This is a genomic window from Streptomyces sp. NPDC001828, from assembly GCF_042892175.1.
Lineage (GTDB): Bacteria > Actinomycetota > Actinomycetes > Streptomycetales > Streptomycetaceae > Streptomyces.
Genome location: NZ_JBIATV010000002.1, coordinates 55704 through 112962, shown reverse-complemented (window position 1 = coordinate 112962; position 57259 = coordinate 55704). Strand labels below are relative to the sequence as shown.

Here is a 57259-nt window from a genome sequence, read left to right as displayed (position 1 = left end):
CGGACGTGGCGCCACTGCTGGGGCTTACCCTGCCGATCCCAATACGCGAACCCGCCGACTATCTCAACGTGCCAGACCTGGTTGTTGAACCGGCCACCTAGTCGGCCCCGCACGCGCGTGAAGGCCCCCGGAATCGGATTCCGGGGGCCTTCACGGTGTTGTGGGTGGTTAGTTCTCGTCGGTGGTGTCGCCTGTACGGCGTCGGCGGGCTACGGCCAGGGCGCCTCCGCCGACGACGATCAGGAGGCCGGCACCGCCGAGCAGCCACGGGGTGGCGTCGGAGCCGGTGTGTGCGAGCGAGCCCGCAGGGGCGGGCGCCGCGGTGTTCGACGCGGTCTCGTCGGCGGTCGGTGTATCCGAGGCGGACGGCTCCGAGACATCCTCGTCCTTGCCGGGCTTGTCCGGGGTCGGCCGGTCGCTCGGCTTGCCAGTGGGCTTTTCGGTCGGCCTTTCGGTCGGCTTCTCCGTCGGCTGCGGGGTCGTGGCGGCCTTGGCGTTGGTGGTGGTCACCGTCACCGGATCGCCCGGCTTGGCCTTGAACGTCTTCGAGGGCTTGTACATCTCGTATCCCTCGGGCGCCTTCACCTGCTTGACCCAGAAGTCGCTGCCGGTACGCGAGTTGACGGGCAGCTTTCCACTGGCCGTTCCGTCGGAGCCGGTGGTCAGCGTCAGGATTGTCTTGTCGCCAGTGCCAATGTTGACCGTCGATCCGGGCAGCAGCTTTCCGCTCTTGTCGTCCTTGGCCTTCAGCAGGACTGAGGCGTCCTTGAACGGATCGACGATCGTGAGTGGTGTATCAACGCCAGGGGTAACGATCACGTCCTGGTCGGCGACCGTGTCGTGCAGAGGGCTGCCGCTGGTGACCTCCTTGAGACGGTAGACCCCTGGCGTGAGGTCTTTGAAGGCGAGTTCTCCCTGGGCGTCGGTCTTGCCCTTCGCGGATTCCTTGCCCGCGGAGTCGAACAGGGCGAAGACCGCTCCGGCGAGCACGTCGCCTCCGGGGTCCTTCTTCAGGATGGCAACGCCGCCGGTCTCCGCCTCGGCTGTGTTGCGCGGAGTCGAGGACGAGGACGGTGTGGGCTCGGTGCTGTGGGCCGATGCGGTCGATGTCCAGGACAGGCTGCCGGTCACCGCAGCAGCGACGGCTACAGCGGCAGTGAGGGTACGAGCGGAACGGACGCGCAAGAAGGGACTCTCCAAGGGATACAGGCGGAATAGGTGTAGGTGGCGGCACGGGGGTTCAGCGGGTGCGGGCGCCGCTGCGGGTGACCGGCGGGACGCCTGCACTGAGCACGGTGCGCCCTGCCGGGCGGGCGGGTGCTGACGCGGTCCAAGCCCCGGGGAACCAGACGGCGGTGTACTGCTCGATGGCGTCGCGTAGTCCGGTGGTGACCGCCCCGTCCCACGGCGGCCGTCCAGGGCGGTGGTATTTGTCGAAGGTGCCGTACTCCTTGGTGTTCGGTCGGGTGTTGGTGGCTTCGTCGCGGCGGTGGAAGGTTCCGTGATCCACGAAGCTGAGCGCCACCGCATCGATCTCACCGCGCTCCGGATGGACGGCCGCCACGCGCAGACCGCCGTATGTGTCCGCGTAGATGGTGCGGCTGAAGTCGATCCGCAGCCGCAACGGTGCGCCCGGGACGGGGACGGCGAAGTAGGTGTTGCCCACGACGGTGTGCTCGTGGAAGGGGAGGCACAGTTCGGCGAAAAACTCGGGGGCCTGTGGGGACAAGTGGTGTCTCCGGTCGGGTTCGGGCTGGTCCTACCGGCGTGGGCCAGGCAAGGCCGGGCGGCTGGCGGTGCTCCAGCGCGGGACGCTGGCTGCGGGAAGCGCGGTCGGGCGGCGCGACGCGACGGCCCGCTGGACATCGAGCGGCGTGGGGGCAGGCGGCCCAGGCGGGAGGATCGGGGTGAGCTGAGCCATGCCCTTGACGTAGCTGAAGGTGTCCTGGCGCCAGCGGGGCAGCGGAGCTGAATCGGCGACGCACTCGGTGACGGCAGTGAGCAGCGCGACGGGTGTGTCGGTGCTGGCCGTGGCGTACCAGACGGGCCGGTCGATGGACTTTCCCGCCCACAGCTGCCAGCGGGCGTCCCGCGTCGTCAGCTCAGCTTCCGGGTCGAGGTCGCCGGTGGTGAACTCCATGCCGGCGAGCCCGTCCGGGGCCTCGATCGCGAAGACGCCCCAGCGCGGGCGGTCGATCTCCCAGCCCTGCTTCAGGAGCGGGACGACCGCGAGGAAGGGATCGTGCTCGTCGGTCCCGGAGACCGGCTGGGCGAGGTAAACGTCCGGCCCCTGCTCGTAGGCCCTAGCGAGCACGGTGGTGAACGCCTGGACGAACTCGGTAGGGACACGGTCGTTGAAACACACGCCCCAGGCGGGCGGGCCGAACGAGTCCTTGTAGGCGTTGACGCGCCAGAGCCCGTCGTCCTCCCCCTCCGGCAAGTAGCCCAGGCGCACGCGTCGATCGGGAGCGCTCACGTACACGTTGGAGTCCTCGTCGTACTGGAGGTCCCAGCCGAGGTCGAGCAGCGGTGCGAGGGCGGGGTCACCGGTTCCGGTGGTGGAGGCGAGATGGCGCGGGGAGACATAGACATCACCGTCAATCTCGAGGCGCGGATCGGATTGCTGACTCATCGGTCCGCCCTCGTAACGACGGTGATCTCGTCGGCGGCGATGTCGAGGCGTTCGGTGACCTCTGCGGTGTTGTGGCCGGTGACGATGTAGAACCCGGCCCGGGCGGTGAACAGGTCGCCGTCGGGCGGCAGGAGGAGCTGTTCACCGGCCTCGCGGATCCACTGCACCTGCCGAAGCCACGGGGTGTGGGCGGCGAAGGGGTGGTTGATGTGCCGTGCGGTGAGGGTGCCCGAGACGGTGGGGTAGAGCATGCGGATGCCTGCGGCTGCGCTGCGGGTCGGGGTGAGGTCCGGTGTCCGGCCGCAGGCGAGGTCGGCGGCGGCCGTGGGCAGGTCGATGCCAGTGGCGAGGCGGACAAGGTGGCCGATCATGTCGCCGCCTATGCGTGCGTTGACCTCAATCAGCCGGGGCCGGCCATCTACCAGGCGCAGCTCGACGTGCTGCACGCCGTCGGTGACTCCCAGGGCCTTGACCGCGACAGCGGCGGCTGGGGCGACCCGGGCCAGGAGCGGGTCGTTGGCATCGACGGTGTGGCCGGTCTCGTCGAAGTACGGGGCGGGGCCCAAGTGCTTGCGGGTCACGGCGACCGCGGTGGTCGCGCCGCGGTGGGTGATGCATTCGACCGACACCTCCGGCCCGTCGAGGTACTCCTCGACCAGGACGCCGGTGTCCTCGCGGCTGCGGCTCGCGCCGGCCGAGGCGAACGTGAATGCGGCGGGCAGTTCCTCGGGGTGGTCAACGCGGATCACGCCGATGCTGCCCGCGAACGCGGTGGGCTTGAGGACGGCGGGGTAGCCCAGGGTCATCGTGGCAAGTCCGGCCTCCAGCAGGGTCCGTGCCTTCATCGAGGCCGCAGACGGCACCCCGTGGCGGGCGAACAGCGTACGGGCGGTGGCTTTGTTGCGGCAGGCCCTCATCGCCTCGACAGGCGTCGAGGGCAGACCGAGCGCGCGAGCGAGGCGGGCGGTGGGGACAAGGTGCCACTCGTCCCAGGTGACCACGCCGGCCAGGTCGTGGCGCTCGGCCAGCGCCCGGCCGCCGGCAAGCAGTGCGGTGGGGTCGCTCAGGTCGACGACGGCGTGGTCGATGATGAGCGGCTTCTCCCATGTCGGTTCGGCGCCGGTGAGCAGGACCACGTCGTATGCGGTGGCCACCTGCTCAAGGCAGTAGCCGCGATAGGTCTCGTCTCCGGGAGAAACGACGAGAACCAGGGGGCGAGCAGGCAAGGAAGGGGCGCTCCGTTTCGGTGGACGGCAGGAGGAGAGAGCAGGGGTGACTCAGGCGGCGCGGCGGCGGCGCAGCTCGAACGCGCCCGCCCAGTGGGGATGGTCATCGAGGAGGCGGCGGGTGTAGAGGGCGGTGTAGTTGTTGTTCAACCCGGCTATGCCGTAGGGGAGTTGGCGACGCAGGTCTTCGAAGAGATCCTTCATACTGACCCGCGTGGCGCCGGTGGCCAGGCGGCGTGCGGTCATGCGTTCCAGCGCGCGGTAGACGTGGGGGTTGTGCGCGTCAAAGGCAAGGAACTGCTCCGTGATGGTGCGACCGGTCGCGCGGTGCGATCCAAGGACGGCGGTGGGCATGAGGTTCTGTTCTCCACAGGCTGGGGCGCGACAGGGTCAGGCGCGCAGGGCGGGATCGGTGCGCAGGCGGGCGAAGGCGCAGAACAGGCCGAGGGCCTGCAGGGCGGCGCACGCGGTGATGACGTGGCCCAGTGCGTCGGGCGAGGTGAGTGCGGTGAGCACGCCGGCGACGGGGAAGGGCAGCAGGAGGATGAGGATGGTCGCCGACAAGGTGCTGCCGAATCGGTCCGGGGGGATCAGGCGGGAGCGCAGGGTGCGAAGGACGACCGTCATGCCGCCTTCGCCTGCCATGAGGACCGCGACCAGGACCAGGTAGGAGCGGTAGTCGGGGGCCTGGGCTGCGGCGAGGCAGCCGAGCGAGGCGAGGGCGGCGCAAACGGCGCCAACCGGCCACAGGCCCAGGCGGTCGAGTGCGAACCGGCAGATGGTGACGGCCAGGAGGGTGGCCGCCGCGGCGGCGGACCAGACCAGGCCGACGGCGGTGGTGGACTGCCCGAAGTGCTGGACGACGATCACGGGGCCGGCCGCCTGGAGGAGGCCGGTGGCCAGGTTGGACAGGGTCAGCCCGGTCACGAGCCAGCCGAGCGCGGGAAGTGAGCGGATGGTGCGCCAGCCGATGAGGAGTCCGGCGCTGGAGTGCCCCTTAGGTGCGCGGGCGGGGGCGACGGGCGAAGGGGGTGTGCGTAGGGCGAGCAGAGCGGCGAGCAGCGAGAGCCCGGTGATCAGCGCGAGCATCTGCGGTGGCCCGGCGAGCAGAAGTACCCCAGCGAGCGCCGGGCCGGCCAGGGTCGCGGTCTGGTCGATGCCGAGGAGGACGGCTTGGACACGGTGGGCCCGCGGCCCTGCTCGACGGCCGGCGGCGGCGCCCGCGGTCTCGGCTGCGATGTAACTGAACTCGGTGAGCACGCCGGTCGTCGCCGCGAGCACCATGACGGTCACGCTCGCGACGGTGCCGGACGAGTGGAGGTGGAGCAGGAGCGCGCCGGTGGCGAGGGCCAGCGCGCGTCCGAGGGAGGCGAGGTGGAAGACGACGGCTGCCCCGCGCCGGTCGACGATCGATCCGGCCCAGCCGAACGCTGCCAGACGCGGGATCCACTCCAGGGCGAACGCAGCTCCCGTCAGTGCGGCGGAGTTCGTGATCGCCAGGACCAGCAGGGGTATGCCGTAGGTGGACATCGCGAACGCGAGAGCGTCGGCCGTGCGCGGCAGGTAGATGCTGCGTATGAGCCCGGCAGGGTGGCGTGCGTGCCGGGGTGCAACTGCTGTGCTCACGTGACCGGCGCGGGCTCGAAGACACGGGTGACCTGGGGGTTGCTGGCGAGCCACTGGAGCAGCAGAGCGCGGGGACGGGCGAGGCCCGCCTCGGCTTCGTCACTGGGCAGGCCCGCGGTGGAACGCGGCGAGAGGCCGTCGGCGCGCTCGGGCGTGAGCGAAGGCGCCAGGAGGTCTAGTACGTGGCGGATGCGACTGCTGAACTCACTGACCCGAGCCGGGTAGGCGTGGCGTCGGGCCCAACGCGCCGTCGCGTCGTACAGGTCAGCCAACTCCTCTCCGGCGTGGGTGAGTTCCAGACCGGAGCCGGGTGCGGTTCGGACGAGCCCGTGGCTGCGGGCTGCTTCGGCAGCGCGGTGCAGCTGGTGCGAGGAGAGGTCGGGGAGGGTGCCGGCCAGGCGTCGCGGCGGTATCGCCCCGTTGTCGTCGATCTCGGTGACCAGGCGGATCAAAGAGCGCGAGGCGAGCAGTTCGACGGCGGTGAGTACTTCTGCTGAGGTGAAGGGGGTGGTCATCGGCGCGGGCCTCCCGCCGGGATGGCCGCCTTGGGGCCGGCGGACGTGGCGTGAGAGAAGAGATCGCGGTTGTGCCACACCGGGGAGGGTTCGCCCCTCCGGGCCTGCGGGAGGGCGGCAGAGGCTGGCCGGGCCTGGCTGCTTGCCCACGGCTTGGGCGCGGGCCGCGCCTGCGGGTGCCCCCAGACCGGGTGCTGGTCTGCCTGGCTGATGGGCTGCCCGGCGGACCACGCCGACAGGGCGCCGAGCACGGGGCCCAGGCCCTCGCCCGCCGCGGACAGCCGGTAGGGCCGGCCGGTGCCCTCGGTGTCGACCAGGCCGTCGGTGACGAGTTGGCGAAGCGGCGGGTAGACGTTGGTCCAGTCGCTGCTGGGCATCACGATCCGGGCCAGGGCCCTCCCGCTGACTTCCTGACGGGACTTGAGCACCCACAGAATGGCGGCGGCGTGCCGCCGGGTGAGCAGCGTGAGGCTGTCCTCGATCTGCTCGATCGCGGGCAGGGGGCGGTCCGCCGTCTCCAGGTGCTGCTCAGCCCAGGTGACGATCATCGGCAGGACTGGCAGCAGAGTGCCACCGCGCTCGGTGTGGCCGTAGGTCACATGCCGGGCAGTGTGTTCGGTCCGCTCGACGAGGCCGGCGTCGCACAGTGCCTTGAGCTTGGGGTGGAGCTGGCCGTTCTGCAGCCAGGACACCTTGGCCGCCAGCTCGCTGTACCGCAGCGGCGGGCCGGAGAGCGCCAGCAGAATCCTCACGTTCCAGCGCGGGGTGATCATGGCAAGGGCCTCGGTGACCCGGGCGATGTCGGCTTCGGTGTCAGGGGGCAGAGCGGTGATGGCCAAGGGAGGAACTCCTGGGTGAGTAAGGGAAACCGCCGACGGGATCAGCGACTGGGCGCCGTGCTCTGAGCCGGAAGGGGCGGAGCCGGAACGGGCAGTGAAGGTGCCGGCGGGGACGGCGCGGGGGCCGGGACACGGACCAGGCTCTGTAGAACGGCGGCGACCGACTTGGCCTGGACATCGCGCACGGCGACTGCCTCAGCGAGCCGGCGGGAGGCGTCGAGGAGATGGGAGACCTCGTGCCGGCCGATCTGTCGCTCTGGGTGGATGAGCTGGGCAAGGTGATCGCGCTGGGTGTCGATGCTGTGCTCGGCAAGGGCGAGGTCGTCGTGCATGCCGAGCAGGGCGGAGAGCAAGCCGGGCGGCTGGTCCTCTGCGTGGGCTGCGAGGTCGGCGAGCGGCGCTCCGTACAGGTCCTCGATCCGTCCGGCTATCTCGGTGGACGTGAGGTGGGACAAGCGAGGGCTTTCACGGTCGGCGGGCCCGGCCCGCCCCGGCACGCTGCGGTGCCGGGGAGGCGGAGGAGGGCAGGGCTTCGGTGGCCCTGACTCGTGCGGTGTGGACGGACCGGGCCTGCTGGTCGGGCGGAGGCACAGTGCACAGCAACTCTCGAAGGGCTGTGCGGTAGCCGTCGCGGGCGTCCAGCGCCGCCTCCAGCCAATGCGCGTCGAGGCGGAGCTTGTCCGCCGATAGCTCACCCATATCGCGGTCCGGATCCATTTCCGCTTGCACGTAGTCGCGGACCCGGGCGACCTGCTCCTCGATCAGAGCAAGGAAGGAGCGCAGTTCCAGCGCACGAGCGAGGGCGGTAGAGGCATCAGATCCGGCAGCCATCTCGTACAGCTCCAGGACCGGAATCCCGAAGACGAGCTGCAGGTCCCCATCCAGGGTGCTGGCCTTGAGCCGGCTCACCGGACGGGCCTTCCCGCCCGCCACGCCGACGCTGACGCGGGTGTCCCGGGCCGTTGGGGGATGCTGGTCTGCACCGCCGGCCCGGTTCGGGGGCGAAGGCGAGCTAGCCGTTCGGCGGCGAGGCCCTTCTTGCCCGGAGCGTCCGGGTCGAGGAGCCACCGCACGACCATGGCCCGGCCGTCGCGTGCTGTGACGGCCGCGTCCACTCGGCGGGCGAGGTCCATGGTCGGGTCGTCGACCTCGCTGGTCTGGGTTTCCAGCGCCGCGAGGAGGTCATCCTCCGCGCCGTCGAGCACGGACTGGGCCTGGACGAGAAGGCCGTGCCACTTGATGACGTCGGTGGCGTCGGGGTTCGCGGTCGGAGCGGTACCGACTGCGGCCTTCAACTGGTCCATGTCCATGGCGAAGCGCGCTTCGATCCGTTCGGTAAGTACGCCCACGACGTCCTCAACGTCATCGGATATGCCGTCGGACAAACGAGAAACTCCTGTTCTGGAAGGGCCGATGCTTCGGTAGATGCGAAAATCGGGCGGTACTCAGCGGCTCAGGCGCTTACGAGCACCTTCGAATTCCTGTCAGTCCAGGCACATACGGACGTCGCGGTACACGTAGGTGCCAGAAACCCACCCCTTGACACCGGTCGTCTTGTCCTTGATGTAGACCCAGTTGCCGCTCTTCTTGGACACGCTGAACTTGTGGCTCTTGTAGAGCACGCCGACGGCAGTGGACTTCGAACTGGCCTTGGACCGGATGGTCACGGCCTTGGCGTGTACGGCGTACGGCAAGTACGGCGACTGGTCGTAGCAGTCGCTTGCCGGGAGAACGGAGGCGGCGGCCGGTGCCGCGCTGGCGGTGGTGGCGGACAGCACGGGCAGCGTGAGTGCGCCGAGCATCGCCGCGGATATGGCAATTCGGGTGGAGCGCATGCGGAAGAGACCTCCGTGAAGGCATGGGGAATGCGTGGAAGGGCGCCGCGGGAGTTGTCCCGGCGGCTGTATAAGAGTCCGGAGAATCGCCGGTTTGGCTAACCGGCGATCGTCGGCTATGTTTCGCCGCCCGCGTCGCGCTGAGCGCTCAGCGCGCACGGCCGGCCGTGCGCGGCGCAGGGGCCTTCGCCACACCGGCCGGGCGGCTGGCTGCGGTTGCCGGGCGGACGGGCGGGAGAGGGCCGGCCTCACCGGCGAGCCGGTCGTTGCACCACTGAAGGGCCTCGCCCACCGTGTCGAAGCCGCCCTCGCGCAGGGTGTGCGTCCAGGACGCGGCGTCGGTCTCTTCGACCACGACCCGGAACGGCGACGGGACGCGCTCGTCCATGGCGCGCAGGGCCACGACGACGACCATGTCGTCGGGGTCGTCGCCGGTGTAGGAGTACCCCATGGCGTAGTGGTCGCCGTCGTCGGCGAGGCGTCGCTCCAACGCTCGCGTAGCCTCGTCTGCCGGCGGCGAGCCCAGCGCGGGGTCAAGGGCGATGGCGTCGCGGGGACAGCCGCGGTGAATGAGCCAGGACTGTGCCATCGCGGGCAGCGGTAGCGCAGCGTGCTCGAAGCTGAACGTGTGCTTCTCGTCGTCCCGTTGCAGAAGCACGGCGAGCACCTGGGGCATGCCGGGGTGTCCCCAGGTGGCGGTGCGGTCGAACAGGACGTAGTAGCTGTGCGGGCCGTTGTGGTGTTCGGCGAGCGGGACGAGCATGTCCTCGTGGACGCCGACCTTGCGGTAGAAGTCGAGGTACTTCTCCTCGTCGGCGTCGAGGTCGTCCAGATCGAAATCGACTTCAGGGATGGCCTTCCGGACCGGCTCCGGGGCGGTGGGAGACAACAAGGGGCCTTTCGGTGGAGTCAGCGCCGCTGCGCCGGGGTGGATGGCGATGTGCCAGCTCGGACCGGCACCTTCGGCGCCCGGATCGTGGGCATCCGTCGGCTTGCGAACAGCGCGGCGCGTCCGGCGTCGGTGAGTGCGACCGGCTGGCCGGCGTGCGCGGGGTGGTCGGTATCTCGGACAACCAGGCCCGCGTCTTCCAGCCGTCGCAGCTTGGCGTGAGGAATGCGGGAGCCGGAGGCGGCGGTGACGGACATCCGGCCGGTCAGCAAGTGTTCGTAGAGCTTGGCGCCGCCGGCGATGGCGAGCAGCGCCGCCTGGTCGTCCGTCGAGAGCGGCTTCGTCTTGCGAGCGGAGGCTGCCGCGGCAGCCTCGATGGGCTCCAGGGCGGCGAGCACCTCCTGGGCAGCGACATCCCGTGCGCTGGTGGCGTCTTCCAGCTGGTCCACGGTGCGGTCGATGCGTACGAATAGGGCGTCATCGACGTCGAACTCGCCGCTCGACAGACGGTTGAGGAGCCGGAGGTAGAAGGTGACGCCGGTCTGGGCCGTGGCCAACTTGCGCTGCTGGTCCACCAGGTGGGCATGTGCCTCGTCCAGGACGCCGAGGTCACGGTAGGCCCACAGGGTGTCGATGTCATGGCCGGTGACGGCTTCGAGGCGGTGGTCGAGCGGAGAGACCGCACGCCGGGCGAGTGCCGGCGTGGGTTCCTGAGGCATGGGCGACCCCTCGGTGGGTTCAGCGGGTGTGATGGTGCTGGGGATTCTGTGCGGGACGGGGCAGACCCGGCAGTGCGGTGGGCGGTGGGCCGGGCCTGGGCGCGCGAGCGCGGGTGGTGAGCTGCGGGGGGCGGGAGCGTGCTGCGTGGGTGCGGGCGCTCAGCGGCCTGCGAGCCATCCCCAGGCGGCGGCCGACTTCGTCGTAGACGTCGTTGCCCGCCCGCGGCCGGACCGCGACGACGTGGATCTCCTTGTGGTGCGCGGCATCTGCGGGCGCCGGGCGGACGCCATAGACCACGCGCCAGTCCTTCCGCGAATCCACGAACAACTTGCGGTAGCCCTCCAGATCACCGTCGAGACGCAGCCCGAAGCGTTCCGCGTTCACGACTTCCTGCAGGTAGGTAAGGGTGAGGTCGCGGATGTCGCTGGGAGCCTGGAGGAGATCGGTCAGCGCGCGGGGGTCGAAGCTCAGTCCGAAGGCGGGCTGTCCCTGTCCCGCGGTCATGACGTCGGCTCGTCCGGCTCGGCGGGTTCGGCGGGTTCGGTGGGCTCGGCGGGTTCGGTGGTTTCCGCGGCGGCTGCCGTCTCCGTGCGCACGGACGGCGGCGGTCCTGGCAGCAGACGGTGCGCGGGCCGTTCGGGAGAGGTCATGCAGGCCGACAGGGGCCCGCCCGGAGCGCGGATCGCCGCAACGGCATGCGTAAGGAAGTCCCGGTGCCACACGAACAGGCCACTCAATCCGGCCTCGGGATCCTTGTGCTGCTGGTAGGCGAGCCACAGCGCGTGGAGCCAGGCCACGACATCGTCGTGCTCCTGCCACTGCAGGCACCAGGGCGCCGCGGTGGTGACCTCCGACCCGTACACCGGGAGGAAGAAGTCGTCGACCCAGTCGCTGAGCGCGTCGAGTTCGTCCTCCCGCTCCTCCCCGTCGAGTTCCAGGATCGGTCGGGGCTCCGGTGGAGCGGCGGCAGGCGGCCCCCCGAACCCCGGCATCCCAAACGCGGCAAACGGCGATCCGCTCGGCTCCGGGGCGGAAGCGAGGTGGTCGATCTGCTGTGCCTGTTGTGCGGACTGCTCCATGAGCCGTCTGACGCTCGCCTCGATTCCCTCCAGCTGTGGATCGGGAATGCGTACTGGCTCCAACTCCCCATCGTCGGGCGGGTTTATGGATTCGGGCATGAAAAGGCTGGGCCTCCTACGAGACGTGGAATGAGAGAAGGGGTAGCGCGGCGATGCGCGGAGCGACCGGTGGGCGACAAGTACGCGTCTGCGGATTGCCGACCAGAGCGTCGGCCGCTGTGACGAGAAGCGCGTTCGCGGCTCAGACGGTGAGAGTCACGTCGTCTTGCGTGAGGGTCTGGCGGATCGTTTCGGTGAGCCGGTCGGCCGCGATCGACGCGTAGTGCTCGGTCTTCTCCACGCCGATGAAGTCCCGGCCTTCCAGCAGAGCGGCGACGCCCGTGGAACCGGAACCTGCACAGAAGTCGAGCACCGTGCCGCCCTCGGGGCTGATCTTGACCAGCTCCCGCATGACCTCAACGGGCTTCTGCGTGATGTGCTGGCGCTTCGCCCCCGAGGGCTGCGACGCCGAGTACATGCCCGGCAGGTAGACCGGGTTGCGGGAGCCGTCGATCGGGCCCTTGGACGCCCAGATGATGAACTCGCAGTTCTGGGTGAACCTGCCCTTTTGCGGCCTGGCCTGCGGCTTGTGCCAGGCCAGCACACCGCGCCACAGCCATCCGGCCGCCTGGATCGCGTCCGTGGTGGTCGGGAGCTGGCGCCAGTCGGTGAACAGCAGTGCCGTGCCACCGGTCTTCGTCAGGCGGTGGGCCTCGGTCATGATCTGCGTCAGCCAGAACGCATACGACCTCTGGTCCATGTTCTCGCCGGTGAAGTCAGCGAGTTCGTGCTTGGCATCGGCTGAGGTGTACTTCTGCTTCGCGGAACGGGTCGTGCGCTCCTTCGCCGTCCGCCCACCGCTGTTGTACGGGGGGTCGGTGATGACGGAGTCGACGCAGGCGTCCGGAAGGCCGGAGAGAGCACTGAGGGCGTCGCCCTGGTGAAGGGAAAAAGGCAAAGAGGAACCCCTATTCGGGTGCGGAAACGCGGAGGGAACTTCCCGTCTCGCACGGGAGTCCTCGCGGGCCAGAAGTGGGCATGCAGAAGCCCAGGGCCACAGACCGAGGAGGGCGAGGGGGAGTTCAAATACTGTAGGGGCGGATCCGCCGACGACCAAGAAATACGTCGCCGAGGTGCCGGATTCCGATACCTCACGCCGACTTTTTGGCCAACCGCCAATCCGCGCCTACTGTTTTTGAACCGCCCGGCGCACACCGCCGCTGGCGAATCCCGCCACATCTCACGGAGGTACCCCCTGCCCCGGCACACCTAGCTCACGGCCAGGCCACGCGAAGCGAGCGGCAACTCGCCCGCGCCGGCCCGTCCCGATCGCCCACCCCGGCCACCGCGCCCTTCCCTCACGCCTCGCGCACGCGGCACGCCGAACACCGCACCCCGAAGGACACGTTTCATGACGTCTCGCTACCCACCCATGCCCGAAAACGCTGACCGACGAGCGGTCCGCTCCGGTTGAAGGCGCTCGCCGCCGGCCTCGGCGTCGTCTTCCTCTCCCCGATCCTGATCGCCGGCACCGGCATGATGATGGCTTCCTCCGCCGACGCCGTGCAGAGCAGCGGCTCCTTCAGCAACTGCCTGACCGACATCGACACGGACAAGGTCGCCGAACAGGTCACCAAGATCCTCGACGGGGCGTCGGGCAAGAACGTCCACATCAAGGACCTCGATCTGCCCGGCGAGCAGGTCCCCAACGCCCAGACGATCGTGGCCGCCGGCCTCTCTCTCGATGTCCCCAAGAAGGGGCAGGTCGTCGCGCTCGCCACGGCGATGCAGGAGAGCCGACTGCGCAATCTCAACTACGGCGACAGGGACTCCCTCGGCCTGTTCCAGCAACGCCCTTCACAAGGCTGGGGCAGCGCCGAACAGATCCGTGACCCGGTCTACGCAAGCGAGCAGTTCTACAAGCACTTGCTCAAGGTGAGCGGCTGGCAGCAGATGAGCGTCACCCAGGCCGCCCAAGCCGTGCAGAAGTCCGGCCTGCCGGACGCATACGCCAGGTGGGAGAACCTGGCCACCGCGTTGCAGGACGCCATCGTCAAGACCTTCCCGGGTGGCGGCAACAACGCGGACGGCAAGGACGTGGGCCAGGGGAAGAAGCCGTCGACCAAGACGACCGGCTGCTCTCCCGTCCAGGACGGCTCCGGCTTCGGCCGCATCCCCGAGGGGAGCGTCCCGAAGGGCTATGCGATCCCCAAGGACGCCGATCCGAAGGCGCGCAAGGCCATCGAGTGGGCCATGCACCAGCTCGGCACGCTCTACCAGTGGGGCGGATCCTGCACCGACTCGCACGGCCCCGACCCCATGGGCCGCTGCGACTGCAGCTCCCTGATGCAGCAGGCGTACGCGCACGTCGGCGTCACGCTCACCCGCACCACGTACACGCAGGTCAAGGAGGGCAAGGCGGCCTCTCCCGCTCAACTCAAGCCTGGTGACCTGCTCTTCAGCCGCGGCAGCGCCGCACGGCCGGAGCACGTCGGCATGTACATGGGCAAGGGCCTCGTCATCGAGGCGCCGCGCACCACCAAACCGGTCCGGATCACCCCACTCAAGGACTGGACGATCCTCGCCGCCCGCCGCGTCATCTGATCCCGGTCAGCCCGCAGGCCGCCGTCGCCAGAACTTCACCGGCGGCCTGCCCGGCACCAGACACCGGAAGTCAACTCCCGACCTCTCAACGTGGCTTCGCGCAGCTGGCCGCCCTAGCAGGACGAGCGGGCGGCCCACTCCCTAGCCCCCCATACCCCGGAGCATCCACGTGACAATCCACTCCCGTGTCCGGCGCGCCCTCGCGGCCAGCTCGATCGGCCTCGCAGTTGCCGCCGGCGGCCTGGCCAGCGCCTCTACAGCCCAGGCGTACGACACCGGCCACACGACGATCTCGTGCAAGGCGGTCAAGGTCCACAAGGATCCCGCGAAGAAGTCCGCCGTCGTAGGCATCGCCTACCGGCACGACAAGGTCACCTATGACCAGTTCGCGTACAAGCGTGCAGAGAAGACCTGGTACACCCGCGGCACGGTGACCCGGAAGTCCGACGGCAAGAAGATCCGCGGATACATGATCTACGACTGCGCCAACCCGTACGAGTCGAACCCGGCGCCGAAGCCGCCGATTCCGAAGTAGCACGCCCGGCAGCCCTCCCTGGCCTCAGCCGAAAAGGCGGCTTCGAAGCCGCGCCCCGGCCCGAGGAGTTGCCTCCCCGCTGCCTCTGACCGAAGCAGGTCCGGGCAAGCCGCCGCCGCGGCCACTTCCGCGCCCCGAGCGCACCTCCCCCTCCGCATTCCCCTTTTCCGCTGGTCCTCACCTGGCCCGCGCATGCAAGGAGCTCCGCCACGCCTACGCCCGCCCCTCTCACAGACCGCGTCATACAGCTCGCCTACGACCCAGGAATATCACCCAAGGGCGGCGGATTGCCCGGCCTCGCCGTTCTGAAGAACGTCGTCAACAGCATCAACATGTTCGGCATCATCGCCGTCGTCGGCGCCCTCGCCGTCTCGCTCGGCGTCTGGGCCTGGGGTCACCACACCGGTGGGCACCAGGCAGAGGCCAATGGAAAGAAGGGCGCGGTCGTCGCCGCGGGCGCCGCCCTCGGCCTGGGTGCCGCGAACGGAATCGTGGCCTTCTTCTCGGCCCTCGGATCTCAGGTCCATTGATGCAGAAACGATTTCCCTCCCTGTCGCTGTCCTCGTACGGCGCGGGCTGGTCTGCAAACCGGCGCATCGCAATCGTCGCTGCCGCCGTCGCCGCCCTGCTCGCCATCGCCGGGATCGTCGCCCTACTGACCGGCGGCGGCAACGACCACCAAGCCCCGGACACCGCCGCGCCCGCCCCGGACAGCAGCCCGTCCCCCTCCGAGGCCGCCCCGAAGCCTTCCTCCGGATCCGGATCGGTGCCCAAGCCTCCGCAGATCTCCGAACCGATCACCTACGCCAAGGCGGCGGCCCAGATGCTGTGGTCCTACGACACCCGCAACACCAGCCGCGACCAGCAGCTCGCCGGCATGCGCGCGTGGATGACGACCGAGACCAAGTACAGCGACTGGGCCTCTATCTCCGGCCAGGTGCCCGATCCGGTGCTGTGGTCACGGATGGCCGATCAGGACCAGCACGCCACCGCCAACGTCACCGAGGGCCACTACCCCTCCGCCTTCAAGGCGGCCCTGGCCGACGACCCCTCCGCGATCACCGAGGCGTACATCTACGTCGTCACCGTCAATGGCAAGCAGACGCTCAGCTGGAAGAAGGGCGGCGGCGGAGCCGAGGAAAGGGCCGTGACCCTCGCCGTGCAGTGCCGCCCGAGCCACGACTGCACTCTGGCCGCCATCGCACCGAGCGTCACGCAGTGACCCGCACCTGAGACAAAGAAGGGAGGAGTAACTCCTCGTGGGTTTCTGTGATTTCCCCCTGGCCGACAAGCTGTGTGCCGTCGGCGACGCGGTCGACTTCGCCTCGGACCCCGGCAAGGCCATCGGTGACTGGATGGCCAAGTCCGCCGGTGAACTGGCTGCCGCCGCAGCCGATCTGGCCGCCGAAGCCGTCAACACCACCACGAAGGTCGACCTCAACGCGACGTGGTTCGTCGACAACTACGAGATGTTGCTGCCACTGGGCCTGGTCTTGCTGGTCGCAACCTTCTGCGCGCAGCTGGTCCGGGCCGCCATCCGGCGCGACGGACAAGCGCTCACCCAAGCGTTCACCGGCACCATGAGCGGCGTCCTGTTCGCCTTCTGCGCCATCGCCTTCACCACGGTCGCCGTCGAAGTGGTCGACGCCGTCAGCGACGGCCTGTTCAAAACCGCGCACCTCAACATCGAGTCCGCCGTACGACGCATCGTGAAGGTCAACCAGATCGGCGGCCTGGCCGGCCTGGGCTGGCTCGTGCCAGTCGTCGCCGGGCTCGGCGCCGCCATCGGCGCGTTCCTCTACTGGTGCGTGATGATGGTCCGCAAGGTCGGCATTCTCGTGATGGTCACCCTCGCCGTCTTCGCATCCGCAGGCGGCGGCTGGGAGGTCGCCCGGCGCTGGCGCAAGGGCTGGATCGAGGCCACCGCCACTCTGGTCGTCTCCAAGCTCCTGATGACCGTGATCTTCGTACTCGGCATCGCCGCCATGGGCAAAACTGAGGCGAAGGACGGCATCGCCGCACTGGCCGACGTCATGTCCGGCATCGTGATCATGGTCCTGGTGCTGCTGTGCCCGTACGCCGTCTTTAAGTTCGTGCACTGGGCGGCCGATGGCACCGACGGCGAGTCCATCCACCGAGCCGGTGGCGCCGGAGCGCAGATCGCGAAGGCGCATGCCGAGAAGGCCGCTCGCAAGGCCGCCTCGGCGGCGGCCACTGCCGGAACCGGCGGCGCTGCCGCCGGTGCAGGCGCCGCGCCACAAGGCCCAGACGTTGGTGGCGGGGGCGGATTCCCCGGCGACATCTCCTCCAATCCGACCGGCGGAGGCAGCGAAGGCAAGGACGGTCCGCAGAGCGGCGGAACGGGCGTCTCGCCGGGCGGCGATACCGTCAAGTCCGGTCTGGAAAAGGCCGTTCAGCCCGCTCCGACGAACGTGTCCGACGACACCAGCAGCCAGATGGGCGGAAGCCCGGGGCCGGATGGATCCGGCACGAATGCCGCGTCCGGCCAGGGCGGCGGATGGCAGTCCGCTCCGCCGACCACGACCCCGCCGCCACAGGGCGCACCCCCGTCCTCCGGCTCACAGAACGCCACGTCGAGCGGGTCGGCCTCACCGCCGCCGCCACCGGCCGGCCTCTGATCCCCTGCCCGACTCCTGGGGGCGGGACGTGCCCGTCACCTCCCGCCCCCGGGTTCCACCCGCGTCTTCAGGACCCGCCCCTTGACTGATCTTTCCGTCGCCCCGGTCACGGTGAAGTTCCCGCACCGGTCCCGCCGCGGCATTCTTCTCGGCCTCTCTCTGCCCCAACTCGTCCTCGTTTCCTGCACGCTGGCGCTGCTGCTGATGACAGTGGTCTCCACAGGGCTGCTCGGCGCTATTGCCCTGGCCCCCCTGTGGGCCGCGTCGGGTGCACTCGTCGCGATCCGGCGGCACGGCCGCTCATTGATCGACTGGGCCCCGATCGTCGCCCGCTACGCCCAGCGCCGCCGCACCGGGCAGACCCTCTGGCTCGCCCGGCCCGTCACTCGGCCCCGGCAGGACGGAGTCCTCCACCTGCCGGGCACCGCCGCCTCGCTGAAGGTGGTCACCCCCGGCGACTCCGCCACCGGCGCCGCGGCCGTGCACGACCCGCACCAGCAGACCCTGACCGCTATCGCCCGCGTCAGCTCGCGCGCCTTCGTCCTCCTCGACCCGGCCACCCAGAACCACCACGTGAGCAGCTGGGGACGCGCGCTGGCAGGCATCGCCCGCACCGGACACATCGCCACCGTCCAGGTGCTGGAACGCACCGTTCCCGACAGCGGCGACACCCTCACCCGCCACTGGACCCGGAACGGGCAGCCCCAGGCCCCCGTCGCCGGGCAGATCTACTCCGAGCTGGTCGCCTCGGCCGGCCCCGCCGCCGCCCCGCACGAGACCTACCTCGCCATCTCCCTCGACCTCAAGGCCGCCCGCCGCCTCGTCAGCCAGGCCGGTGGTGGGCTGCCCGGCGCGTTCACCGTCATGGAGCAGACCACCGCCTCCATCGCCCAGGCCGCCCGCAACGCCGGACTCCAGGTCACCGGCTGGCTGACGTCGCGAGAGATCGCCGCCGTGATCCGCACCGCCTACGACCCCAACGCGCTCGCCGCACTCCAGCAGTGGTCCGAGACCGGCCGCGCCGAGGCCGACCCGGCAGCCGCCGGGCCCGTCGTCCAGTTCGAGGAGTTCGACCGCCTCACCACTGACAGCGCACGGCACGCAACGTACTGGGTGGAGAACTGGCCGCGGACCGAGATGGGCGCCGGATTCCTGCACGGAATCATGTTCACCGCCGGCGTGCGCCGCAGCCTCTCCCTCGTCTACGTGCCGCAGGGGCTCGAGTCCGCGCTGCGCGACGTCCAGCGGAAGAAGGCAGCGATCATCGCCGACGCCAACGAGCGCGCGCGGCGCGGGCAGGTCGACAGCGAGGAGGACTCCGTGGAGTACGCCGACGTCAAAACACGCGAACGCCAGCTCATCGCCGGGCACGCCGACGTGGCGCTGACCGGCCTGGTCACCGTCACCGCCGAGACCGATGCCCTCCTGGACGCCGCCTGCGCACAGATCGAGACCCACGCCGTCACCTCCGGCGTCGACCTGAGACGGCTGAACTACCAGCAGCCGGACGCCTTCGCGCTCACCGCGCTCCCGCTCGCCCGCACCGCCCTATGAGCCGGGCTCGTCCCCGCCAGTCCTCACCCTGGCCCGCTGCTCTTCGATCATCCGTGACAGACCACCCCTCACCACCCCTGCCGGCAGGCAGGAAGGACCACCACCTTTGACCTCTCCCACGCGTCCGGATGACGCGCACCCCTACCTTCGCGCCGCGAGCGCCGGAGTCCGCCATCACACCCGGGCCCTTGCACCGTCGGAGGCGAACCCACCCCGGCCGACGGACCGCGTGCACCTCGACGTGCTGCACGCCCACCTCGCCGCCCTGCTCCAACTTCTGGACCGGCTCGCCGAAAACGCCCGGCCACCGCATCCCGCAGCCGGCCGCCACCTCGCCACCGCGCACACCCACCTCTGGCAGGCCACCAGCGAGATCCACTCCGCCTTCCACTTGCTGCCCAGCACCACCGCAGCAGAAGCCGAACCGAGCGCATGCCATCCAGAGCGGCTGCCCGAGGGGCCGCCCGTGCTCACGATCTGCCAGCGCCACCTCGCCGCCGGACACGTCACGCGCCGCAAGACCACCCCCACCGACCTCCGCCCGCACACAACGGCCTGCGTGCGTTGAGCACCACCCGCAGAAACGAGGGCCCCCGATGAGCCACCGGCCCGCCCGCCGCGCCCGCCGCGCATCCGCCAGCCCGCTCTTCACCCCCCATGGCACCGACCGCGCCAGCCGCAAGGCAGCGCGCCGCCAGCTCGCCGAGGCCACCGCCAAGGTCCGCGCGGAAGCCAGCGCCCACCAGGCCGAGAGCGCATCCACCGAGCATGAGACGCCCGCAGCGCTCTACCCGCCCAGCGGGCGCCCCGGCCCCGCCTCCGCGCGCAAGAACCGGCTGAAGCTGCCCGCCCACCGCATGACCACAGCCGTCGCGGCGGGGGCGTATCCGTTCCTGGCCGAAGGCGGACTTGGCGCCGAGGGCGTGTACATCGGGCGCGACGTCCACGCCGAAGCCAGCTTCGTCTTCGACCCGTTCGCGCTGTACGGCAAGGTCGAGGGATTCACCAACCCGAACCTCCTGCTCGCCGGAGTGATCGGCCAGGGCAAGAGCGCGCTCGCCAAGAGCTTCGCGCTGCGTTCGGTGGCCTTCGGCTACCGCGTCTACGTTCCGTGTGACCCGAAGGGCGAGTGGACGCCGGTGGCGGAAGCCCTGGGCGGCCGGTCCGTCGCTCTCGGGCCAGGTCTGCCTGGACGACTGAACCCCCTGGACGCGGCCCCGCGTCCGGAGAGCGTGTCCGAGGCCGACTGGGTCGGCGAGATCCGCAAGCGCCGACTGCTCCTGCTCGGTTCCCTGGCCCGCACCGTCCTGGGCAGGGACCTGATGCCCATGGAGCACACCGCCCTGGACGTCGCCCTGGACGCCGTCGTCACCCGCGCCGCCGACACGCACCGCACACCGCTGCTGGGCGACGTCGCCACCACGCTCAACGACCCCAGTGCGCTCCACGAGGCCGCCGGCATGATGTCGGGCCAACTCGGCGACGCTGCACGCGACCTTGCCCACGCCATGCGCAGGTTGGTCCACGGCGACTTGGCCGGCATGTTCGACGCCCCCTCCACCGTGAGCTTCGATCCGAACGCGCCCATGCTCACCATCGACCTGTCCCGCCTCGGCGGGTCCGGCGACGACACCGCCCTCGTCCTGGCGATGACCTGCGCCTCCGCCTGGATGGAGTCCGCCCTCTCCGACCCCTCCGGCGGCCGGCGCTGGATCGTGTACGACGAGGCATGGCGGCTGATGCGGCACGTCGGCCTGCTGCAGCGCATGCAGGCCCAGTGGAAACTCTCCCGCGGCCTCGGCATCGCCAACCTCATGGTCATCCACCGGCTGTCCGACCTACTCACCGCCGGCGACGCCGGATCACAGGGTCGTGCCCTGGCCGAAGGACTCCTCGCCGACTGCAGTACCCGCATCATTTACCGCCAGGAGACAGACCAACTCCACGCCGCGGCCTCCCTGCTCGGCCTGACCTCCGTCGAAATGGACGCCATCGCCCACCTCAACCGAGGGCGCGGCCTGTGGAAAGTCGCCGGACGATCTTTCATCGTGCAACACCTCCTGCACAGCCACGAGCTGGCGCTCTTCGACACCGACGCCCGGATGCACTGAAACAACCGGAGGCCCATGAAATCCGACATCCAGCGCGAATTTCTGCCGCGCGATGACACCGTCCAACTCATCAGCACGCTCAACTCGATGAAGGACAAACTGCTCGATGGTGCCCAGCAGTGGGAGCTGCTGGACGAGAGCGGGCGCGTGCCGGCCGCGCCCTCCTACACTGCGCTGCTCCAGCACGCTGTCGACGCGCAGGAACTCTCCCGCGAAGTCCTGCGGCTGACGGCTGACTTCGCCCAGAGTCCGCACAGCGCAACCCGCGTGGGCGGCGCCGTCCTGGCCCATCTTGCCACTGCAGTCTCCATGTCAAGCCATGCTGCACCGCACTTCGCCGAAACCGCCGAGAACGCTCTGTCACTTCCTCGGTCCTCCCACCCGACCGATCGGCAGCACCTCACGAATCGCATGGTCATCGACCACGCCTCGGCGCGAGCGTTCCTGCGTCGCACATCGGAGTCTCTACGCGACGCAGCAAGGGAACTCGACGACCACCTCGGCTTCCAACGCTTCCTCTCGGCGCTGGCACCACGGCAAACCCCGGCACTCCCACCGCCCAGGCCGAGCAGTCGCCATCGCTAGCCCGCCTCACAGAACCGACACCACCACCGCAAGGAGTCCCCTGAACCGCCCCGCTCATTTCAGCGACGCCGACTGGGCCGATTACCAGCAGTGCCAGGCCGAGCACGACGACCTCATGGCGCAGGTCGCCGACCGCGAAGCCCAGATGGAACACGGCCTGATCGCCGCCTACGACGAGTACGAACTCGACTTCACTCCGGTTCCGGAGCCCAATCCCGCCCACCGGACACCACCGCCGCACCGCACGCCCACCTCCCGCGGGAGAAGCCGTGGGCGCTGACGGCATCCGCGGTGGTGACCACACGGCTCCGCTCGCGCCGCTTCCCGACCATCGCAATGTGTCCACCGCCTGGTGGCAGGAGTTGTGGCGCCGCCACGCGCGCATCACCACGCCACTGCGGAAGCGTGGGCTGGAGTGCGACATCGAGTTCGGCCTCAGCGCGTACATCGTGCGTGTATCGCTTCCCGACGACAGCTACTTGATCATCGGCCCGCCGCAGGAGCCCCCCTCCCTCCGCCCACCGGGGGATCCGGAGGGCTGGATCGTGACGCGTGAGCACCCGGACGACCAGGCGCTGTTCGAGGTCATCTACGACTCGGCTTCCTCCGCCGACGCTAGTTCCCCCCAGCGGCCCGAGGCCCGCCACGGCGGCAGCGTCCGCCCCCTGGTCGCGGCGATCGGTCATCGCCTCGACCAGCTCGGGCTGGTACCGAACACCACCCCGGCGCCCAAAGGCACCCCCTCAGCTGGCCGGCCCACCGTCTATGGCTACGGCGACGCGATGCGCGCTCTGACCGACCGGCTCCACGGAGCCGAATCGCACGCGGACGCCGCTGCCCTGCTGCACCAGGTCCTGGATCCGTTCGATGGCCTGCTCGCACAGCTCGGTGAGTTCTTCGAAGCAGCCGGCGAGAAGGCCAAGGAAGCCGAGGAAGACGACGGCTTCGACCTGTACGACGACTTCGCCGAAGCCGCCGCCGAGATCCGCAACATCGGAGAGGTCCTGCACGTGGCGGAGGACCGGATGCGGGCATTGACCCCGCTCGCGCCGGCCCCGCAGCTCACGTCGACCCCAGCCCATATGCCGCCTTCTCCCCCGCGAGCCCTCCCGACGGCACGACCGCGGTCCGCGCGCTGACGCCGGACCACCGCCTCTTCCCGGAACACATGACCCCACCGCGCACCGACCTGTCCGCCTTCGCCGCTGGCCTGGCCGACCGTCTGCCCGGCGCATGGACCAGCGAGTACCAGCGCCACGCGCAGTACGCGGACCAGTTCCCCCGCACCGAGCAACTCTGGGACGCCGGCCACGTAGGCCACATCGTCAGCCAGTACGTCCTCACCCACGCAGCTGTACTCCGCGGACCGGCCGACCAGCGGCTGTATGTGACCGACCGGCCCCGTTATCCGCAGCAATTCGTCGTCGCCCCACTCGCTCCCGCGGGCCCGAATATCAAGCCTCACCACTTCGACGCGGTCGCGGAGCCCAACGGCATCGCCGTTTCCCAAGATCCTGCGCGGGCCGCCGCACACGTCACCCGACGGGTGCTTCCCCGCTACGAACAGGCTCTGCGAGCAGTCCTCGACAACACGGTGGCCCAACCCGACCTCCCGCACCGGACCCGCCCTCCGCAGGTCGACCAGGTTCTCACCCTGACCTTGTACAGCGACGGAGCCCTCGGTGCGCCCTACGAGAGCGTGCCGGTCGATGCCCGCACGACGCTGTACGCCCACGGATTCCAGTACCACCCGCACCAAGCGGCGTTCCTCCTGCCCACCGCTTACGGGGACCGTGGTCGCGCCCTCCGCGTGCACGGCGTGGTCCAGCAGCTCACCGCCAAGGGCATCGGGGTGAACCTGCGCCACGCCGCTCCGGTCACGACCGCGGTGCTGCCGCCCTCACAGCCCGCAACCGTCCGCAGCCATCACCGCTGACCACGCCTTCGCCCGGATGACGGTCTACGGCAGCGCCGGGGAGGTGCACCCTGCGCTATCTCGGCACTCCCTCCGGGCCTGACATACGGGCCGCCATGAGCGCGGGACGCCTGGGCTGTATGACCACCCCCGCCCAGGGCAGCCGCATCCCCGAAGGCAGCCTGTATGCCTGCGACAACTCCAAGTTCGGCAGCGACGGCAAGGGCCGCTACTGGCCCGGTGCCCAGGCGTGGTTCGCCTGGCTGTCCCGGACCGTCGACAGGTACGGGCCGGATCGCTGTCTGTGGGCCCTTGCCCCCGACGTGCCGTTCGACGCCGCCGGCACGCTGACCGAGTCGCTGCCGTGGCTGGCCCGCATCCGTGAGCTGGGTGTCCCTGCCGCCTTCGCGGCCCAGGACGGCTGTGATCAACCCGGACTGCTGCCTTGGGACAACCTCGATGTCCTGTTCCTGGCCGGATCGACCGAATGGAAGCTCGGCCCGGTCGCCGAACGGCTGTCCCGCGAGGCCAAGACCCGCGGCAAGGGCGTCCACATGGGCCGCGTCAACTCCCGTTCCCGCCTGGGGATCGCCGAGTGGTTCGGCTGCGACAGCGCCGACGGCACCTACCTCGCTTACGGGCCCGACAAGAACCTGCCCAAGCTCCTCAAGTGGCTCGACGAACTCGACGGCGCCCCCTCCCTCCTCGGCTCCCTGCCGAGCACCACATCCACACGCGAAGACGTCCGCCGCCGCGCGCCGCCGCGTCACCTGCCGCCCGCGGGGACACCCGCTCCTGCCGCATCCGCGGCCAGACGTCCAGGCCCTCGAACCCGCTGATCGCGCTGGCACTCGCTAACAGTTCCAGGAGTCCATCTGCCCTTCCTCTACGACCAGATCAGTCAGCTGTACTCGCTGGCCGAGCGCATTCACGACGCGGCCGACGAACTGCCGCTGAACGACGCGGTGTACTCCGGCAGCGCCGACCTCGACGAACTCGACGACCGCGTCCGCGACGTCGCCGGACTGATCACGCACCTCACCACCGCGGCGGCCTTCGCCGACCGCACCCTCCGTCTCGGCCGTGACCCCGAGGCGGAGATCACCCGGCTCACGGTCACCCAGCTCACGCACACGGCCGGCGCCCTGGGGCACGCCCTGGCGGACCTCGGTGACGCCGTCGCCCACGCCGGTGCCCTGCACCAGCTCGCCGCCTCACCCCGCTCGGCGCAGCGCACCACGTCGATGGAGTCCACTCGCGCTCTGCTGCACGCCCGGATCGACAGCACCCGCGGCCGACTCAACAAGGCGGGTGCCCGACTCCACCAAGCGGCCGACCGGCTCACCGCCCCGCCCACCGCTCCCCGCAGTCTGCGCGCGAGCGCCACCGCCCCCGTTCCCCTGCCCCGCTCAGCTGCCTCCCGCACCCGCTGACCCACTCCCAAGTCCCTGGAGCACCCCCATCCGCAACGCTGCCCGCGCCCTTCCCCTGCTCGTCTCCGCCGCGCTGCTCGCCGGAGCCGCCACCGCCTGCACCAGCGGCGACGACACGTCGGCCGACAAGAAGACCACCCCCTCGCCTGCCGCGCCGAAATCGGCGCCCGCGCTCAGCGACGCGCAGGCCCGCGCCGTCATCACCACCTACTCCAAGACCAACAACGAGGCCAACAAGCAGAGGGACCGTGCCCGGCTCGACACCGTCGAAGACGGCCCGGTGTACGCCATGTCCGTCTCCGACTACACCGAGACCGAGGGCCTGCCCAAGGCAGACCGCAAGCCGTACAAGCCGTGGTCGTACGACGCCTCCCACGCCAAGCTGTACATCCCGCGCTTCACCACCGACAGCGACCGGTGGTTCGCCGCCGCGCTCTCCAGCGAGAAGGGCAAGGACCCGAGCCGCATCGCCCTCTTCGCCGAGCAGCCGAAGGACAAGCGATGGGAGCTGGTCTCCGTCGTCGATCTCGAATCGAGGACGCTGCCGGACATCGCCCTCGACAAGGACGGCCACGCCACCGCAGTCGACGCCACCGGCAACAAGCAACTCGGCGCCGACTCGGACTTGCTGCGCACCGCAGTGATCGACAACTTCGCGACCGGCGGGACGAACACCGGCACCAAGGTCTTCAAGCCGACCAAGGCCAGCCGGCAGCAGATCAAGGTCCACGACGAGACGATCCGCAAGTTCGGGAAGCTGGGCACCACCGTCTTCGCGGGCGCCAGCAACCGGTTCAAGGACGCCTACGCCCTCAAGACAACCGACGGCGCGTTGATCCTCTTCTCGCACACGCATACCCAGACCGACGCCGTTGCGCATTCCGGTCTTCAGATCAACCCCGGCAAGGACGACCGGGCCTGGCTCCACGGCGTGCCCCGCACGTCCATCAAGTACACGTTCGTGTGCAACGACGCCGCCACAGTCCCCGCGAAGGCCGAGCCGTCCCGCCTGATCGGCTACACCTGCGCCCGCACCGACGCCTCCGGCCCTCCCATCCCCTCCTGGTCGGACCGCGCGTAGACGTCTCCCGCCAAGCGCCACCTTGGTGGCCACGAACCGCTCCCCCCCTGCCTGATCCGGAGAAGTCCCTGCCCCCGCACACCACCCCTCTGATCACCGTCGTCATCGCCAGCCGCCTGCGCGAAGACCGGCTCGACTACCTGACCGCCATGCACGCCAGCCTCGCCCGGCAGACCGTGCCCTGGGAAGCCATCGTCGCGCTCGACGGGGCCTCGCCCGACCGACTGCCCGCCGCGCTCGCGCAGGACCCGCGCGTGCACACCCTGGTCGTGCCCCGTCCTGTCGGTGCCGCCTGCGCCAGAAATCTGGCCCTCGCGCAAGTGCGCACCGAGTACTGCAACTGGGCTGATGACGACGATCTGTTCACGGACAACTCCATGTCGGTGCGGCTGAACGCCCTGGAATCGGCCGGAGTGGGCTGGTCTGCGGGATGGAGCGAGGACCTTTACCCGGACGGGAGCACCCGGCTGTGGCGGTGTCCCGCCCCACCCGGCCGGCATGAGGCCGGTGACGTGTGGACGTACTGGCATTCCCCGGCGGACACCATCCCGATCGGGCCGACCACGATCCTTGCCCGTACCGACCTCGTCCGCGCCGCCCCGATGGGGGGCCTCGTCCAGGGCGAGGACTACTGCACGGCCGTCGGCATCACGAATCTCGCCCCCGGAATCCTGCTGCCGGCCCCGGTGTACAGATACCGAAAGCACGTCGGCCAGCTCACGGCCCAGCCCGAATACGACCATCTGGAGGCCGCGGCCCGCGAGCACGCCTGGCAGTACGGCCGCAGCCTGCGCTCCGCGCTTCGCCACCAGCCGGCACCGGCACCAGTTCTCAGTACCCGAGCGTCGGAGCCTTCCGCAGGATCGTCGACTCGCGCGCATCGCTGACCTTCAGGACCACCGACATGACCAACCCGCACCCCGCGGAAATCATCCTCTCGACCAGCCGCGCCCACGGCCTCGTCGCCATCGCGTCCGGCGAGAACTTCCTCCAAGCCCGCGACGCCCTGCAGGAAGCCGGGTTCAACCGCCTACCCGACGGCGCCTTCGCCGCCCCGCCGAGCGAGGAGCAGACAGCCCGCGACACCGCCAGCGCCCTGGTGCACCGCGCCCACGACCACGGCGCGACGATCACCACCAGCCCGCGCCCATACTTCAGCGACACCGGCCAGGAGATCGCCGCGCGGCTCCCCGGTACCTGGAGCGCGAAGCTGGAGATCTACCCCAGCCAGCACTGGCAGGAGGACCTCGTCGGCTCCTTGTGGGACAGCGGAGACCTCCTCCAGACCATGCTCCACGACCGCGTCCCTTATGCGGTCGTGCTGAACGACCACGCCGGCACCGAGCTGCTGCTGATCGAACGCCCCGGGCACACCAGCGGCTATCTCGCGGGAGCCTTCGCCACCAAGGAGTACGACGACAACTGGGACGAGCCGAACGCACCCCGCAGCATCGCGCTGCCCGCCGCCCCGGACCTCGCCGCTCGCGCCGTCGCTCACACCTTCCTGCCCAACTACCGCAGGGCCCTGCACCATCGGCGGCTCGACACCGTCATGACCGCACTGAACCGGATCCGCCCGGAATACGAAACCCTTCAGGCGATCAAGGAATCAGGCCGGCACAGTGCTGGCACGCTGCTCGCCAACTCGCGTCTGCAGCCGGAGATGGAGCGTGCGTTCGCCGACCATGCCTGGCTCTCCTTCCGTGACGTCCTCCAGCACGCCCCGGCTCTGATCGCCCGATGCCGCCCCAAGGCCAGTCCCTGGCCGCAGGATGCTGCCGCACTGGCCCGACTGCGCGAGGCTCTCGCCAACAGCCAGGAGGTCTGGTCCGAGTTCAATGACCTGCGCTCGGAGCTGTACTCCATCCGTACGACTCTGTCGGCCCGCGAGTGGAGCCAGGTCCGTAGCGAACTCGGCGCCGCCGTCCTGCCGGCGATCGAGACGTGGCTTGCCGATGGTGAGACGTTCGAGCGCCAAGCCCGCGCCGCCGTCCCCGGCGGGCACGTGGCTCTGTCTGCGCCCAGCCCGCGGCAGCTCACTTCACGCCCGGCCCAGCCCACCGCTATCCGGCCGGCGAACGCGCACCTCTGATGCCGTAGAGAAAAGGATTCCCCCTCTGTCTGACCACTTCCGCTTCGGCACCCACCCCGACCTGGGCTTCGTGGCCGCCGCCTCACCTGAGTTGCCCCCACACCTGGCCGAGTGGTTCCTCACCCGCGAACAGTTCGAACCCGTCCCCACCAACCCGGGGCTGTACCGGCTCAGCGAGCCCGAGCGCGACGGCCATCGCCGCGCACGCCAGGCCGTAACTGACCTGCGCGGTCAGGGATATGCCGTGCACGCGGACATCACCCTCGACCCCGCCCTCTCGCCCGGCCCGCCGCGTCCGGCTCCGCCGCACGGGCTTCTGGAGCGCCGCAACCGCCTCGCCCAAGCCGCCGCCGGCCGCACAACACAGCGCGGCACGCGGCCCACCACCTCACTGCCTTCTGCCCGGCCGATGCCGCCGAAGCCCTCCTACGCCCCGACCGTCCACCTGACGGCCTCGGGCGGCGGACGGTCCCGATGACGCCCGGCAGCCTTCCGGCCCCCGACGGCACCCTGCCGACGACACCTGAACACGCCAACGCTGCACGCGACTTCCGGCTGCGGATGGCGGTGATCAACCGCAAGACCGAAACCACGCTCGACACGACACGCGACCGCTACGGCCGCACCGTCCACGCGGGCGCCGCGGCAGCCGCGCGAGCCCAGCGCGACAAGGCGGCGGTGGACGCGTACGCCATCCACCTGGCCCCGCACGCCGAAGCTCTCCTCGATACCGCCCGCCTCGTGCTCGACGAGCTGCCACCCGCCCGGCACGTGGCCGGGTGGCGGGCCATCCTGGACGGCCTGGCTGCCTCCGCCGCCGAGATCCGCCGGGGCCTCGACCAGCCACCCGCACCCGGCTCCCAGGCCGAACGCACGCAACACGCGCACTTGTGGCCGCACCTCACTGCCTGGGCGGACCACAGCCCTATCGTCAGCAACCTCGCTGATCAGCGTGAGGGCCAGCACCACAAGGCTCCGCTGACCGACGAGGAACAGCAGATATGGACCGAGAGGGCCCGGGCCGCTCAACGGCGCGGCGAGCTGGATCTGACCGAGTCGTGGTACGCCGCCGACGGGCAGCCGATCACCCTCGCGTACCTGGTCGAGGACGACGACTCGACGGTGGTCGCGCTGCGCGGCGATCCGGGGGTGCCGGGCTGGCAGGTGATCGGGCACTACGCCCATGAGTACGAGGCAGGGAAGGTACTGCCAGCAGCAGTGCCGCCCGGCGTCTTGCGCGCCGATGTCTCAGCGTTCAACCGGCCCGAGCCCGTCCCCGAGATCTCGCTGCAGGAACTCATCCAGGACGTCATCGAGGCCCAGCACGCCGGTGACGCCTCCAACGCCCTTTTGAGTGCCACCCAGCGCGGCTACGACGCAGGGCCGATGATCCGGCTCCAGGAACTCCTCGAAACCAGCCGCCAGTTCGCGCACGCACTGGAGACCACGCAGGGACGCCAAATCGCCGCCCGCCTCTCGACGCTGAGCCGGCAGATCGAGTTCCTCACCCGTGAAGTCGAGGATGCGGCCGAAGACCTCGGCGCGACCGTCGCCGTCCTGCCCCCGCACCGAACCCCCGTGCTGCGCGCCCGCCCGCGACCTGCCGTGGACACCACGCCGCCCACCTCGCCGCCCCGCACCACCACGGCTGCCCGGCACCACCGATAGGAAATCAGCCTTGCCCGAAGCTCCAGCAGAGCCGTTCATGCCGATCCGGCACGCCTTCACCGGCGAGATCACGACCACCGCCTACAACCTGGCCGCCCGGCGAATCCTGCTCCAGGACGGCTTCGAAGAGCCGCCCGTCTGCACCTGCCGGGCGACAGCACCCGGTACGGAGCAGGCACGCGGGCCTGCGCGCCAGCCCACGTGCTGCTCCTCGCCGACCCGCCCCTGCCCCTGGGCCGAGCCCTCGGCTGCCCGGTGAGCGCCGACAGCACGCCCCGGCTGACTCAGTCGCCGATGTCAGCACAGTCCGTGATCCGCTCCGAGAGAAGCCTGCCTCTCCAGCACATCGCCAACCCGCCCGCACACATACCTGTTGAAGGACCCTCGTTGTGACCACACCCGGACCGCCTGCCAGCCCAGCTCGGACCAAGGGCGGCGAACTACGGGCCAAGGTCGCCCGGCTGCTGGCCGACCGGCCGGCGGACGCGCTCACCATCGGGGACATGGCCAGGCAGTTGGGCCACTCCCACGGCGCCGTCCGCAACGCGTCCCTCACCTTGGTGCGACGCGGCGAGGCCGACCAAAGCGGTAGTGGACAGCCGGAGTTCCGCGCGAACGCGAAGACCGCCGCTGCCGCGCAGACCGCGGTGATCAGCCCGCCGGGCACCCACGCTCCCCGAGCCCAGGCGGCCACGGCCCGCACGACCATCACCGCAGCAGCCCCACCGAAGCAGACCGGCCCGATCCGCCGCGCGGGGGGACAGCTCTACCACCCCCGGGAGCTGGCCGATCTGCCCGACGTCGAGGCGCTGAATCGCCTGCGCGACGCCGACGTGCCGGTGCTGCTCTACGGCCCTCCGGGTACCGGCAAGACGAGTCTGGTCGAGGCGGCGTTCCCGGACCTGCTCACTGTTGCCGGGGACGGCGACACCACAGTCGGAGACCTGATCGGCGAGTACACGCAGGCCGACAGCGGGGGCTACGTCTTCCAGTACGGTCCGCTGGTCACCGCGATGACCGAGGGCCGCGCCCTGCTGATCGACGATGCCACCTTGATCTCACCGAAGGTCCTGGCGGCGCTGTATCCCGCGATGGACGGCCGCCGCCAGATCCAGGTCAAAGCCCACAAGGGCGAGACCATAGTGTCCGAGCCGGGCTTCTACGTGGTGGCGGGCCACAACCCCGGCGTCCACGGGGCGATTCTGACCGAGGCGCTTTCGAGCCGGTTCAGCGTGCAGATCCAGATCGGCACGGACTATGACCTCGCCCTGGCTTTGAGGATCGATGCCCGGGTGGTCCGGGTCGCCCGGCACCTCGCCCGCCAGGTCGAGCTCGGCGAGCTGGGCTGGGCTCCCCAACTGCGGGAACTGCTCAGCTACCAGAAGACCGAAGCCGTCCTCGGCACCAATGCCGCGTTGGCGAACTTGGTCGGCATCGCTCCTGTGGAGGATCGCGACGCCGTCGCCGACGCCGTCATCAAGGCTGCCGGCGTCAAGAAGATCGCGCCCCTCACCCTCGGCAAGCAGCTCCCCGCCTCAGCTGCCCGCGGCTCCATACACCGGGGCCGCTCGCGATGAGCGCCCACCAGCACGTCCAGACACCCGCCACCACCCGGGACGAGGACGCCGACCTCGCGCGCTGGGACGACGACGGAGCCCCGCCCGCGCAGCCCCGTACCTCCCCGGCCGCGTGGCTGCGCGTGGGAGCCGAACTCGGCGACCGGCTGGTCGCCCTCTCCGGCCGCCAGGACCTCCTCGTCACCTGCCGCCCCGGCACGCGCAGCGGCGCACCGGCCGCCTTCTTCCCCACGCTGGGCGAGATCGAGTTCGACGCCGCCTTGTTCGCCCCGCTTCAGCCTCACGAGATCCATCCGCGGATCGTGGGGGACGAGGAGAGGTATCCCGCCGCCTGGGGCGTTTTCGTCCATGAGGCCGCGCACGCGGCCCACTCCGTCTGGACGCAGCCTGACGCAGCCGACCCCCGTGTCGTCGAGGCCGCGCTCCTGCTGGAGGAGAGCCGTGTCGAAGGCGCGCACCTGATCACGCGGCCCACGGACCGCACGTACCTGCGCACCAGTGCCCGCACCCTGGTCATGCCCGACATCGCCCACCCCACCGTCCAGGGCATCGAGCAGGCAGCCGCCGTGGGGGCCCTGATCCTCGGCCGCCGGGACGTCGGCATCCTGGACGCCGGCGAGACCCGGGCCGTCTCCGATCTGTGCGAAAAGGTGTTGGGCGCACCCCTGCTGGCCGCCCTCACCCGTATCTGGACCGCAGCCCACCAGTGCGCCGACCACGACGCCACGACCATGCTCGCGCACGGTCAGAAGTGGTGCGATGCCCTGGACGCCGCTGCCCCCGCCCGATCCGTGCCGGAGAACCTCTCCGATCTGCTGTCCGGCGCCGTGAGGGTCGTCATGGACAGCACGGCCGCAACCGACGCCGCCGACCTCGCGGCACAGGCTGCAGCGAACAACGCCATGGCGTCGCGGTCCAAGGCACAGGCTCAGGACCGCGCCCAGCGGGCCGGCCAGCGACGCAAAGCCGCCGCCACCGCCAAGTCGGTCTTCAACCCGCGTGGCACCACCGTCAACCCCGACGGCACAACGGCGCCCCGCAGCACCCCAGTCACCGGCACCCGCAGGCCCACCGCCGCCGAGCAGAGTGCCGCCGCGCGCCTGAGCCGCGCCCTGCGTGCCGCTGCCTACCGCGAGCGGACCGAGGAGCGGACCACCAGCCCCACCCCGCCCGGCCGCCTCAACATGCGCCAGGCTCTCGCCCGCGACGCCCAGCGCGCGGCCGGGTCGGTCCCCACCGCGGAACCGTTCACCCACACCCGCCGCCGGAACTCTCCCACCCCACCGCTGCGTGTGGGTATCGCCGTCGACGTCTCCAGCTCCATGCGTGCCGCCTGCGCGCCCGTCGCGTCCGCTGCCTGGATCGTGGCACGCGCAGCAGCCCTGACCGACCCCGACTCCCTCACCGCCACCATCGCCTATGACAGGCACCTGACCGCGTTGACCCGACCCACCCACCAAGCACCAGAGCGCGTCACGACGTTCGCTGCCAACGGCGGCCACCACAATCTCGGCGACGCCATCGACGCACTCGACCACGGCCTCGACCTCCGCCGCCCCGGCGCCGGCCGCCTTCTCGTGATCGTCACCGACGCCCTGTACGGCAGCGACGAAACCACTCAAGCCGTCACCCGTGTCAAGCAGCTCACGAACGCCGGCTGCGCCGTCCTCCAGCTCACCCTCACCGCCCAGTCTCAGCACCTGCCGGGGACCACCTTGCTCCACCTGCCCCAGCCCTCCAGCGCTCCCGTCGCCATCGCCAAGGCGGCCACAGACGCCATCCGCAGGACGCGCTGAGACGACGCAGTAGGCGGAAGCGTCCCCGAGACCACCGCCAAGCACTCCAGACCGCCTCCGTCCGCCGCATGAATCGTGCATCTGATGCACGACCCTCCGAAACGACGCAGGCCACCACCCCACCCGCCAACGAAAGGCACTCGTTTTGAAATCCCGGACCAGCAGCCCGACCTCGAACGCAACGCCCATCAAACGGAATTCCCCGGGGGTGCCGACGCACTGGACCGTAGAGCACTCCTGCTCCCACAGCATGGATCATGATCTGTCCAATCGTCCCGCCGACAAGCGGGCTGGGTTTGCGCGTTGGCTCGCGGCGAAGGACTGCACCGACTGCTGGAAGGCGGCGCGCGACGCCGACAGCGGGTCCAAGGAGGAGTGGCTCGCGGCCAAGCGCGCCGAGGAGCAGGAAGCTGCCGTCGCGTGGGCAGAGCAATTCGACATGCCGCAGTTGGAGGGACCGGAGAAGGCTCTGGCCTGGGGCGAACGATCCCGGCACCAGCTGATGACGGCCGCGCACACCGCGCTGGTCGTTGAAGGGTTCCCTGTCAAGTCGAACTTGTTGAAGCGGGAGGCTGCCGAGCGGGTGCGCGACTCCGTCAGCGCGGGCATGGTCGATTGGACGGCTTGCGCCCTGCGGATCGCGAAGAAGATCGGAGTCAGGCCCGGCGCTCTACCGCTACTTCGCCAGCCACGACCAGCTCCTCACCGACCTGACTGGGCGAGGAGCCTGAGGTGGCGTCCGGGGTACGGCAATGGACGGGTCCTCGATCCCGGCGTCGTCCACAACACGGTTCTGCCGGACGGTGGACTGCTGGTGGGGCGAGACACGCTCTTAGAGGTCGTTTTCCTCTTGAGCGTGCTGTTATCTCCTACTTTCGTCTGTGCTCGCCGGTGGTAGGGATGTGATGGCTGGGCTCATCACGCCTTTTGAGGCGCGTGGTGTGGCGCCTGGGGTGCCGGTCGTTGTGTGCCTGTCTCATTCCAGGACGTCCGGGTTGTTCCGTGCTTCCGGGAATCCGGGTGCACGCCTGGGCGCACGCCCCTGAACCGCGGTACGCCAAGGTCATGGCTGACCGTCGCGCGTATCCGAGTGATCTGTCCAATGCTCGCTGGGAGTTGATCGAGCCGGTGCTGGCCGCCTGGCGCTTCGAGCGCCGCGGCCGGGCCCTGGACTTCGGCCGGCCGCCCCGCCACGAACTGCGCGAGATCATGAACGCGATCCTGTACGTCGACCGCACCGGCTGCCAGTGGGCCTACCTGCCGCACGACTTCCCGCCCTGGCAGTCGGTCTACGGCTACTTCGCCCACTGGCAGAAAGACGGCATCTTCACCCAGCTCAATGGGCTGCTGCGGGAGTTGGAGCGAGCCCAGGAGGGCAAGAACCGGCACCCCTCGGCATGCATCATCGACGCTCAGAGCGTGAAAACCTCCACCTCGGTGCCCGTCGCCAGCCAGGGCATCGACGCCGGAAAGAAGATCGTCGGGCGCAAGCGCAGCATCATCACCGACACCCTCGGCCTGGTCCTGGCCGTGCTGGTCACCGCCGCGAGCGTGCAGGACTCGATCGCCGGCCGCACCCTCCTCGAACAGGCCGCCGCCGCACACCCCGGCCTGCGCAAAGTCTGGGTCGACGGCGGATACCGCAAGCACTTCGTCGAACACGCAGCCACCCTCGGCATCGACCTCGAAATCGTCCAACGTGCACCCGGGGCCGCGGGGTTCACCCCGATCCCGAAACGCTGGGCCGTCGAGCGGACCTACGGCTGGCTGATGCTCCATCGCCGCCTGGCCCGTGACTACGAAACCCTCCCGGCCCGCTCCGAAGCCATGATCCACCTCGCCATGACCAACCTCATGGCACGCCGCCTCACCGGCGAGAACACCATCTCCTGGCGCGACCCGACATCAAGCCGTCAAAGCCGTATCTCGGGATGAAACATCAGGATGAAACGACCTCTTAGACCGGGTTCGCCAACGAGGGGTCACTTCCGTGCGGAAGATCTGACCCACATGTCGTAAAACCCTTGATCTGATGGGGTTCGCGCCGCGCAAACCCCCGGATTGCGCGGGTTCATTGGACGCGTAAGCCGCTGGCGGCGATATCCGGGCCCGGGGTGGCCGCCCACCCTTCGTGCAACGAAGTTCGGGCGGCCTGCTGCGCGAGTTGCGCTCGGTATCCGGAGGTCGTGCGGCTTGTGTGGCCGTACGCTCCGGACCGCCGACGCCGCCGGGGACTTGCCGGGCCGCTCTGCGAGTTGGCTGGAGCGCTGAGCGTCGAGGATCTCCTGACTGTGAGCTCGTTCGCTCCGGGTGATGCCGTGCGCCAGACCGCTGTGTGCGTCGAGCACGTTCTGCGGTACTCCACTGTCGAGTCGGCGTAGGCGGGTGTTCTTCCTGGCGCGTCGCGCGTGCTCACGTCGACGGGCCATGGCTAACGAGCCCACCTGACTGCCGTCCTGGCGGCGAAGCCTGGGAAGTGTCAAAGCTCTCTGGGTGACGGGGCACTCGCCTCGCAGAAGTCTGGGCAAAGGAGGCAGCGTCTCGATCTTGTTTGGACACCCGTCGCTGGCTCTCCTCAGGCGTGCGATGGCCGGATCAATCCAAACGGCGAATCCGACTGGAGGCGGGGGACTGTCCTGGCGAGGGGGAGCGGTACTGGCGTCCGGGCATATTGCGTACGCACGTGCTTTTGGCAGGCGTGTCGCATTTGCCCCGGCGCACTCTGGCTGGGAGCTTCCCGCTGATCCTGCAATTTTCTACTCTCCGCGGCCGAGGGCACGCCGGTGGAGGTCTGGATGGACACGTAGTCGTGTTCCTTGTTCTCCCGCTCGGCGTGTGAGTCCTGGGTTCTGTGAGGCTCGCGTACCTGAACACCTCTTCTGGGACTACCTTTTGTGCGGCCTTGGCGAGAGCTTTGGTTTTCCTTGAGTAGCAAGGTGGTGCGCCTCCCCTCCTGCTGTACCGCGGTACGCGCCGTCTGCGGTCCTTAGCGCCGTAAATACGCCCCCTTGAGCCGGTATGTGACGGGCACTGGCTTGTTGTCGATCAATGTGGCAATGGCGGGAGTACGTGAGCGTGCACATCGGTGGAGTCGAAGAGAGCGACGCAAGTGGAAAGAAGGGAGGCGACAACGAGCCGTTTTCGTCCGTGCCGGCGGCCTTCGCGCAGACGGTGAAATCCCACCGGCACGAAGTCGCCCTGGTGTTCCGCGGGCAGGAAATGACGTACGGCAGGCTGGCCGAGCTGACGGACGGTGTCCGACGGCTGCTGGATCAGCAGGGTGTGCGTCCGGGGCAGCACGTCGGTGTGCTGTTGCCGCGGGGGCCGCTGCTGGTGGCGACCGCGCTGGCGGTCATGGGCGCCGGGGCGGCTTACGTGCCCCTCGACCCGTTGTATCCGCCCGAGCGGATGCGCGACATGCTTCAGGACGCCGAGGCCCCACTCCTCGTCACCGGAGAGGGGCTCACCCAGCTTGCCGCTGAGATCGCGGCCGAGGTTCTCGTGGTGGACGAAGCACGGGATGCACCGGCGCGCGCCTCGGCAGACGAAAGCTTCCTGCGTGAAGGACATCTGGCGTACCTCGTCTTCACCTCCGGCACGACCGGCCGGCCCAAGGCGGTGCGGGTACGCACGAGCAGCTTCATGGCTCAACTGCGCGGTATGCGGGCCACTTTGGACTTCCAGCCCACCGACCGGTTCCTGGCGTTGACCATCGCCGCCTTCGACCTGTCGCCTTTCGAGCTGTTTCTGACGCTCGTGCACGGCGGGACGGTGGTCATCGCCACCGAGGAAGAGGCCGACGATCCGGCAGCGGTGATGCGGCTGATCGAGGACACCCAGCCCACCTTGGCCCAGGGGACGCCGACGTTCTGGCGCCGGCTGATCGCCGAGGGGTGGCAGGGCGCTTCGGGGATGCAGGTGATCTGCGGAGCCGAGGACCTGCCCGGCGAGCTCGCCCGGGCCTTGAGCCGGCGGGTGGGCACGCTGTGGAACTGCTATGGGCCCTCGGAGACCACGGTGTGGGCGTCGGCCGGGCACATCACGGCCGAGGGCGGCGTGCACATCGGCAGCCCGACGGCCGGCTGGGCGTTCACGATCGTGGACGAGCAGCTGGCGCCAGTGCCGGCGGGAGCGGCGGGCGAACTGTGCATCGGCGGACTCGGGGTGAGCGACGGCTATCACGGGCGGCCCACAGAGACGCAGCGGGCGTACGTGCAGAGCCCTGACGGCTCGGGGTTGATGTACCGCACCGGGGACCGGGTCGAGCAGCGTGCGGACGGGCAGTACGTGTGGCTGGGCCGCATGGACGACCAGATCAAACTGAACGGCTACCGCATCGAGCCCGCCGAGGTAGAAACGGTTCTGCGTGATCACCACGCGATTCGTGACGCGGTCGTTCTCGCCCACGACGCCTCGGCTCAGGAGAGGGTCCTCTTCGCCCACTGGGAGGCAGCCCCCGACGCGCCCCGGGACGAGGGGCCCGACGTCGGGGACCTGAGGGAGCACCTTGCCCGGCGGCTGCCGCACTACATGGTCCCGGCACAGTACGTGCGCCACGAAAAGTTCCCGACGCTGCGCAACGGAAAGGTCGACCGCAAGGTCCTGCGCGCCGTGCAGGCCCAGCACGTTGATGAGGCGGGCCGTTCGGACGCTTCCGTGGTCGAGGCCGTGGTGGACGCCGTCGGCCAGGTACTGGGACTGCCCGAGCCGCCCGGCCCCAGGGAGGACTTCGCCGAACTGGGGGTGGACTCCATTGTGGCCACCGCGGTCGCCGCCCGGGCCCAGCGAGCGACGGGCAAGCCGGTGCCAGCTTTCGCACTGCTGAAGCACCGCAACGCCCACGACCTGCAGGCATCGCTGGAGGCCGAGGAGGCGCCCGTGGCAGATCCGGTGCCGGCCGCGGACCTGTTGCTGCCCGGCGAAATCTTTCCCCCTTCCCGCGGCCCTGCCGCCGCGGACGAAGCGGGCACCATCGTGCTGACCGGGGCGAGCGGATTCGTCGGCGCCTTCCTCCTCGACGCTCTGCGACGAGGCACCGACCAGGAGATCATCTGCCTGGTCCGGGCCGACTCCGCACGGGAAGCCGACCACAAGGTTGCGACATCGCTGTCCCGCTACCGCCTCCTCGCACCGGCAGGCGAACCCACGAACCCCGAGCCACAACTCCCACCGCAGGTGCGGACGCTGGCGGCCGACCTTGAGCAACCGCGACTGGGGCTGGACTCCGACGCGTTCGATGATCTGGCCCGGTCGGCCGGTGCCATCTACCACGCGGCCGCGCACGTGAACGCCTACCTGCCCTACGAGGCCCTGGCCGCGGCCAACGTCCACGGCACCCGAGAACTGCTGCGCCTGGCCTGCCGCCTGCGGGCCAGCGCCTTCCACCTCATCTCCACGAGCGCGGTCTTCGCCCCCAGCCAGACGCCGGTGAGCGAACGAGACCCAGCCGGCCCGGCAACCGCCCTGCCCAGCGGGTACGGACAGTCCAAGTGGGTGGCCGAGCAACTCGTCCACGCCGCCGGCGGCCGGGGGCTGCCCGTCACCTGCATCCGCCTGCCCCGGGTACTGGGGGCTGTCACAACCGGCGCCTGCCAGGAGCGCGACGCCCTGTGGCGGCTGCTCAAGGGCAGTGTGCTGGTCGGCGCCGCCCCCGACCTGAAGGTGCACTATCCGTACATCCCCGTCGATGCGGCGGCCGACCACATCGTCGACCTCACCTCCAACCACCCCGACGAACAGCCCCCCGTGCCCTATCACCTGTCCGCGCAAGAGCCGATCTCGTTCGTCGACGCGACCGAGCGGCTGAGGGCCGCGGGGTACGGGCTGCGCACCGTCACCGCCGATGAGTGGCTGCACCGGGTGATGGCCGACCCGCACAACCCAGCAGCCCCGCTGGCCGAGGAACTGGTGTGCCAATCCCACGAGGCGATGGTCGAGACACCGCTGGACTGCGCCCTCACCCAGGCCCAGCACACCGCCCCGGCCGCGCCGGCCGCCTCCGGCTACCTGGACCGGCAGATCGCGCACTTCATCGACAGCCAGTTCCTGCCCGACCCGGCCGCCACAGCCAGGGCTGCCAGTTGACGAGGAAGCCTCCATGACAGAGAAGACCATGAAAGAGCGCCTGCTTGCCGGTGAGTCCTACCGCTTCGAGGGCGACGAGCTGGCGGCCGACTTCCAGCGCTCCAGCCAACTGCTGCAGCAGTACAACGCCACGCTGCCCGCCCAGGCCCGCGAGCGCGCCCGCCTTCTGAGCGAGCTGCTCGCCGCGGTCGGTACCGACGTCGACATCCGGCCCCCGTTCCACATGGACCTCGGATTCCGCACCCACATCGGCGACCGGGTCTTCATCAACTTCGGCGCCGTCCTGGAGGACATCGCCGAGATCCGGATCGAAGACGACGTACTGATCGGACCCGGCGTGCGGGTCCTGACCCCCACCCATCCCGTGAACCCGGACCTGCGGCGGCAGAAGTGGGAGTCCGCCGAACCGATCACCATCGGGCGCAATGCCTGGATCGGCGGCGCAGCGGTCATCCTGCCCGGCGTCACCATCGGCGAGAACTCCGTCATCGGCGCAGGCGCGGTGGTCGTGAAGGACATCCCGGCCCACACCGTCGCCGTCGGCAACCCCGCCCGCCCCATCCGCGACATCCCCTGACCGAGTGAGCACGACCTTCCGGAAGGACGACATGACCGGGATCGAGACGACCGCCTACGCGGCCGCCGCATCTGCAGCCCCACTACAACCGACGACGATCACCCGGCGGCCGCTGGGCGAGCACGACGTCCTCATCGACATCCAGTACTGCGGCGTCTGCCACTCCGACATCCACCAAGCCCGAGACGAATGGGGCGAATCCATCTTCCCCATGGTCCCCGGCCACGAGATCACGGGCCTGGTGAGTGCCGTGGGCTCCGCCGTCACCCGGTACTCACCCGGCGACCGCGCCGGCGTCGGATGTTTCGTCGACTCCTGCCGCACCTGCGCCCACTGCCGGAAAGGACAGGAGCAGTACTGCTCCAGCGGATTGGTCTTCACCTACAACGACCGCGACGCGGACGGCCGGCCCACCGACGGCGGCTACGCGGGCTGCATCGTCGTCGACGAGAACTACATCCTCACCATCCCCGACACACTGCCCCTGGACCAGGCAGCACCGCTGCTGTGCGCGGGCATCACCGTCTACGCGCCCCTGCGGCAGTGGAACGTCGGACCGGGAACCCGCCTCGCCGTCCTGGGCATGGGCGGACTCGGCCACCTCGCCGTCAAGATCGGCCACGCCCTGGGCGCCGACGTGAGCGTCCTGAGCCGGACCCCGGACAAGGAGAAGGACGCCCGCGCCTACGGCGCAAAGGACTTCATCGTCACCGGCACGTCCGGCGAACTCGACCGGCACCAGGGGGCCTTCGACGTCCTCATCTCCACCGTCTCGGCACCCCTCGACCTCGACCCGTACCTGAACACCCTCGCCACCGACGGCACCTTCGTGTGCGTAGGACTGCCCGAAGCGGTCGCCGCCGTCGACCTCCACACCCTCGTGCACGGCCGCCGGAAGATCGCCGGATCCATGATCGGCGGGATCGCCGAGACCCAGGAGATGCTCGACTTCTGCGCGGCCCACCGCATTACCGCGGACATCGAGACCATCCCGGCCCAACAGATCAACGAAGCCTTCGAACGCACCCTGACCAGCGACGTGCACTACCGCTTCGTCATCGACACCCACCACCTCTGACCCTTCCCGGCACGCGCAGGCGCGGCGCGCACCCGCCGCGGCGGCCGCACCGCCGTGCCCCGATCCGCAAGGAGACAGCCATGGAAACCAGCTCAGGCGGCTTCTACGACCAGCTCACCGACCTGTTCCTCACCTCCTACAGCGCCAACCTCCACCACGGCTACTGGGACCACGACACCCCGCTGGACGACTGGAAAGCGGCCACCGAAACCCTCACCCAGGTGCTGGCCACCCACCTGGCCGCCGGCAAGGAACACAAACTCCTCGACATCGGATGCGGCGCGGGCAACCCCGCACTGCGCATCGCCCAACTCACCGGCGCCGACGTCACCGGCGTCACCAACAGCCGCCGCCAGACCGAACTGGCCACCCAGGCCGCCATCGACGCCGGCCTGAGCGGCCGCGCACACTTCGACTACGGCGACGCACTCGAACTGCCCTACGCCGACGCCGCCTTCGACATCGCCTGGGCCATGGAATCCATGTTCCACATCGACGACCGCCCGCGCATGCTCTCCGAAGCCGCCCGCGTCCTGCGCCCCGGCGGCCGCCTCGTCATCTCCGACCTTGCCCTCGTCGGCACCATCGACAGCCACGCCCAGAGCGTCGCAGCCGGCTTCTGCCGCGCCTTCGAAGGCCCCTCCGTCGTCCACAAGGACGACTACGCCCCCCTGCTGACCGCCGCCGGCCTCCAGGACGTCCAAGTCCACGACCTCAGCGAACCCACCCGCCCCACCGCAACCGCCATCGTCAACTCGGTGGTAGGCGCCCGGGAAGCCTTCGAGGAATGCATGGGCACGGACGACTACCACGCCTTCGTCACCGACGTCGGGGCCTACGGAAAACTCCCGCAGGCCGGCTACGTCATCGCCACCGCACTCAAACCCGCCAACTGACCCCCGCGGCACCGCAGACAGCCCCCGGGTCCTGCGCCGCATGCCCCCTCCGCCGGCCGGCCCCGCATCGCACCGACCGCCAGGTCCCGCGTGACCGGCCGGCGACCCCGCTCATCCAGGTGCTCCTCGGCCCGGGGCGCCGAAAGGAACGCCCGATGCCCGACACACCCCCCGCCCGCCCCGCGCCCGCAGAACCCACCCCAGCGCCCCAGTTCGAGCGCTCCATGGGCCTGGTCGCCACCTTCTCCCTGGGATTCACCTACCTCTCACCCCTGGGAGCGGTGTGCGCACTGCTGCCACTCGGACTCACCAACGCCGGCCCACCCTCCATCTGGTGGATCGTCATCGTCGGCCTCGGCCAGCTCCTCGTCGCCCTGGTCTTCGGCGAAATCGTCTCCCAGTACCCCATCACCGGCGGCATCTACCCCTGGTCCCGCCGCCTGTGGGGCCGCCGCTACGCCTGGCTCGCCGCCTGGGTCTACCTGTGCGCCCTGGTCGTATCCATCACCTCAATCACCGAATACGCCGTGCCGTTCGTCGCAAGCCTCTTCGGCTTCACCACCAGCAACACCGCCAAACTCCTGGTCGCGGTCGGCATCCTCCTGCTCGCCCTCCTGGTGAACACGGCAGGCACCCGATGGCTGGCCCGGGTCGCCCGCGCCGGATTCTTCGCAGAAATCATCGGCGTCGTCGCCCTGGGCCTGTACCTGCTGATCTTCGAACGGCACAATTCCTTCGCCGTGTTCTTCGACGCCATGAACAGCACCAAGGACGGCAGCTACCTGTCCGGATTCCTCAGCGCGGCCCTCGTGGGGCTCTTCATGTTCTACGGGTTCGAAGCCTGCGGAGACGTCGCCGAAGAGGTCCACGACGCCGGCAGGCAGATCCCCAAGGCCATGATCCTCACCATCGTCTTCGGCGGCATCTCCGCACTCGCCGCCTTCGTCGGCTACATCCTGTCAGCCCCGGACCTGCAAGCCATCGTCGACGGAGACATCGCCGACCCCGTCACCGCCATCGTCCAGGCCAGCCTCGGCCAGACCGGCAGCAAGGTCTTCCTCGTCGTCGCCCTGACCGCCTTCCTGTCCTGCGTCCTGTCCCTCCAGGCAGCCCTGAGCCGGCTCATCTTCTCCTTCGCCCGCGACGGCATGCTCCCCGCCAGCAAACCCCTGTCCACACTCACCAGCACCACCCGCATCCCGCGCAACGCCATGCTCGTCGCCTGCCTGCTGCCCATGGCCGTCTGCCTGTGGGTCTACGCCTACCCGGGCAGCCTCCCGCGGGTCACCGCCTTCGCCGTCATCGGCATCTACCTGTGCTTCCAGATGGTCGTCCTCGCCGCACTCCGCCAGCGCATCAAGGGATGGAAGCCCGCGGGGAACTGGAGCCTGGGCCGCGCCGGCCTCCCCATCAACATCGCCGCCCTCCTCTACGGAATCGCCGCGATGGCCGTACTCGCCCTTCCCGCCAACGACACGACCGGCCTCTCCTTCGCCGACAAGTGGATCGTCCTCGTCGGCCTGGCCACCATCCTCGCCACAGGACTCCTCTACATGCTCATCGCCCGCCCCTACAACCGCTCCAACACTCCCGAGAACGACGCACTCGCCATCGCCCACCAACGCCAGGAGTCACCCCCGCCAACAGACTCAGCCCTCCCCGAAGAAGACCCTGCGTACCCAGAGCGCAGCACCCGGCCGCAGGCGACCAAGCAGTGACCTTCCCTCATGCCACCAAGCCCTCCTTCGCCGCTCTGGCCTGCATCAAGGAGCTGCGCAGGGCCTCTCGCACCACAGAGAATTGCCCAGACTTCTGTGGGACGACGTGCCGCCTGGCGTCTCACCGAACTGTAGGCACTGCAGGCCACAGGACCGCCGTGCCCACACTTCACTGAGACGGGACAGCTGAGCCGCAGTGCTCACCTCAGGACTCGGATGTCAGGGTGCGCGTGCTGGCTGCGTAGCCTTCCGTTCTCCAGCTGGGACAGGTGGAGCGCTCCGACGAGTGCTTCGACGTCCCCGTTCAGCTGCCGGATCTGAACCGCGTCCGCGGCTCGGAGTTCCTTGAGTTTCGCGATCTGCCTTCGGAGCCGCTTCTCGTGGTCCGGGGTCTGTCCGCGTGCGCGGACCCTTTCGTAGAACTCATTTCTGAGGTCGGGGTGGCGTTGGGTGAGGGCGTTGCGCGGAACTCCGGCCTCGACGGCCAGAGCGACGATCGTCCAAGCGCCGTCGGAGCGGTCGGGGGCGTCGCTGAAGATCCGGTCCATGGCTGCCCGAATACGTTTGCGTTCGTCGGTAGTTGGGCTCATGAAGTGTTCTCCTCCGCGGTGACGCGGTCACCATGATGGGCGTCGGCCTGGGCACGCAGGCGTGCAGAACTTCTGGACAGCCGCTCGGCGAGAGGCCCCGGCACGGCCTCGGATTTCGCCTGTCGCTCCAGCACGGCAGCACGTTGCCGAAGTTGGTGTGCGTGTTGGTCGGTACGGGCGATGTTCGCGCAGGACGGCTGGCAGCGGTGAAGGCTCGGACTGTCGGCGGTGTCCGTGCGGTGGCACAGCGCCCTGTCGCGGTTGTAGACGCACATCAGCAGGGAGTTGGGGTTGTCGTAGACAGCCAGAGCGGGGTTGTCGAGGATGTCGCGGGCCTGCCGCGGTGTGCGGAGGGAACCGGCGAAGGCAGGTACCTGGGCGGCGGCCTGGATGGCGCGCCGCGCGGCCGGTCCGGAAATCCCCATGCCCTCCGCGAGACCTTCATGGAGAGCAGTGAGGGTGTCGGCGGTGGCGCGGGCCGTCTCGAGGTCGAGGAGTTCGTGGATGCCGTCGCGGCTGCGCGAGGCGTAGCCGGCACTGACCGCGGTGCGCAGGTGGCCGTACTGGATCGCGAGTGCGACCAGACCCCCGGGGCGGCGGGCGATGTGCCAGGCCAAGGATCTGCGAAAGCGGACCACGCCGATCGCTCCGTGCCGGTCGTCGGGGACGGTCTCGTGCGGGCGTCCCAGGCGCAGGGCCTGTCGGCCGGCCCAGGTCACGAAGTCCTCGATGCGGGCCCGCAGTGCCTCGTATCCCAGGGAGGTGCCGTCGGACGGGCGGGAGGTCTGGAAGGTGTGGGCGGCGGCGTCGAAGAGGAGGCCGTTGACGGGCACGATCTTCTCCAGGACGCGGACGGCGGCGACGACCGGGGCAATGGCCACCCAGGGGACGTCCCGTAACGCGCCGGCCGAGTGGTGGTTTCCTTCCTCGTCGCTGGCGCCCTTGAAGACCCGGCCGTGGATCACATGGCGCCCGGACGGCGCCTCGGGGCAGCACCCGGTGTTCAGGCCCATGACTTCGCCGGGCCGCATGCCGGTGAGGTAGGCGATGACGATGAAGCAAGCGGTGCCCAGGTGTCGCATCAGGGTGCGGATCTCGGTGTAGTCGATGGCCGGCGTCCACCGTTCGCCATCGATGCGTCCGGTGACCGGAGTCGTTAGGGGGCAGGGGCCCGGATGGTGCCGGACGTACTCCCCCAGATCTCTCCACCGTTCGGTCATGGCCAGGCCGTTGATCTGGCTGGGCGAGCAGCCGGTCACGGCGGCGATGTACCGGGCGCTGATCATGGTCCGTCCGAACATCTGCCTGCTGGGGATGGGCGCGTCCCGGGTGGTGAGGTCTTCCAGGTAGTACTTGAGGCGGGCCTTGGAGCGCGGGGTGGCGGCGTTCGCGTCGGCGCGGGCGGTCAGGTGCTGGCTCTCGGCCCACGCGTTGAGGATGTCTCCGGAGAAGTCGTCGACCATGCGCAGCGCCCAGACCAGCAGCGGCCCCATCGTTGCCGGTGTGATCGGCTCGGTGGCGTTCTCGCCCCGGGAGGTCTGGGCCGGCAGGTAGTCGTCGACGCCGTCCCGTACCCAGGGTGGCATGGCGAGCCCCCGCGGGGCTGGGCTGAGCGCATCGAACGCCCACAGGCGGGTCAGTGCGCTGAGGGTTGCGGTGACGATGGCCCGGCTGACCCCCGGCCTCGCAGCCACGTGCCGGGCGTACGCGCCGAACACCGACTCCGCACACGCTCCAAGCCCGGACGTTCCACGGCTGTGCAGCCATGTGGCGAAGTTCGCCCAGTGCAGGACCGCGCTGTGGAGCGTTGTCGCGCTGAGCCGGGAGTGCCAGGCGGGCCGTCCCACCAGGAACCAGTCCGGCAGGGGATTGTTGATCATCGTCCAGGCGAGCAGCCGGAACTCCTCCCGGTGGCCAGCAGGGAATCTGTCCCAGTACAGCTTCTTGCGGTCCGCGCTCGGGTTGGCGCTCAACGGATCCAGGGGCCAGACCAGGTCGCCGTAGGCGGCGATGGGGCCGGTGTAACCGCTGACGACCAGCGACGGGGCGATCACCGGGGTGTGCCAGCCGGGCCGGAGCGGGAGGGGGCTGCTGGAGATGGTCACAGGTCGTAGTCCCCGTTCAGGAGCTGGTGGACAACAATGCGGTCCTGGGCGGTGATCGCGAGGAGCGCCGACGTCCACACCGGGGCACCGAGGCGGCTCTGCAGATCGGTCAGCCGGGCGTGGGCATCGGCCCAGTCGGCCTCCCACACCGACGGTCCCACCACGGTGCGCAGGCTGGTCAGGCACTGGTACAAGTAGGCCAGGCGGGCATGATGAGCGGGTGTGACACGGGCGTTAGGACAGGCCGTGCACAGCAGGAACGACGCCGCGCAGCTGTCGTTGGCTGCAGTGAAGGGGCTGTGCGTGTAGTCGGCGCACCCGGTCGTGGCCGTCTCGTGGCCGCCCGGCGTCAACCTGCCGGTGAGGCGGGCCTGCAGGACGGTGCGCTGTGCCGCCTGCACAGCGTCCCGGGCCGCTTGGGCGATGACCGGGACGGCCGCCTCCTGCACCTGCGGCTCGGGCAGCACATACACGCGGTCGTGGGTGTCCTGGCTGTTCTGGCCGGGCTCGCGCCGGTGCAGCACGTTCACCGTCCGGCGGATGCGCCGCATCGGAGAGCCGGACAGGCCCGCGGACTGGGCCCAGTACCTGGTGGCCCGTTCGTCCGCGCCGAAGCCGAATGAGCCGATCCGGAAGGCGCCAGGGTAGTTCCGCGCGGGGTGGGGTGCGGTTTCGTGCCAGACCAGCAGCCGGTCAACGCCTGCTTCGTCCAGGGCCAGGACGGCCCGCGCGGGGGCGGTGGCCTCCATGGCCTCGCTCAGGATGCGGCCGGGACTGCCGGCACCGGTGTCGGCGATATTGCGGCTCTCGAAGCGGTTGCGGCCACCCCGGCGCGGCTTCTCCAGCGTGAAACGGTAGAGCCGACTGGTGGGTGCCGCAGAGCCAGGCAGCAGCTGGGGTACCGGGAGTTCGGAGATCGTGGTGGGGTTCAGTCCAAGTTCCGCCGCGATAAGCACGCTCAGCGCGGCAGCCTCACTGCGGCTGAGGAAGAGGCGCTTCCACGTGTGTGCAGCACCCGTCCCGCCCAGCACACCGCGGTATCGGTAGAGCGCACGCATGCCGCGGCCGGTCTTCAGCGGAGCCTGCGGCACGTTGCCCGTGTGGGCCAGCACGTCGAGTGCCTCACCCAGCAGCCACTGATCACCACCCGGTTCGACCTTCCCCGATCTCCACGCGTCGAGGAGGACTGTGTTGTCGCGGATCCGCAGCAGCGCGGCGCGAAATGTGCGGCGCGCAGCCAGCCGGATCGCATGGAATTCCTCGGGCTGATAGGCGCGTTCGCCTGCCGAGGTCCAGCTGAAGCGTCGGGCCATCGCCTCGCGCACCGGCTGGGGCAGCCGCGGATCCTGCTGAAGCAGGCCGGCCACCGTCGAGTGCTTGTTGTAGCCGTTGGGGCGTGGTTCCAGGCTCAGGCGCCAGGCGTTCCACAGCGCGGCCGTCATGCCGCCGACATCCGCGGGGGCGCCGTCGTAGGTGCTGAGGAACTCCGCGAACGGCCGGATCACCCACCAGTTGCCGTCGCTGGTCTTGATGCTGTCCCAACCGCCGCCGGGCGCGCACTTCGCGGCGAACAGCACCGCCAGGGACCGCTGGAAGGCAGGGGCGACCGGCAACGTGGCGAAATCGTAGAGGGCAACTCGCCCCTGCCGGTTCTGGTGGCGCACCACCAGCCCCTGCTCCACGAGGACAGGCGGGCGGTGGTGAGCCTGCTGCGGTTGGGCGGCCGGACGGCCGCGCCCGCTCATCGCGCCGCCATGTGCTCATCGAGGTCCAGGATGCCGGTGCTCTCCCGCGCCAGACGCGTGAACAATGCGGTCAGCTCCTCCTCGTGTACCGGTCCGCCCGCCGGGGCGGTGCCAGCCAGCAGCGAACGGAGCTGAAGGTCGGCGACCGGAGCCAGATAGATGGCCCGGGTCGTCTCCAGCTGGGCATGACCGAGCAGGTCCTGCACCATCCGCCACGGATCGCCGTACAGCAGCCGGAAGTCGCGCCGCTCCTCTGCCGTCAGGCCCATCCGCCGGTCCATCACGTGGTTGAGGACCGCCAGCATGTACAGCGCAAAACTGTGCCGGCACATATGCGGCGTACAGAAGAGTGCAGCAGCCCTCCCCGGCGCCAGCAGCCGCCGGCACCGAGCGCTCCCCTCTCTGAAGACGCCCTCCCAGGACTGCGGGCGAAACGGGAGCCCCGACTCGCTCAGCCACAGCCACAACGGCTCCGGCCCCGCCGGCCCCTCGGCGAGGAAACTCATCCGCTCCTCGACCGTCGCCTCCGCCAACGCCGTCTGCCCCTCCAGCCCATCCTGGTCACGCCAGTGCAGCAGCCTGCGCCGCCCGCCCGTCTGGTGGGTCACCAAACGCCACTCCGGCAGGCACTCGTACCGGCCCCTGGCCTGTGCCCGTCGCACCACGCGCGCCCTGGACGACTCCACATAGCCCTCGACCTCGCCCACCACTGGCGCCGAGACATAGAACGTCCGGGCCCTCTTCGACTTGGTCACCTGCCGCGCGAGACGGCCCACGTAGTAACGGCCCCCCTCCAACACCAGGTTCGGGACCTCGAACGTGAGCAGCGAGGCCCCCTCGGTCAACCGCGCACCAGAGGAGAACAGCAGATCGGCGAAGGCGGCGTTCCGGTCCGCCAACCGCCCTTTCCACCCCGACGAGGGACATCCGTCGCCACCATGACCTCGTAGACCGACATCCACCCACCGGCGAAACGCCCGCGGCGTCAGCCAGTGCACCTCACTGACCCTCGCGTTCTTCGCCCGCGCCACCGGCACACTGACGCTCTCGCCATGCCGCCCCAGCACCGACCGCATCACGACCGGGCTCACCGTCACATGCGCACTGCGAACCGCCCAGTCATACAGCCGGGTCAGCGCAGCCAGCCCGCGATTCCACCGCGCACCACCGACCGTCCGCCGGTTTCGCGGCGACCGGGTCCGCCAGTCCTCGAAGTCCCACAGATCATCCGGCGTCGCCTCACTCCACTCTTTCCCCCTCCCCCACAGGAAGTCGAAGAACAAGCAGTAGTCATCCGTGTAGTTCCGCTTCGTTTCCGGTGCCAGACGCGCAAACGACGAACGGCACAAGAAGAGGATCAACACCTCATCGACCCGGAAATCCGGCGACAGCAGAATCGGATCCCCCGCATGAACCCCAGCGCGCTCCTCACGCACCGCGAGATCGCCCCAGTCCGCCAGCGCCGGCACCCGCCCGGAATCCACACATCGCCGCCGCGGCACCCAGTACGTACGCCATCCAGTCACGAACCCACCCTGGCTCGATCCGCTTCAACACGTAGACCTAACAGGGAAGAGGGCTCCTGGGACGAGGCGGACTGGGCCGAGCTGGAGGAGAAGGCCCGTGCCATCACCCGTGCCGGATGGTGGATCGACCAGCGCGACGCCGAAGGCACCGACATGCTCGAACTCCTGGACGCGGCCACCGAGGCGGACCGCGGGACGGAGAACCCGTTCCGCTGAGCGCGGGGCAACATAGCCGGGAAACGCCGGTTAGCCAAACCGGCGTTCCTCCGGACTATTGATGCTCCCACCCCGCCAGCAACTGCGTGGAAGGAACTCATGTCCCAGCCCCTGCCCACCTCGGTGTTCGCGCCGACGCCCGACCCGCTCACTCCCGACCGGGACATCACACACCAGCACTTTCAGGCCGGTGACACCGTCGTCGTCCTGAAGGGGGTGGCGGGCGGTGAACTGTGGGGCGACGCGATGCGCGTCGTGGCACCGTCCTGGCACACCCCGACCGACGAGGACGGGTGGCGGCTGCGGGATACGACCGGCGGCACCCAGTCCTACGTCACCGCCCACCCCCGCTACCTCGTCCACCTCTCGCGCCGCTGCCCGGATTGCCTGATCTACCTGCGGGCTATGGAAGACGCCCTCCTTGCACGGTTCGCCGACCATGACGAACTGATCGACTGCGGCTGGTACGCCACCACCGCCCTGGGCCAGCTCGTGCACATCGCCGACATCCGGGGCGGCCGGTGATCCCCCGACTCCACGAGCGGGCCCACAGGCCGCACGACCCTCTCGAAGAGGCGCTGGGGCGGCCGGTCTCGCCGAATGAAGGTCTTACGGAGTACACGGTCGTCGCCCACTGGCCGGGCCTGGACTCCTTCACCCTGGACGACGAGCAGAAGATCTGGACGTCCGTCGAGTGGGCCGAACACCTCGAAGACCCCTACTTTGAGCATCCGTTCGCGGTAAGCCCAGACGACGACCGGCGCGCGATCCTCCACCTCTCCGTCCGGCTCCATCCGGACGACCGGCAGCTGACCGGGCCGGAGTGGGCCGAAACCGCCCACCGGCTCGCACGGGCCGCCGGCATCGAAGTCCCCGGCAAAGAGCACGGCTGCCGATGGATCGCCGTACAGGCCCAGCCCCAACGCCTCGACCTGATCGCCAACCTGATCCACCTCGACGGCGCCTGGCACACCCCGCCCACAGACATCCTGCAGCGCCTCTCCGCCGAGGCCCGCCGCATCGAGCAAGACCTGAACCTGTTCCGCGTTCGCACGGAGACCACGGCGCGGCCCGCCATCCGTACGGCGCCCACGGCATCAGCCCAGCTCGCGAGCGTCCTTACGCAGCTGGCCGACGAACAGGCAGGCCCCTTGGCCGCGGTCCGCGGGCTCGTCGAGCACACCGCGCACCGGATCGCCCGCCAGCCCGGCTCTGCCGGTACCGACACGGCACACCGGCTGGAACTGATCGCCCGCCGCCTCCACGCCATCCAGCAAGACCTGGACACCACCGCAACCCACATGGCCCAGCCCCGAGTCGCCGCCGTGCCGCCCGCAGCCCGGCACACCGCCCACCGATCGCCGTAGGAGAAACGTCTCGTTGCCCCGTACCGACCGCTTCCTGGACGTCCGACGTGAACGGCACTCCGACGAACTCCTGGCCCGCGGCGGGGACTCCGAAGCGCACAGCGTCCTGCAGCGCACGGGGTTCGTCGCCGTCGTCCGCGTCCACGAGACCTACCACCGCGCCCCCACCGGCCTGGCCGACAGGGAGGAGGCTCGTCTCGCCACCGGCGCCGTCGCCCGTCTGCGAGCCAGGGGATACCACGTCACCTGCGACGAGGACTTCGATACCGATGCGCGTCCGGCGATCTACGCGCCGATGGGCTCCCGCGTCGCTTATCTCGCCGAGCGCATTCGCGAGGCCAGCACCACGGACGAGACGGCCGAGGTACTGACCGAGCTGACCGCCGCCCACGACGGCGTCCTCGCCGCGCTGGAGGAAGTCCTCACCGCCACCGCCGAATTCCACGACGGTCTCGGCCAGGCGGCCGACCCCCACATCGCCCGGCGGCTGCGCTATCTCGCCGACGAGCCCCTGCGCGTCATCCGCACCGACCTCGCCGACGCCCGCAACTCGCTCGCCGACCGGCACGCCCCGCACCCCGGCCGCAGCACGTGCACCGAGGAGGTCCCCGCAACCGAACGCGAGCGCTCCGCCGTGTGCGCCTGCCCGCCACCGCCACGCGCACTCCCGGCTCCGCCGCCCCCGGTGGCCGTCGGACTGCGCCGCTGACTCCCACCTCGCCCAAGGACACCATGCACGACCACGACACCACCTCCGAGCGCCTCGCCTCGTACGCCGACGTCCTCGCCGGCGAACTCCCCGACACCTGGACCAGCTCCCACCTCCCGCCGGACGCCAAGGACGATCTCGTCGAACTCGCCGACCGCATCTGGGATCTGGACCTGGTCGCCGCCGCCCTCGCCGAGCACCCGCTCCAGCAGGCCGCCGTCCTGAGCCGCCCGGACGGCGCCCAGCTCGTCCTCCTGAACCGGCACGACGAACGCGACGGATTCCTCATAGCCGCCATCGCCCCCCGCGCCCTGCCCGACGAGGCGTATCGCGCCGTCCCCGAACCCAACGGCATCGCCCTGGCCGACGACCCGTTCCTGAGTGCCGAGCAGGTCGCCGGCGACCTCCTCGACCGCTACGACAGCGCGCTCGCCCAGGTCCGGCACAACGCCCTGGGCGGCATTCAGCCCTCCCAGCCCGACCAGGTCGTCCTGACCTGGCAACCGGACGGCAGCGTCGCCACCGCCCCCACCGACGACCGCGCCGGCACCGTCCTCGTGGCCGCCGGCTTCGTCCAGGACACGCAGAGCGGCATCTACCGCCTGAGCGGCGACGATACCCAGGCCCAGGCTCGCGCCCTGCGCAAGATCGGCCCGCAACTCGACCAGCTCGGCATCGACACCGCCCTCCAACACCACGCAGGCCGGACTGCGCCCACCTCCGCCCCAGCGGCCATGCCGCCGACACCGGCCGGCACGCGCACATCGGTCCCCCGATCTCGGTGAAGCAGTCGAAGCCCCGCTCCCGGGTGCCGGAGGACCTCACACCATGCCCGAGGCCCCAACGCCGTTGACCCCGAGGAAAGGCGCATGGCCCATCTGGCGGACGACTACGGCACGGACGTCGAGATCTACATCAAGGCCCTGACGACCACCATCCACGCCGACACCCCGACCGGCGCCCCCGCCACGCTCCACACCCTGCTGGAACAGCTCGGCCTGGAATGCCACGAACACCCCACGGGCAGGCCGCTCTACATCTGGCACAACGTGTCCGAACACCTCGGTCCCGACGCTCAGAAGCGCCTGACGGCCCAGGCCATCCCCGCCCTGCTGCTGGCTGGGTACAAGGTCGACTGCACACCCGACGTCTTCGACGAAGCCGCCTACCGGCAGGCCGTGCACGACGTCCGCACCCGAGCGGCCCGTCCTGCTGCGAAGCACCCGGAACCGGCCAACTCCCCCTCGCACCCCGCTCCAGCCCGGCGCACCACGTAAGTCCGGCCCCGGCGGCCCCGGCATCCGCCGGGGCCGCCCACCGCACCCCCTCGATCCCCGGAGAACCCCGTAGCAGACCGCACACCCCCACCGATCAGTCCCCGGCTCACGCCCCGACTCGCGACAGCCCTGTTCCGCCGCTACCTGCGCGCCTGCATCCCGACTGGCCCGGAGCGCACTTCCCCGCTGGCCGGCGCCCGCCCGGAGGCCGTACTCGCCGAGACGCGGCGCATCGGGCAGCGCCACCACCACTGACCGTCCACCGACCCGGAGGAGCATGTCCCACCCCGCCCCTTACCCGGTGAAGCTGGCCGACGAGATCACCCGCCAGCTCGGCCAGCTCGCCGACCACCTCTCGCAGCTTCCACCTCCCCAGGCCGCGCAGGTCATCGCCCGCGTTCTCGATCCGGACACCGGAGTCCTCGGCGGCGTCACCCACCTCGTCTCCACCGGCAGCGTGTTCGCCAAGGACCAGGCAGAGCGAGGCGCCCTCCCTCCAGAGGTGTGGCTCGCGCTCGGCCGCGCCTCGAACGAACTGCACGACATCACGCTCGACTTGGACGAACACCAGGCCACCTTCAAGCACGTCGGCACCCAGCCCGCCACCACCGCGGCGAAGCCCCCGGCACCCGCACCGCTCGTCATCAGGCGGCGCCGGTGAAGAAGAAGCAGTGGCAGGGCTGGGGACCGGGCGAACAGGCCGAGCAGCACTACCTTGTCCAGCCCCGTGCTCTGGCCGGCGGCGGCGACGTCCGGCACGTCTCGGAGTTCCTGCGCGCCTCGGGCTGGCGGGACAAGTCCAAGTCAGGCGGCGCTCTGCACATGGAGAGCCCAGATCGTACCGTCCGCGTCGCCTACGACCCCTACGTCCTTCCCGGCGGGTGGACCATCCAGGGCCAAGCAGACGGTCCCCACGGCGAGTGGTCGGCGCACCTGGGCCGTCAGACCCCGGTGGAGATCGTCGCCGGTCTGACTGACGCCCTCAACCGTCCCCGCTCCGCCCACGCCCCCAACGTCTGGGCGCCGTTGCAGGAGCAGAACTGGCACACGCGGTTCGAGGACCAGAACTACTCGGCAACCAGCCCCGACGGCACAGCATGGATGCAGTACCGCCAGGGCGCCGACGGCTCGGCGATGTGGTGGACCGGAGCGAAGGACAGGCAGGGCAACGGCTGGACGGCCAACTTCACGCCGAACACCCCGATGCACCTGGTACAAGCCTTCACCACCGAACTCGCCGGCCCCGATCCCGTGATGCGCCCGCGCGGACGCGTCCCGCACAGCGCCCAGATCCGTACTTGGTCGGTCTCCGTCCAACCCTCCCAGCTCAGTGCGTGGCAACAGGCCCGGATCACGGCCGCCCGCGCCGCCACCTGGGCCCGCAACAGCGCCCGAAGCACCCGGCCCCGCACCACCGCCCGCCCCTACACCCCATCCGGCGGCGCCCGGACCCGCCGCTGACCCGCCGCCTCGTCCCAAGGAGCCCGATGCCTGCACTCACCCCGGACACCATCCGCACCCTGACCGAAACGCTCTCGGACCTCACCGACTACCTGCGTGAGAACCCCGACCTCGCAGAAGCCCTCGCCCTCGTCGAGCCCCTCCTCGACGAGTACACGGGCCTGCCGGTCCAGCTCGCCGACACCCTGCGCGCCCTCGCCCGCGCCGTACAGGACCATCCGGACGTCCCGCGCACCGCCCAGGTCGACCTCCTGATCACCGAGTTGCGCACGGCTGCGTGGGTGCAGGCCGACCAGCACACCCTCCACTACGTCCTGGACGGCCTCCGCGGCCTGCACGACAGCTCGGTGGCGAAGGAGCCGGGGAGCTGCCGGTGGCGCTGAGCGAACGACAGCTCGCCGCTTTCGCCGACAAGCACGCCTGGCAGATCCCGTTCGACACCAGCCCTCGTCACCTCGCCGGGCCCGGAGACGCCCGCCATGTCACCCACGGTCTGGCCGCCGCCGGGTGGACCGCCGTCTCCGACCCTTTGAGCGCCGAGATCGTCATGCGCAGCCCTGACCTCCGCCACCGCCTCCAGTTCGACCCTCAGTCCCACACCTCGGCGTGGTGGAGGCTTCGGGCCGAGCACAGCGACACCGAGCCCGGTTGGTACGCGGAGTTCGGTCAACTCATCCCCGCCGAGGTCCTCGCCGCCTTCACCGATGCCCTCATCGGCCCGGCACCGCAACAGCCGGATCCGTGGCAGCCGCTGAACTCGGCGGGCTGGGACCGCGACTCAGAGGGCACCGCACGCTCACCGGACTCCATGTGCCACATCGAGCTGCGCCCGTCGAGCGAATTCCGCGTCCGGCCGTCCTGGCACGTCGAGACCCGCGAGCCCGGCTACAGGGAGTTTCCCGGCCCCCGCATCTGGCACGCCTACTTCGACGAGCACACCCCCACCCACCTGGTCGGTCCGTTCTTCACCGCACTGGCCGACCGCAGCCCACTCCAACGCGGCATGTACGAGCGCACCGGCCACTGCAGCGCTGTGCAAGAGCCCAGCTCGGTGCGCCCGCAGCAGGTGGTCGACGCCCACACCACGCGCCTCAAGGCCCTCCGCGCCAAGGCACGCTCCGCCCGCCGACAGCAGACGAAACCGGCGACGACCCCGGCGAGCGCCAGAACCGTGACGTCGGCCGCTCGCCGCTGAACCGACAGGACGCCACCTCATCTCCACCGACCGCCACGCACACCGCAATTCCCTGCGCCACCTCGATCACTATGTGAAGGACAGCAAGAAGATCCTTGACGCCTGGGACGCCTACTCCGACGAGCACACCGAACTCGACGGATGGCCCTGCGACGCCCACGCCTACGGCATACGCGCGAGCCAGCGCGACGCCGACACCGCCGAGGCGTTCGAGCCGCTCCGCTACGGTGCCCGCCACCTGCTAGCAACGGCCGAGACACAACTGGCCCAGCTGCCGGAGAACACAGTCCAGAGCCGCTGGGTCTACCAGCTCGGCGTGCTACGCGACGCCCTCGACCGACTCGACGAACTGCACGAGCAGTGGCTGAAAACCCGAGACAGCCTCCCTGCCGCCGCTGCGCCCGGTACCCCCGAATTCGACGACGCCCTCGCCGAGCACCACGCCGAATCGTGGAGTTACCTCGACGACTGGGCCACCCACGGCAAGACACTCGAAGAGATCAACACTGCTGCCCGCAAGGCTCGTTCGCCGTTGGCCCCCGCACCGGCCCGCTCACCCGCCCGGCGCGCGGCGGCACGGAAGTGACCGTGCCCCCGACAGCCAAGACCGTCGAGGTCGACTTCCTCACCCCGCGCCTCCTCGCCAGCACTCCCCTGCCCCCGTCCGGAAGCACGTAGCCCTTGCCCTCCTCCTCCAACAGCAACACCGACGGGTACGACCTCGTCCTGCGGCTTCTGCTCGGCGTGCTCGCCGTCGTCGTCCCCTTGTCCCACCTGGCCTGGCTGTCCGGAAACGTCTCCGCCTACCTCACCGGCACGACCTGGGCCCCCTACCAGCCGACCAACGCCTTGCTCCACCCCAAGCAAGTCTGGCCCGACTCAGGGGAAACGTCCCTGCTGATCGGTGCACGCATCGTCCCCGTCGTCCTACTGCTGGCCCTAGGGGCAGGAGCCGGCGTCCTGTGGGCCCGGCACAAGAGCAGGAGCGGCGGCCGGAAGAAGACCACCGACATGGCCAAGGCCCGGGACATCGAGCCGCTGATGGCCAAGGCGATCACCGACAAAGCCCGCTCTCTGCGCCCCAGCCTCAAGGACGCCAAGCACATCGAGGCGAAGGACACCGGCATCCTCCTGGGCAACCTCCAAAACAGCCGCCACGAGGTGCGGATGGGCTTCGAGGACGTCGCCGTCGCGATCATGGCGCCACGTTCCGGGAAAACCACCTCGCTCGCCATCCCCTCCATGCTCAGCGCACCCGGCCCGGTCCTCCTCACCTCGAACAAGGCCGCAGGCGACGCCTTCACCACCGCCTACGAGGCTCGTGCCAAGGCGGGGGCGGTATGGACCATGGACCCCCAGCAAATCGCTCACGCCGCCCGCGAGATGTGGTGGAACCCCCTGGCCTCCGCGAAGACCCTGGACGGGGCGAACCGGCTCGCCGGACACTTCCTCGCCGCCTCGGTGGACGCCTCCCAGCAGGGGGACTTCTGGTCGAAGGCCGGCAGCAACATCCTGTCCCAACTGCTGCTGGCCGCAGCCCTCGACGATCGACCCATCACCGACATCATGCAGTGGCTCGCCTTCCCCGCCGACCGCACGCCGCTGGACATCCTGCGCGACCATGGCTTCGCCGCCGTCGCCGCCCAGCTCAAGGGCACGGTGGAAGGGCCGCCCGAGACCCGAGACGGCATCTACGAGACCGCCCGACAGTACGCCGCCGCTCTC

Annotated in this window: 61 protein-coding genes and 1 pseudogene (2 of these 62 only partly in view); 41 read left to right on the top strand and 21 right to left on the bottom strand. The window is 69.9% G+C overall.

Annotated elements, in window-relative coordinates:
- On the top strand, positions 1 to 101 hold the 3' end of the coding sequence (locus ACFYZA_RS07440; RefSeq protein ID WP_388488232.1) for a hypothetical protein. Its footprint begins 196 nt before the window's first position; 101 of the gene's 297 nt are visible here — the last part of the coding sequence; the start codon falls outside the window, past its left edge; its stop codon occupies positions 99 to 101.
- A gap of 67 nt (positions 102 to 168) precedes the next feature.
- Here ACFYZA_RS07440 and ACFYZA_RS07435 read toward each other — a convergent pair whose 3' ends face one another.
- The 17 genes from ACFYZA_RS07435 to ACFYZA_RS07355 form a co-directional block, all read right to left on the bottom strand.
- The gene (locus ACFYZA_RS07435) at positions 169 to 1185 is read right to left on the bottom strand and encodes a SpaA isopeptide-forming pilin-related protein (protein WP_388488229.1); all 1017 of its coding nucleotides are present in this window, start codon (positions 1183 to 1185) and stop codon (positions 169 to 171) included.
- 55 nt (positions 1186 to 1240) lie between these two features.
- Entirely contained in the window at positions 1241 to 1729 is a 489-nt protein-coding gene (locus ACFYZA_RS07430; protein ID WP_388488227.1) for a hypothetical protein, read from the bottom strand.
- A gap of 30 nt (positions 1730 to 1759) precedes the next feature.
- Positions 1760 to 2632: a DUF317 domain-containing protein gene (locus ACFYZA_RS07425; protein WP_388488224.1), complete on the bottom strand. Its 873-nt coding sequence runs from the start codon at positions 2630 to 2632 to the stop codon at positions 1760 to 1762.
- Positions 2629 to 3858, bottom strand: a complete 1230-nt coding sequence (locus ACFYZA_RS07420; RefSeq protein WP_388488221.1) for an acetyl-CoA carboxylase biotin carboxylase subunit family protein — start codon at positions 3856 to 3858, stop codon at positions 2629 to 2631. The genes ACFYZA_RS07425 and ACFYZA_RS07420 overlap by 4 nt, the downstream gene beginning before the upstream one ends.
- 51 nt (positions 3859 to 3909) lie before the next feature.
- A complete protein-coding gene (locus ACFYZA_RS07415; protein ID WP_388488220.1) occupies positions 3910 to 4212 on the bottom strand; it encodes a hypothetical protein in 303 nt (100 codons plus the stop codon).
- Positions 4213 to 4248: 36 nt separating this feature from the next.
- The gene (locus tag ACFYZA_RS07410; protein ID WP_388488217.1) at positions 4249 to 5484 is read right to left on the bottom strand and encodes an MFS transporter; all 1236 of its coding nucleotides are present in this window, start codon (positions 5482 to 5484) and stop codon (positions 4249 to 4251) included.
- Positions 5481 to 5999: a regulator gene (locus ACFYZA_RS07405; protein ID WP_388488214.1), complete on the bottom strand. Its 519-nt coding sequence runs from the start codon at positions 5997 to 5999 to the stop codon at positions 5481 to 5483. The genes ACFYZA_RS07410 and ACFYZA_RS07405 overlap by 4 nt, the downstream gene beginning before the upstream one ends.
- Positions 5996 to 6838, bottom strand: a complete 843-nt coding sequence (locus ACFYZA_RS07400) for a winged helix-turn-helix transcriptional regulator (protein ID WP_388488212.1) — start codon at positions 6836 to 6838, stop codon at positions 5996 to 5998. The genes ACFYZA_RS07405 and ACFYZA_RS07400 overlap by 4 nt, the downstream gene beginning before the upstream one ends.
- 41 nt (positions 6839 to 6879) lie before the next feature.
- A complete protein-coding gene (locus ACFYZA_RS07395; RefSeq protein WP_388488210.1) occupies positions 6880 to 7293 on the bottom strand; it encodes a hypothetical protein in 414 nt (137 codons plus the stop codon).
- Between the two features lie 10 nt (positions 7294 to 7303).
- Entirely contained in the window at positions 7304 to 7747 is a 444-nt protein-coding gene (locus ACFYZA_RS07390; protein WP_388488209.1) for a hypothetical protein, read from the bottom strand.
- Positions 7744 to 8223 carry a hypothetical protein gene (locus tag ACFYZA_RS07385; protein WP_388488206.1) on the bottom strand — a complete coding sequence of 160 codons (480 nt, stop codon included), beginning with the start codon at positions 8221 to 8223 and terminating at the stop codon, positions 7744 to 7746. Before ACFYZA_RS07385 ends, ACFYZA_RS07390 begins: the two co-directional genes overlap by 4 nt.
- 99 nt (positions 8224 to 8322) lie before the next feature.
- Positions 8323 to 8673 (bottom strand): SH3 domain-containing protein, encoded by a 351-nt coding sequence (locus tag ACFYZA_RS07380; RefSeq protein WP_388488204.1) that lies wholly within the window; start codon positions 8671 to 8673, stop codon positions 8323 to 8325.
- Between the two features lie 148 nt (positions 8674 to 8821).
- Positions 8822 to 9565 (bottom strand): hypothetical protein, encoded by a 744-nt coding sequence (locus ACFYZA_RS07375; RefSeq protein WP_388488202.1) that lies wholly within the window; start codon positions 9563 to 9565, stop codon positions 8822 to 8824.
- A 17-nt stretch (positions 9566 to 9582) separates the two neighbouring features.
- Positions 9583 to 10281, bottom strand: a complete 699-nt coding sequence (locus tag ACFYZA_RS07370) for a hypothetical protein (RefSeq protein ID WP_388488199.1) — start codon at positions 10279 to 10281, stop codon at positions 9583 to 9585.
- Positions 10282 to 10300: 19 nt separating this feature from the next.
- Positions 10301 to 10786, bottom strand: coding sequence for a hypothetical protein (locus tag ACFYZA_RS07365; protein WP_388488196.1), 486 nt, complete (start codon positions 10784 to 10786; stop codon positions 10301 to 10303).
- The gene (locus ACFYZA_RS07360) at positions 10783 to 11361 is read right to left on the bottom strand and encodes a DUF4913 domain-containing protein (RefSeq protein WP_388489373.1); all 579 of its coding nucleotides are present in this window, start codon (positions 11359 to 11361) and stop codon (positions 10783 to 10785) included. The genes ACFYZA_RS07365 and ACFYZA_RS07360 overlap by 4 nt, the downstream gene beginning before the upstream one ends.
- Positions 11362 to 11602: 241 nt before the next feature.
- On the bottom strand, positions 11603 to 12358 hold the full coding sequence (locus ACFYZA_RS07355; protein WP_388488194.1) for a DNA-methyltransferase: 756 nt from the start codon (positions 12356 to 12358) through the stop codon (positions 11603 to 11605).
- A gap of 512 nt (positions 12359 to 12870) precedes the next feature.
- Here ACFYZA_RS07355 and ACFYZA_RS07350 point away from each other — a divergent pair.
- The 29 genes and pseudogenes from ACFYZA_RS07350 to ACFYZA_RS07210 all read left to right on the top strand — a co-directional run bounded on the left by ACFYZA_RS07350 (position 12871) and on the right by ACFYZA_RS07210 (position 43343).
- On the top strand, positions 12871 to 14004 hold the full coding sequence (locus tag ACFYZA_RS07350; protein ID WP_388488191.1) for a C40 family peptidase: 1134 nt from the start codon (positions 12871 to 12873) through the stop codon (positions 14002 to 14004).
- A gap of 169 nt (positions 14005 to 14173) precedes the next feature.
- Positions 14174 to 14539: a hypothetical protein gene (locus tag ACFYZA_RS07345; protein ID WP_388488189.1), complete on the top strand. Its 366-nt coding sequence runs from the start codon at positions 14174 to 14176 to the stop codon at positions 14537 to 14539.
- 242 nt (positions 14540 to 14781) lie between these two features.
- Positions 14782 to 15069: a DUF6112 family protein gene (locus ACFYZA_RS07340; protein ID WP_388489370.1), complete on the top strand. Its 288-nt coding sequence runs from the start codon at positions 14782 to 14784 to the stop codon at positions 15067 to 15069.
- On the top strand, positions 15069 to 15761 hold the full coding sequence (locus tag ACFYZA_RS07335) for a hypothetical protein (RefSeq protein WP_388488188.1): 693 nt from the start codon (positions 15069 to 15071) through the stop codon (positions 15759 to 15761). The genes ACFYZA_RS07340 and ACFYZA_RS07335 overlap by 1 nt, the downstream gene beginning before the upstream one ends.
- A gap of 37 nt (positions 15762 to 15798) precedes the next feature.
- The gene (locus ACFYZA_RS07330; protein WP_388488186.1) at positions 15799 to 17178 is read left to right on the top strand and encodes an ATP-binding protein; all 1380 of its coding nucleotides are present in this window, start codon (positions 15799 to 15801) and stop codon (positions 17176 to 17178) included.
- 81 nt (positions 17179 to 17259) lie between these two features.
- Entirely contained in the window at positions 17260 to 18732 is a 1473-nt protein-coding gene (locus ACFYZA_RS07325) for an SCO6880 family protein (protein ID WP_388488184.1), read from the top strand.
- Between the two features lie 106 nt (positions 18733 to 18838).
- On the top strand, positions 18839 to 19300 hold the full coding sequence (locus ACFYZA_RS07320; protein ID WP_388488182.1) for a DUF6238 family protein: 462 nt from the start codon (positions 18839 to 18841) through the stop codon (positions 19298 to 19300).
- A 28-nt stretch (positions 19301 to 19328) separates the two neighbouring features.
- Positions 19329 to 20843 (top strand): VirB4 family type IV secretion system protein, encoded by a 1515-nt coding sequence (locus ACFYZA_RS07315; protein WP_388488179.1) that lies wholly within the window; start codon positions 19329 to 19331, stop codon positions 20841 to 20843.
- A 15-nt stretch (positions 20844 to 20858) separates the two neighbouring features.
- The gene (locus ACFYZA_RS07310) at positions 20859 to 21428 is read left to right on the top strand and encodes a hypothetical protein (RefSeq protein ID WP_388488176.1); all 570 of its coding nucleotides are present in this window, start codon (positions 20859 to 20861) and stop codon (positions 21426 to 21428) included.
- Between the two features lie 115 nt (positions 21429 to 21543).
- Positions 21544 to 21708 (top strand): hypothetical protein, encoded by a 165-nt coding sequence (locus ACFYZA_RS07305; RefSeq protein ID WP_388488175.1) that lies wholly within the window; start codon positions 21544 to 21546, stop codon positions 21706 to 21708.
- A complete protein-coding gene (locus ACFYZA_RS07300; RefSeq protein WP_388488172.1) occupies positions 21698 to 22567 on the top strand; it encodes a hypothetical protein in 870 nt (289 codons plus the stop codon). Before ACFYZA_RS07305 ends, ACFYZA_RS07300 begins: the two co-directional genes overlap by 11 nt.
- 29 nt (positions 22568 to 22596) lie before the next feature.
- Positions 22597 to 23364, top strand: coding sequence for a hypothetical protein (locus tag ACFYZA_RS07295; RefSeq protein ID WP_388488170.1), 768 nt, complete (start codon positions 22597 to 22599; stop codon positions 23362 to 23364).
- 95 nt (positions 23365 to 23459) lie between these two features.
- Positions 23460 to 24182, top strand: coding sequence for a hypothetical protein (locus ACFYZA_RS07290; RefSeq protein ID WP_388488168.1), 723 nt, complete (start codon positions 23460 to 23462; stop codon positions 24180 to 24182).
- A gap of 126 nt (positions 24183 to 24308) precedes the next feature.
- Positions 24309 to 24776 (top strand): hypothetical protein, encoded by a 468-nt coding sequence (locus tag ACFYZA_RS07285; protein WP_388488165.1) that lies wholly within the window; start codon positions 24309 to 24311, stop codon positions 24774 to 24776.
- On the top strand, positions 24757 to 25857 hold the full coding sequence (locus ACFYZA_RS07280) for a hypothetical protein (protein WP_388489368.1): 1101 nt from the start codon (positions 24757 to 24759) through the stop codon (positions 25855 to 25857). Before ACFYZA_RS07285 ends, ACFYZA_RS07280 begins: the two co-directional genes overlap by 20 nt.
- Before the next feature lie 89 nt (positions 25858 to 25946).
- The gene (locus ACFYZA_RS07275; protein WP_388489365.1) at positions 25947 to 26744 is read left to right on the top strand and encodes a glycosyltransferase family 2 protein; all 798 of its coding nucleotides are present in this window, start codon (positions 25947 to 25949) and stop codon (positions 26742 to 26744) included.
- A 17-nt stretch (positions 26745 to 26761) separates the two neighbouring features.
- Positions 26762 to 27949 carry a hypothetical protein gene (locus tag ACFYZA_RS07270; RefSeq protein WP_388488162.1) on the top strand — a complete coding sequence of 396 codons (1188 nt, stop codon included), beginning with the start codon at positions 26762 to 26764 and terminating at the stop codon, positions 27947 to 27949.
- A gap of 91 nt (positions 27950 to 28040) precedes the next feature.
- Positions 28041 to 28427 (top strand): hypothetical protein, encoded by a 387-nt coding sequence (locus tag ACFYZA_RS07265; protein ID WP_388488160.1) that lies wholly within the window; start codon positions 28041 to 28043, stop codon positions 28425 to 28427.
- Positions 28424 to 29617 carry a hypothetical protein gene (locus ACFYZA_RS07260; RefSeq protein WP_388488158.1) on the top strand — a complete coding sequence of 398 codons (1194 nt, stop codon included), beginning with the start codon at positions 28424 to 28426 and terminating at the stop codon, positions 29615 to 29617. Before ACFYZA_RS07265 ends, ACFYZA_RS07260 begins: the two co-directional genes overlap by 4 nt.
- A 37-nt stretch (positions 29618 to 29654) precedes the next feature.
- Positions 29655 to 29876: a hypothetical protein gene (locus ACFYZA_RS07255; RefSeq protein WP_388489363.1), complete on the top strand. Its 222-nt coding sequence runs from the start codon at positions 29655 to 29657 to the stop codon at positions 29874 to 29876.
- A 130-nt stretch (positions 29877 to 30006) separates the two neighbouring features.
- Entirely contained in the window at positions 30007 to 31194 is a 1188-nt protein-coding gene (locus tag ACFYZA_RS07250) for an AAA family ATPase (protein ID WP_388488156.1), read from the top strand.
- Positions 31191 to 32990 (top strand): hypothetical protein, encoded by a 1800-nt coding sequence (locus ACFYZA_RS07245; RefSeq protein ID WP_388488154.1) that lies wholly within the window; start codon positions 31191 to 31193, stop codon positions 32988 to 32990. The genes ACFYZA_RS07250 and ACFYZA_RS07245 overlap by 4 nt, the downstream gene beginning before the upstream one ends.
- Positions 32991 to 33240: 250 nt before the next feature.
- Positions 33241 to 33528, top strand: a pseudogene (locus ACFYZA_RS07240) (hypothetical protein); the annotation flags it as partial.
- Between the two features lie 527 nt (positions 33529 to 34055).
- Positions 34056 to 34925 carry an IS5 family transposase gene (locus tag ACFYZA_RS07235; RefSeq protein WP_388488152.1) on the top strand — a complete coding sequence of 290 codons (870 nt, stop codon included), beginning with the start codon at positions 34056 to 34058 and terminating at the stop codon, positions 34923 to 34925.
- Positions 34926 to 36059: 1134 nt separating this feature from the next.
- Positions 36060 to 39074: an amino acid adenylation domain-containing protein gene (locus ACFYZA_RS07230; RefSeq protein WP_388488149.1), complete on the top strand. Its 3015-nt coding sequence runs from the start codon at positions 36060 to 36062 to the stop codon at positions 39072 to 39074.
- A 13-nt stretch (positions 39075 to 39087) separates the two neighbouring features.
- Complete coding sequence (locus tag ACFYZA_RS07225; protein WP_388488147.1) at positions 39088 to 39651, top strand: sugar O-acetyltransferase; 564 nt, start codon at positions 39088 to 39090, stop codon at positions 39649 to 39651.
- Positions 39652 to 39682: 31 nt separating this feature from the next.
- Positions 39683 to 40729 carry an NAD(P)-dependent alcohol dehydrogenase gene (locus ACFYZA_RS07220; RefSeq protein WP_388489360.1) on the top strand — a complete coding sequence of 349 codons (1047 nt, stop codon included), beginning with the start codon at positions 39683 to 39685 and terminating at the stop codon, positions 40727 to 40729.
- Positions 40730 to 40809: 80 nt separating this feature from the next.
- Positions 40810 to 41625 carry a methyltransferase domain-containing protein gene (locus ACFYZA_RS07215; RefSeq protein WP_388488145.1) on the top strand — a complete coding sequence of 272 codons (816 nt, stop codon included), beginning with the start codon at positions 40810 to 40812 and terminating at the stop codon, positions 41623 to 41625.
- Positions 41626 to 41780: 155 nt separating this feature from the next.
- Entirely contained in the window at positions 41781 to 43343 is a 1563-nt protein-coding gene (locus ACFYZA_RS07210) for an APC family permease (RefSeq protein ID WP_388488143.1), read from the top strand.
- Positions 43344 to 43543: 200 nt separating this feature from the next.
- On the opposite strand, the gene ACFYZA_RS07205 is transcribed toward ACFYZA_RS07210, so the two are convergent.
- The 4 genes from ACFYZA_RS07205 to ACFYZA_RS07190 are packed head-to-tail and all read right to left on the bottom strand — an operon-like array spanning position 43544 to position 49252.
- A complete protein-coding gene (locus tag ACFYZA_RS07205) occupies positions 43544 to 43933 on the bottom strand; it encodes a hypothetical protein (protein WP_388488142.1) in 390 nt (129 codons plus the stop codon).
- A complete protein-coding gene (locus ACFYZA_RS07200; RefSeq protein WP_388488139.1) occupies positions 43930 to 46038 on the bottom strand; it encodes an integrase in 2109 nt (702 codons plus the stop codon). Before ACFYZA_RS07200 ends, ACFYZA_RS07205 begins: the two co-directional genes overlap by 4 nt.
- A complete protein-coding gene (locus ACFYZA_RS07195; protein ID WP_388488136.1) occupies positions 46035 to 47720 on the bottom strand; it encodes a hypothetical protein in 1686 nt (561 codons plus the stop codon). Before ACFYZA_RS07195 ends, ACFYZA_RS07200 begins: the two co-directional genes overlap by 4 nt.
- Positions 47721 to 47779: 59 nt before the next feature.
- Positions 47780 to 49252, bottom strand: coding sequence for a site-specific integrase (locus tag ACFYZA_RS07190; protein WP_388488133.1), 1473 nt, complete (start codon positions 49250 to 49252; stop codon positions 47780 to 47782).
- A gap of 372 nt (positions 49253 to 49624) precedes the next feature.
- Between ACFYZA_RS07190 and ACFYZA_RS07185 the strand changes: the two genes are divergently transcribed.
- From ACFYZA_RS07185 to ACFYZA_RS07135, 11 genes are all read left to right on the top strand, one after another.
- The gene (locus tag ACFYZA_RS07185; protein WP_388488132.1) at positions 49625 to 50050 is read left to right on the top strand and encodes a hypothetical protein; all 426 of its coding nucleotides are present in this window, start codon (positions 49625 to 49627) and stop codon (positions 50048 to 50050) included.
- On the top strand, positions 50047 to 50892 hold the full coding sequence (locus ACFYZA_RS07180; protein WP_388488130.1) for a relaxase/mobilization nuclease: 846 nt from the start codon (positions 50047 to 50049) through the stop codon (positions 50890 to 50892). The genes ACFYZA_RS07185 and ACFYZA_RS07180 overlap by 4 nt, the downstream gene beginning before the upstream one ends.
- A 13-nt stretch (positions 50893 to 50905) precedes the next feature.
- The gene (locus tag ACFYZA_RS07175) at positions 50906 to 51601 is read left to right on the top strand and encodes a hypothetical protein (protein ID WP_388488128.1); all 696 of its coding nucleotides are present in this window, start codon (positions 50906 to 50908) and stop codon (positions 51599 to 51601) included.
- A 23-nt stretch (positions 51602 to 51624) separates the two neighbouring features.
- Complete coding sequence (locus ACFYZA_RS07170; RefSeq protein WP_388488126.1) at positions 51625 to 52386, top strand: hypothetical protein; 762 nt, start codon at positions 51625 to 51627, stop codon at positions 52384 to 52386.
- An 84-nt stretch (positions 52387 to 52470) separates the two neighbouring features.
- Complete coding sequence (locus ACFYZA_RS07165; RefSeq protein ID WP_388488123.1) at positions 52471 to 52878, top strand: hypothetical protein; 408 nt, start codon at positions 52471 to 52473, stop codon at positions 52876 to 52878.
- A gap of 277 nt (positions 52879 to 53155) precedes the next feature.
- Positions 53156 to 53539, top strand: a complete 384-nt coding sequence (locus ACFYZA_RS07160) for a hypothetical protein (protein WP_388488121.1) — start codon at positions 53156 to 53158, stop codon at positions 53537 to 53539.
- Positions 53536 to 54339 (top strand): DUF317 domain-containing protein, encoded by an 804-nt coding sequence (locus ACFYZA_RS07155; protein WP_388488118.1) that lies wholly within the window; start codon positions 53536 to 53538, stop codon positions 54337 to 54339. Before ACFYZA_RS07160 ends, ACFYZA_RS07155 begins: the two co-directional genes overlap by 4 nt.
- 26 nt (positions 54340 to 54365) lie before the next feature.
- A complete protein-coding gene (locus tag ACFYZA_RS07150) occupies positions 54366 to 54722 on the top strand; it encodes a hypothetical protein (RefSeq protein ID WP_388488115.1) in 357 nt (118 codons plus the stop codon).
- Complete coding sequence (locus ACFYZA_RS07145) at positions 54713 to 55534, top strand: DUF317 domain-containing protein (protein ID WP_388488113.1); 822 nt, start codon at positions 54713 to 54715, stop codon at positions 55532 to 55534. Before ACFYZA_RS07150 ends, ACFYZA_RS07145 begins: the two co-directional genes overlap by 10 nt.
- Before the next feature lie 73 nt (positions 55535 to 55607).
- Entirely contained in the window at positions 55608 to 56120 is a 513-nt protein-coding gene (locus ACFYZA_RS07140) for a hypothetical protein (protein ID WP_388488111.1), read from the top strand.
- Between the two features lie 95 nt (positions 56121 to 56215).
- Positions 56216 to 57259, top strand: partial view of a type IV secretory system conjugative DNA transfer family protein gene (locus ACFYZA_RS07135; protein WP_388488109.1) — the 5' portion only. Its footprint extends 744 nt past the window's final position; 1044 of the gene's 1788 nt are visible here — the first part of the coding sequence; its start codon is at positions 56216 to 56218; its stop codon lies beyond the right edge, outside the window.

Coding starts and splice junctions, on each gene's coding strand:
- ACFYZA_RS07185 (WP_388488132.1), top strand. CDS start 49,625: ATGTCCCAGCCCCTGCCCACCTCGGTGTTCGCGCCGACGCCCGACCCG.
- ACFYZA_RS07225 (WP_388488147.1), top strand. CDS start 39,088: ATGACAGAGAAGACCATGAAAGAGCGCCTGCTTGCCGGTGAGTCCTAC.
- ACFYZA_RS07220 (WP_388489360.1), top strand. CDS start 39,683: ATGACCGGGATCGAGACGACCGCCTACGCGGCCGCCGCATCTGCAGCC.
- ACFYZA_RS07165 (WP_388488123.1), top strand. CDS start 52,471: ATGGCCCATCTGGCGGACGACTACGGCACGGACGTCGAGATCTACATC.
- ACFYZA_RS07365 (WP_388488196.1), bottom strand. CDS start 10,786: ATGACCGCGGGACAGGGACAGCCCGCCTTCGGACTGAGCTTCGACCCC.
- ACFYZA_RS07160 (WP_388488121.1), top strand. CDS start 53,156: ATGTCCCACCCCGCCCCTTACCCGGTGAAGCTGGCCGACGAGATCACC.
- ACFYZA_RS07425 (WP_388488224.1), bottom strand. CDS start 2,632: ATGAGTCAGCAATCCGATCCGCGCCTCGAGATTGACGGTGATGTCTAT.
- ACFYZA_RS07310 (WP_388488176.1), top strand. CDS start 20,859: ATGAAATCCGACATCCAGCGCGAATTTCTGCCGCGCGATGACACCGTC.
- ACFYZA_RS07235 (WP_388488152.1), top strand. CDS start 34,056: ATGGCTGACCGTCGCGCGTATCCGAGTGATCTGTCCAATGCTCGCTGG.
- ACFYZA_RS07305 (WP_388488175.1), top strand. CDS start 21,544: ATGGCGCAGGTCGCCGACCGCGAAGCCCAGATGGAACACGGCCTGATC.
- ACFYZA_RS07370 (WP_388488199.1), bottom strand. CDS start 10,281: ATGCCTCAGGAACCCACGCCGGCACTCGCCCGGCGTGCGGTCTCTCCG.
- ACFYZA_RS07170 (WP_388488126.1), top strand. CDS start 51,625: ATGCACGACCACGACACCACCTCCGAGCGCCTCGCCTCGTACGCCGAC.
- ACFYZA_RS07270 (WP_388488162.1), top strand. CDS start 26,762: ATGACCAACCCGCACCCCGCGGAAATCATCCTCTCGACCAGCCGCGCC.
- ACFYZA_RS07290 (WP_388488168.1), top strand. CDS start 23,460: ATGAGCGCGGGACGCCTGGGCTGTATGACCACCCCCGCCCAGGGCAGC.
- ACFYZA_RS07260 (WP_388488158.1), top strand. CDS start 28,424: ATGACGCCCGGCAGCCTTCCGGCCCCCGACGGCACCCTGCCGACGACA.
- ACFYZA_RS07360 (WP_388489373.1), bottom strand. CDS start 11,361: ATGGAGCAGTCCGCACAACAGGCACAGCAGATCGACCACCTCGCTTCC.
- ACFYZA_RS07245 (WP_388488154.1), top strand. CDS start 31,191: ATGAGCGCCCACCAGCACGTCCAGACACCCGCCACCACCCGGGACGAG.
- ACFYZA_RS07210 (WP_388488143.1), top strand. CDS start 41,781: ATGCCCGACACACCCCCCGCCCGCCCCGCGCCCGCAGAACCCACCCCA.
- ACFYZA_RS07150 (WP_388488115.1), top strand. CDS start 54,366: ATGCCTGCACTCACCCCGGACACCATCCGCACCCTGACCGAAACGCTC.
- ACFYZA_RS07415 (WP_388488220.1), bottom strand. CDS start 4,212: ATGCCCACCGCCGTCCTTGGATCGCACCGCGCGACCGGTCGCACCATC.
- ACFYZA_RS07255 (WP_388489363.1), top strand. CDS start 29,655: ATGCCGATCCGGCACGCCTTCACCGGCGAGATCACGACCACCGCCTAC.
- ACFYZA_RS07335 (WP_388488188.1), top strand. CDS start 15,069: ATGCAGAAACGATTTCCCTCCCTGTCGCTGTCCTCGTACGGCGCGGGC.
- ACFYZA_RS07405 (WP_388488214.1), bottom strand. CDS start 5,999: ATGACCACCCCCTTCACCTCAGCAGAAGTACTCACCGCCGTCGAACTG.
- ACFYZA_RS07295 (WP_388488170.1), top strand. CDS start 22,597: ATGACCCCACCGCGCACCGACCTGTCCGCCTTCGCCGCTGGCCTGGCC.
- ACFYZA_RS07215 (WP_388488145.1), top strand. CDS start 40,810: ATGGAAACCAGCTCAGGCGGCTTCTACGACCAGCTCACCGACCTGTTC.
- ACFYZA_RS07380 (WP_388488204.1), bottom strand. CDS start 8,673: ATGCGCTCCACCCGAATTGCCATATCCGCGGCGATGCTCGGCGCACTC.
- ACFYZA_RS07205 (WP_388488142.1), bottom strand. CDS start 43,933: ATGAGCCCAACTACCGACGAACGCAAACGTATTCGGGCAGCCATGGAC.
- ACFYZA_RS07315 (WP_388488179.1), top strand. CDS start 19,329: ATGAGCCACCGGCCCGCCCGCCGCGCCCGCCGCGCATCCGCCAGCCCG.